Genomic DNA, 57,671 nt, shown 5'->3' with positions numbered 1-57,671 from the left:
AGTGCTCTACCCGTTCCTGGTGGGCTCCGATATCGGCTGCGGCATCGCGGTGTTTCCGATCCGGCTCAAGCGGGCCGTACCGGAACGCCTCGCCGCCCGGTTCCCCGACCTCGACCAGGCGCTCGACCCGGTACGGGATGCCGACGACCCCGCCTGGGCCGCTGTCGACGGCGACGTCCCGGCCGGTCACCTGGACGGCCTCGGAACCGTCGGCCGGGGCAACCACTTCGTGGAGCTGGCCCGCGTCGACACCATCTTCGACGTGGGTCACGCGAGCCGGCTCGGGATCGACGCGGGCGATCTCGTGCTCATCGTGCACAGCGGTTCCCGGGGTCTGGGCGAGCGGATCCTGCGGGCACACACCGAGGTCCACGGCGCCGGGGCAGCCCCCGACCCCGCCGCCTACCTCGCCATGCACGACGACGCCGTGCGCTGGGGGTCGCTCAACCGCCGGGTGCTGGCCGCTCGGGTCGCGCACGCGTTGGGGGCCGAGCCAGCCGCGCCGATCGTCGACCAGTGCCACAACCTGGTCGAGGTCCGGGACGGGGTCTACCTGCACCGCAAGGGCGCGGCACCGGGTGACGGCCGGGATGTCCTCATCGCCGGCACCCGGGGAACGGCGTCCTACCTGGTGGCCGCGCACGCCGGGCCGGACGCCAACCATTCCGTGGCGCATGGCGCTGGCCGCAAGATGTCGCGCGCCGACGCCCTGCGGCGGGGCCGGGCCAAGCACACGGTCGAGGAGTTGAGGCGTACCCCGGTGGGGTCGCTTGTGGTGTGCGGTGATCGTCAGCTGCTCTTCGAGGAGGCGCCCGGCGCGTACAAGCGCATCGAGCAGGTGATCGCCGACCTCTTCGAGCACCACCTGGCCACGCCTGTGGTCAGCACGACGCCCCTGGTCACCTACAAGACACCCGACCTCGGGTCCGCCGCACGACCGGACCGGCGGAACCAGCGCGGCAGGAGAGGCCGGTCGTGAGCGTGCTTCTGCTGCTGTCGGCCGGGCGTGGGCCGCAGGAGTGCGCCTGGGCCCTGAGTCAGCTGCTGCGCCGCCTGATCGACGAGGGCGCCCGCCGAGGTCTGACGATCGAGCAGGTTCAGTCGGTGCCCGGTGACCGCTCCGGCACCTACCGGTCGGTGCTCATCCGGATCTCTGGCGTCGACGCCGACGCGTTCGCCGCCTCGTGGACCGGGACGCTGTGCTGGCAGGCCCCCAGCCCGTACCGGCCGAGCACCGGCCGAAAGAACTGGTACGTCACCGCCCAGCCACCCCAACGCGACGCGCAGCCGACGACGTTCCGCGAGTCGGACGTCGACATCGTCGCCTGCCGCACCGGCGGTCCGGGTGGTCAGCACCGGAACAAGGCCAGCACGGCGGTACGCGCGACGCACCGCCCGTCGGGCATCGTCGTCGTGGTGGATGAGGAGCGGCAGCTCAGTCTCAACCGCGGGATCGCCCTGCGTCTGCTGCGCCAACGCGTCGAGCGCGGCGACGAGGCGGCCCAACGTGCCGTCACCACCGCCCGGTGGCGCATCCACGACGGGCTCGTTCGCGGCGATCCGGTGCGGGTGGAACGCCCAGCGCCCCGGCGGCCGGGAGGCTAGCGAGTCAGACTTCCAGCACCGCGTCCGCGAAGGCCTGCGGCGCCTCCTGCGGCAGGTTGTGCCCGACACCGCCCCCGACGGTCCGATGCTCGTACGGCCCGGCGAACTGCTTGCCGTAGACGGTGGGCTCCAGGTGCGGCGCACCGTTGGCGTCCCCCTCCAGGGAGATGCTGGGCACGGTGATCTTCGGCTTCGCGGCCAGACGCTCCTCGATCTCGGCGTACTGCGGCTCACCGTCGGCGAGGGCCAGCCGCCAGCGGTAGTTGTGGATGACGATGTCGACGTGGTCGGGGTTGTCGAACGCCGCCGCGCTGCGGTCGAACGTCGCGTCGTCGAACGTCCACTTGGGGGACGCGGTGTGCCAGATCAGCCTGGCGAAGTCGCGCCGGTTCTTGTCGTAGCCTTCCCGGCCACGCTCGGTGGCGAAGTAGTACTGGTACCACCACGCGAACTCCGCCTTCGGCGGCAACGGCACCGTGCCCGATTTCTGGCCGTCGATCAGGTAGCCGCTGACCGAGACCAACCCGCGGCAGCGCTCGGGCCACAGCGCCGCGACGACATCGGCCGTCCGCGCGCCCCAGTCGAACCCGGCGAGCTTCGCGGTGTCGATCTTCAAGGCGTCCATCAGGGCGATGAGGTCGAGCCCCATGGCCGCCGGCTCGCCGTTTCGCAAGGTGTCGTCGGAGAGGAACCGGGTCGTGCCGTAGCCCCGCAGGTACGGGACGACGACCCGGTGACCGGCGGCGGTGAGCAGCGGTACGACGTCGGCGAAGCTGTGGATGTCGTACGGCCACCCGTGCAGGAGGATCACCGCGTCCCCGGCGGGCGGCCCCGCGTCGACGTACCCGACGTTCAGCAGGCCGGCCTCGACCTGTCGCAGGTCAGTGAACCCGGCAGCGGCCCTCGCCATCGACTTCTCCCTGCGTCCGGACCCGCGCGGATGTGCTGATCACGCCTGAATCTAGCGACCTGTCAGAAGGCTGATCACCGTTCAGACAAGGACCGCTCGACGGATGCCGAACTGGGTAGGATGCCGCTCCCGCTGCTGGCGGTGGAGACCGATGGCGGTCAGGGCGGAGCCGTCGCCGGGTGGCCGTAGGGTGTTGGCATGGCTGAGCGACCTCTGACCCTGATGGCGGTGCACGCCCACCCCGACGACGAGGCGACGAGCACCGGCGGCGTCCTGGCCCGCTATGCCGCCGAGGGGGTCACGACCGTGCTGGTGACCTGCACCGACGGGCGATGTGGGGACGGCCCGGGTGGGGTCAAGCCGGGTGATGAGGGGCACGACCCGGCCGCCGTCGTGGCGATGCGCCAGGCCGAGTTGGAGGCCAGCTGCGCGACGCTGAACGTCACCCACCTGGAGACCCTCGGCTACGCCGACTCCGGGATGATGGGCTGGCCGACAAACGATCTGCCCGGCGCGTTCTGGACGACGCCGCTGGCGGAGGCGGCGGCCCGGCTCGCGGACCTGATCCGGCAGTACCAGCCGGACGTGATCGTCACGTACGACGAGAACGGTTTCTACGGCCACCCGGACCACATCCAGGCCCACCGGATCACGATGGCCGCCGTCGAGCAGACGGACGTCCCGGCGAAGGTCTACTGGACCACGGTGCCGCGTACGGCGTTCGCGGAGTTCGGCCGGATCATGAAGGAGCTCGGCGTCGAGTGGGCCGAGCCGGACGCGGCGGAGCCGCAGCTCGGCCTACCCGACGACGAGATCACCACCTGGGTCGACACCAGCAAGTACGGCGCGCAGAAGTTCGCCGCGCTGGCCACGCACGCCAGTCAGACCGAGAACATCTTCTTCCTGCAACTGGGCCAGGAGCGGTTCACCGAGCTGATGGGCATGGAGACCTTCCTCCGGGTCCGTGACCGGACCGGCGCGCCGACGCCCGAGGACGACCTCTTCGCCGGCCTGCGCTGACCGGTCCGGGCTAAGTGAATGACGAAAGCACAATGAGCAACAACGGCATGGCTCAGGCGCACGACGAGCTGCCGACCTGGGCGGGTGACTCTCATCAGAGTTTCCAAGAGTTCGCAAAGGAAACGAACGCTCCCGCTGAGGCGCTCACCGGCGACCCGATCGCGCTGGTGCCGTACCTGCGGGCATACCTGTCGGAGCTTCCGCTCAACGAGTTCACTCAGGACGACTGGGTCACCCTGCACACCGACCTCGCGTCGTTCCTCGCGGAGTTCATGATCACCAATCACGCGGCGAGTTGGGCCGTCCGGGAGGCACCAAACTCGCCCAGAGGCTTCCGTTACGTGCTCGCCGTCGACCGGCCCGTGGCCGGATCCGGCGTGGTCGACCCCTTCGAGGTCGTGGCCAGTGAACTCCGCTCGCCGCCCATCGAGGTCGCGCGCATGATCGCCACCGCGGAGTTGACCGCCGGCGTCACCCGTCGGTACGACCAGTAGCCCGACGGCTGGCGAGATTGCCGGCACCCGAAAGTTTCGATGGCAAGCCGATTGAGGCTCCGCAGGTCATACGACCAATTTCCGGAAATGTTGACGGTTGACGTCCCGACATCGACCGCCTTAACGTTTCGAGCAAGTTTCCGGTTACCGATTACCGACCCCCTGCTCCACCTGTCAGCACCGCACCCTGCGCTTCAAGATCGATAGTTGTCTATGAAAACGGAAGGGAACGCAGATGAAGCTGAGACAGTGGACGACCGTCGGCGTGGTCGCCGTCGCGACCATTGCGGCGTTGAACACGGTGCCGGCCACCGCGAGCCGGCCGTACGACCCCACGGCGCAGAGCCTCGCCACCCTCGGCCTACGCCACGGCCTGCACGTCGGCACCGCCGTGAGCATTGATGCCCTCAACGACGCCAGCGACCCGCAGTACCGCACGCTGGCGTCCTCCGAGTTTTCCTCGGTCACCGCGGAGAACGCGATGAAGTGGGAGAGCCTGGAGCCCACCCGCGGCACCTACAACTGGGCGCCGGCCGACCAGCTCGTCGACTTCGCCAAGCGCAACCGGCAGAGCGTGCGCGGCCACGTGCTGGTCTGGCACAACCAACTACCCGGCTGGCTGACCAGTGGCGTCGCCGACGGCTCCATCAGCAAGCAGGAGCTGCGCGAGCTGCTGCGCAAACACATCACCACCGTCGTCAAGCGCTACCAGGGCAAGATCTGGCAGTGGGACGTGGTCAACGAGGCGGTCAGCGACCCGTGGGACACCCCGTCGACCCTGCACTACAAGGGCTTCTGGGCGCAGAACCTCGGGCCCGGCTACATCGCCGACGCGTTCCGCTGGGCGCGGGCCGCCGACCCCAAGGCACTGCTCTTCTACAACGACTACAACATCGAGGCGTTCGGCTCCGGCAACCCGGCGGACGACAAGACCCAGTTCGTGTACGACATGACCAAGGGCCTGCGCGCCCAGGGCGTCCCGATCGACGGCGTCGGCTCCCAGGGCCACCTCGGCACCCAGTACGGCAACTTCGACACCCTCCAGGTGACCGCCGCGCTGAAGAAGTTCAGCGGGCTCGGCGTCGCGACCGCGTTCACCGAGGTCGACGTCCGCAGCCAGATGACAGCAGGCGTCCAGGCGGGCAACTCGGAGGAGATCAATCCCCGGCTCCAGGCGTCGGCCGCCAACTTCAGCGTGCTGATGAAGGCGTGCCTCGCCGTGCGGAGCTGCCTGTCGTACACGGTCTGGGGTTTCAGTGACAGGCATTCCTGGGTGCCGGGCTGGTTCGACGACCCGCCGGAGGGCCTGGCCACCATCTACGACGAGAACTACCAGCCCAAGCGCGCATACCAGGAGCTGAAGTCCGACCTGATCTTCGCAGGACCGCCGTACGTCCTGCCGCGCCTCGCGCCGAAGCCCCGCCGCTGACGCACCGGGCCGTGTGGAGTCTCGTAACGCTCCACACGGCCCGATCCGGACGCCATTGGGGTACTGGTGCCGGTTCTGCCGCTTTATTGATGGTGTTGGTGTCACTATGGCAGGCGTGGGAACTGCGAAAACTGCCATGCCTGCGATCTCGCCGCTGACCGGCGATCCCATCAAGCGGGCCGATGCCGAGCGGCTAGCGGGGGTGCTGAAGGCCTTCGCCGATCCGGCGCGACTCCGGCTGCTCAGCCTGATCCAGTCCGCGCCGGAAGGTGAGGCGTCGGTAAGTGACCTCACCTCGTCGCTCAACCTCTCCCAACCGACGGTGAGTCATCACCTTCGGATCCTCACCGAGGCCGGCCTGCTCGAACGCGACAAGCGCGGGGTCTGGGCGTACTACCGCCTGGTGCCCGCCGCGATCGCGCAGATCGCCGACCTGTTGACGCCGCCCCGGAAGCGGGCGACGAAGAAGGCCCGCTGACCGGGCGGGACACTGGCTCGTCACATCCGCTCAAGCGTTCGGATGCCGAGCAGGTGCAGCCCCTGCCGCAGGGTCCGGGCGGTCAGCTCGGCCAGCAGCAGCCGGCTCTCCCGCAGCTCGTCCGGGGCCCGCAACACCGGGCAGCGCTCGTAGAACGCGTTGAACGCGGTCGCGAGCCGGTGCAGGTAGCTGGCGAGTTGATGGAGTTCGAGACTCCGCTCCACCGCACCGACCACTGGGCCGAAGCCGAGCAGCTCGATCGTCAGTGCCCGCTCCACCGGCTGCGCGAACACGATTGGTGTGTCCGGCCGCGGTGCGGCCCCGGCCCGCCGCAGCACCGACCGAATCCGGGCGTACGCGTACTGGAGGTAAGGCGCGGTGTTGCCATCCAGCGCGAGCATCCGTTCCCAGTCCAGGACGTAGTCCTTGGTCCGGTCGACGGACAGGTCGGCGTACTTGATCGCGCCGATGCCCACCGCGCGGCCGATCTCGTCGGCGGCCTCGGCGTCCAGGTCCGGGTTTCTCCTGCGGGCCAGGTCGGTGGCGCGGGCGACCGCCTCCTCCAGGAGCCCGACCAGCTTCACCGACTCACCGGCCCGGCTGCGCAACATCCGCCCGTCGTCGCCGAGGATCGACCCGAAGCCCAGGTGCTCAGCCTGGGCCGGCGGGCTGAGCCAACCAGCCGCCTGGGCGACGGCGAACACCATCGCGAAGTGCTGCCGCTGCGGTAGGCCGACGACGTACAACAGCCGGGTCGCTCCCCACTCGCCGACGCGCTGCCGCAACGCGGCCAGGTCGGTGGCCGGGTAGCCGTACCCGCCGTCGCTCTTGCGCACGATCAGCGGCAACGGCTCGCCGTCCCGGCCGCTGAACCCGGGCGGGAAGACGCAGTCGGCACCACCGCTGGGCAGCAGCAGCCCCAACCGGCCCAGATCGTCGACGACGCCCGCGAGCAGGTCGTTGTAGGCGCTCTCGCCCCGAAAGTCGTCCCCGGACAACGTCACGTCGAGCAGGTCGTACACGGTCAGGAAGTACCGCTCGGACTGCGTCACCAGCAACCGCCACAACCGCCGGGTCCGCTCGTCGCCGCTCTGCAACGCGACCACCCGCAGCCGGGACCGTTCCCGGAACGCCTCGTCGGCGTCGAACTTCACCCGGGCCGCCCGGTAGAAGGAGTCCAGGTCTCCCATCGACAGATTCTGCGCGGCCTCGGCCTCACCGAGGTCGACCAGGTGCTCGATCAGCATGCCGAACGGTGTCCCCCAGTCACCCAGGTGGTTGACCCGCACCACCCGGTGCCCGAGCCAGTCCAGCAGCCGCACCGCCGCGTCGCCGATGACAGTGGAACGGAGATGCCCGACATGCATCTCCTTCGCCACGTTCGGCGCCGAATAGTCGACCACCACGGTCTGCGGGGTAACCGTCGACGGCACGCCGAGCCGGGCGTCGCCGGCCAGCCCGGCGACCAGGTCGGCCAGGGCCCGGTCGGCAACGGTCAGATTGATGAACCCCGGCCCGGAAACCTCCGCCGACACCCCGACGTCGTCGAGCACCGCGTGCGCCAGCACCGCGGTGGCGATGTCCCGCGGCGGGCGGCCGAGCCGCTGGGCCAGCGCCAGCGCCGCGTCGGATTGGAAGTCCGCGCGCCCAGACCGCCGCACGAGCGGGTCGACCGGGCCGCCGGCCACCGCCGCGAACGCCGGCGCCAGCCGGTCGGACAACAACTTTTCAAGATCCATGAGTACGCCGTTCTCGCTCGGACCCGCGCCGTCACGCGAGCCGTTTGCCAGGGGAGATACGGGCGGACCGAGGACGACCAGCAAACGACCGGCGGCTCGATCCGCCGGTCGCAGAAATCAGGTCAGCGCGGGCGGGCGACGGATCGCCGGCGTCGCTGTGCACCGACCGGGACGTCACACGACAGTCCGGTGCACTGAGCGATCACGCTGGTCATGCGGGGCAGCATAGCGGCCCGGCCGGTGCGACGACACGTCGATTCGCTTGCGGTGGCCCGGTCGACGTCTGCGGCGTGGTCGTTTCGGTCGACGCCGCGCAGGGAACTGCCCGAGGATAGACGAGGGGTGATGATGAGCCGATACACACCACGGCCGATGGCCCGTACGCGACGCGCACTCGCGCTGCTCGGCACCATCGCACTGGTCGCTGCCTGCACCGCTACCGAGGATCCGCCCGGCTCGGCCCCGGCGACCACCGCACCGACCACCACGTCGGTGTCAGCGCCCCCGACAGACCCACCATCGCCGAGCGCCACCGCCCAGGTGACCATCCCGACCTCAGCCTTCGTCGAGTTGCCCGCCGAGCTACGGAAGTCTCCGCGACGGACGACGCCCGTCGAGGAGGCGCTGCCGAAGCTGTGTGGCAACGAGTTCGGCACCGGCGGCCGGCAGGTCACCGCGAGCGCCGCGATGACCGTCACCTACCAGAAGGCCGGCGAGCCCTCCAGCAACGTGCCGCAGGGAATGATCCACCAGACCATCTTCACCTTCGACGGCGACGGCGCTTCGGATTACCTGGGCCGTCTCCGCACCGCAGTTCAGGCGTGCCCCTCGTACGACCAGTCCGGAAACCGCGTCACCGTCAAGAGCCAGGCCCTGCCCAGCGTCGGCGACGACACGCTGCTGCTGACCCGGACCTGGCCCGAGACAAGCCTGAACGGCGAGCGCACCGGCGGCACCGCGACCAGCCAGATCGCCGTGGCCCGCGTCGACACCGTGGTCACCGTCTTCGACGACCAGGGGTGGGAGGGCACCAGCGGCAACCCCGCCATCCTGGACCGGGTCGTGCGTGACGGCGTACGCGCCATCGACGCCTGGCGGCGCTAGCCCTCATACTTGTCGCCAAGGCGGAGCGCCATCAGCAGTAGTCAATGCGGGAGGTCCTCATGTCGGATGGTCCGGAGACGAAGGCGCCGTGGCTTCCGCCACGGTGGTTCATCCGACTGGCCTGGTCGGTGCACCGGGGCCTGTACCGAACCTCTGGCGGCCGGGTCGGGTTGTGGCGACCGCGCGAGAACCGCTGGGGCACGCTGCGGCTGACCACGATCGGGCGCCGCACCGGCCAGCAACGCGGCGTCATTCTCGCGTACTTCGAGGATGGTCCGAACCTGGTCGCCGTGGCGATGAACGGGTGGGGGGAGGGCCAGCCCGCCTGGTGGCTCAACCTCCAGGCTCGTCCCGACGCGTTCGTCGATCTGGTCGACGGGCGGCGGCAGGTCCACGGTCGTGCCGCCACCGACGACGAGCGATCGCGCCTGTGGCCACGCTGGCGCGAGGCCGACAAGAACTTCGACGCCCACGCGGCGCGACGATCGTCCGAGACCACAGTGGTGGTGCTGGAACCGGTCAACGGCTGAACGCGAGGTAGAGACCCAGGCCGAAGTTCACGACCAGGACGATCGCGCCGACGACGGCGAACCACCGCTGCCAGGTCGTCCAGCGGACCGTCCTCTGGGACTCGACGATGCCCGCCTCCTCGACCCGCACCGCCGCGATCTTCGCTCGCTCAGTGGTGTCCCGGCGGTCTGCGGCCACGTTGCTGCTGAGCAGGGTGACGTTGGCGCGTAGCTCCTCGGTGAGCGACCCGAGCGCCTGTGTCATCGAGTCGATCGAGCCATTGATCTTTCGCAGGTGCTCATCGTGCCCCAGTAGACGCTGCTCGATCCGGCCCGCGTCGACGCCACGGGCGTAGGCGGCCGCCTTCTCCCCGGTGTCTTCCGGGCTTGTCATTGTGAACCCGTTGGCCACGAGGACACGACTCCGATTCCGCACTCGGGCGGGATCACCGTGGCCGTCTGCTGGAAGGGGCGCCGCCGGGGCATGGTGCTCGTAAGACGCATCCGCCACCTCCTACTGACCCCGCACCACGCGGTCCAATGCATCAGTCGTACCACTCACAGACCCCGAACGCCACTGCTCGGATCTGACAAAACCGCAGGTCAGAGCCGTATTGACCGGCCTGCCGGCGAGACACAGGTGCCGGCGAGGGTCTTCATTGCGCGGTTGGGGCGGGCTGGTGGCCCCCCGCCAGATTCGCGTCGTAGCCGGCGGCCTGGAGCGCGAAGAGTTCGGCGTACCGGCCGCCGGTGGCGACGAGGTCGGTGTGCGTGCCGGCCTCGACGAGCCGGCCGTGGTGCAGGACGAAGATCCGGTCGGCGTGCCGGACGTTCGCGAGCCGGTGCGTGATGAGGATCGTGGTGGCTCGGCCACGCCGGTCCCGAATGGTCTGGAACAGGGCGTCCTCGGCGCGGGGGTCGAGCGCGGAGGACGGCTCGTCCATGATCAGCAGCTCGGCGTCGCGCAGGAACCCCCGGGCTGCCGTGATCCGCTGCCACTGCCCACCGGAGAGGTCCTGGCCTCGGGCGAAGGTCCGGTCGAGCAGCGTCTCGTACCCGTGCGGAAGTTCGTTGATCATGTCGTGGGCGACCGCGCGGCCGGCGGCGGCCTCGATGCGATCCTGCCGGGCCTCGCTGTCGACGTCGCCGATGGCGATGTTCGTGGCCGCGGTGAACGGCCACTTGTGGTATTCCTGCGTCACCACCGCGATCCGGGCCCGCAGCCCGTCGACGTCGCAGTCCGACAACGGTCGGCCGTTCCACTCGATGCTGCCCTCGCTCGGAGCGCGGAGGCTGGCGATCATCGCGGCCAGGGTCGTCTTGCCAGAGCCGTTCTCGCCGACGAACGCGACAGTCTGCCCGGCGGTGATCGTCAACGTGACGCCGTCGACGGCAGGGGTGTCCCGGTCGGGGTAGCGCAGACTTACCTCCCGGACGGTCAACTCCCGTAGCCGTTCCGGGCCGGCGGCGGCCACGGGTCCGGTGGTGGCCGGTAGGTAGGCGTCGGCGCGGGTCATGAAGCCGGTGTAGTCGCCGAAGTGCTGCCCCTCGGTGTAGACGTGGTCGACCTGAAAGGTGGCTATGGACAGCGACCGTTGCGCGGACTGCACCGCGATGACGCAGGTCGCCGCGGCGGCTAGCGGGATCTGCCCGTCCAGGAGCAGCAGCCCGAGTAGGGCGTAGACGGTGCCGGTGGCGAGGCCACCGATGATCGCGCCGACCGTGGTGGTCGTGGTGACGCGGCGGGCCAGGGCGAGCTGGATGTCCGTCTCCACCTGCATCACCCGGTCGTACTGGTCGAGCAGGAACCGGCGCAGCCCGTACGAGCGCAACTCCGGGGCGGAGGCTCGTTCGGCCATCAGCTTGTGCAGCAACCACAGTCGACGTCGGCGCACCGACCCGGCGGTGTACGTCTGGTACCGCAGATGCCCGGCCCGCAACGACGCCCACGCGTTGGGCACCGTGGCGACCAGCAGCGCCAGCAGCAGCAGCGGATGGATGATGACGACGGCCGCCGCCACGGCGAGCAGCCCGGCCAGACCGGCGAGCAGGTTCATCGACGCCTGCACCAGCCCGATGGTCGACTCGGTGCCGCGCGAGGCGCGTTCCATGTCATCGGCGAACGCGTCGGCGTCGAACGCCTCCAACCGGACCGCCGTCGACACCTCGAACAGGCCCCGCTCCACCTCGCGGCTGACCCGAGGCGTCAACCCGTTCTGCGCGTACCCGGTGGCGATGCCCATCCCCGCTCGGAGCGCTACCGTCGCTGCCAGCACGGCCAGCGCGGGTAGCGCCGCCCGCACCTTGTCCGCGGTCGGCCCGCCGGCGAACAGCTCCACAAGCACCCGCTGCGTGGCCAACAGGCCGAAGGCCGCCATCACCCCCGCGCCGACCGTCGCCGCACCCACCACGCCGGTACGGAGTCGGTCCGCGCGCCAACTGATACCGAGGGCGGTCCAGACGAGCCTGGGCAGCTCCGCGAACACGGCGAAGACGCCGGCCTCCGCTCGTGCCCGCACACCCGTCTCCCACCACATCTCCCGCAACTCCGGCAGCACCGACTCCGTGCGCCCAGGGCGAGGCTTGCCTGGTGCAACGCGGTGGGCCTCTGCGGTGGCGGTCTCGCTCATGGGCTATACCTCCCGGGCGGCGCAGCCGTCGCCATCCCTCGCCGGGCAGGCGGAGTGGCGGCTTTCTGGAGGATTGGACCACCCGGATGTAGCTCTCGGCAATCGTCTGGGCACTCCCCGTTATAGATGCGACATTGGCGGGGCGCCCCCGCGCTTCACTCCGCGCGCAGCGCGTCGAGGTGCGCGCTCAGTGCCGTGGCGATCTCGCCCGCCGCGACGACCTGATCCGGAGTGAGGGCGTCGACGAAGAGTTCTCGGATGGCGCGCAGGTGCGGAAAGGTGGCCCCCTTGAACGCCTCGGCTCCGGCCGCGGTGAGCAGCACCTCCGCCCCACGGGGAACTGTCGCGCACTCCTGGCGGCGAATGAGGCCGCGCCGCTCCATCCGCCCGAGGTGGTGCGAGAGCCGGCTCCGCTCCCACCCGATGTGCGACGCGAGCTCGGATGACCGCATCGCCTGCCCCTGCGCCTCGCTGAGGGCGAGGAGCACGGCGTAGTCCCCCGTCGAGAGCGAGGAGTCGCTCTGCAGGCGGGACTCGAGCCGGGAGCCGAGCGCTGCCGTGGTCTCGATGAAGTCCCGCCAGATGCGTAGCTCGTCGGCGGTCGGGAGTTGGCGCCCTCCCCGCCGATCGGGTGTGGCCTCCGTCATCTCATCCTCCCGGGAATTGACGCGTCAATCGCCAAGTTAGCATCATTGACATGTCAACTGGTAGGTCGCTTCTGCGGCCACCGGATGAGCGCACCGAGGAGGAGACGATGGCAGCTGCAGACTTCGAGCTGGGGCTCAACTCGTTCGGGGAGGTGGCCACCGACGGCGACCGGGTCCTGAGCGACGCCGAGACCGTACGACTACTGGTGGACGAGGCACGGCTCGCCGAGTCGGCCGGGATCGACGTGTTCAGCGTCGGTGAGCACTACCGCGAGGGTCACAACGACTCGGCGACGCCCGTGTTGCTGGCGGCGGCCGCGACGGCGACCGAGCGGATTCGCCTCGGCACCTCGGTCACCGTGCTCAGCACCAACGACCCGGTACGGCTCTACCACGAGTTCGCCACCCTCGACGCCGTCTCCAACGGCCGCGCGCAGATCGTCCTCGGACGCGCATCGGCGACCGAGTCGTTCCCGCTGTTCGGTTACGACCTGGCCGACTACGAGCGGTTGTTCGAGGAGAAGCTGGACCTCTTCCTGCGGCTTCAGCAGGACGAACCGGTCACCTGGTCCGGCACGGTGCGAAGCCCTCTGACCGGGCAGCGCCTGCACCCCCGGATGCAGCCCGGTGGGATCCCGACCTGGATCGGCGTCGGGGGGAGCCCGAGTTCGGTGACCCGCGCCGCCCGGCACGGACTTCCGCTCATGCTCGCGATCATCGGCGGGCGTCCCCAGCGCTTCGCCGGCCACGTCGAGCTCTACACCAAGGCGCTCGAACAGTTCGGGCATACCCCGCAGCCAATCGGGCAGCACTCTCTCGGCCTTGTCGCGGACACCGACGAGGAGGCGGTGGAGACGTGGTGGCGATACTGGCAGCCGGTCGCGGCGGCCCTTGCCGCGGAACGCGGCTTCTACAAACCGGACCGCGCGCGCTACGAGGCCGAAATCGACCACGGGGCGCTCTTCGTCGGATCACCCGAGACGGTGGCGCGCAAGATCGCCACGGTCGCTCGCGACCTGCGGCTGAGCCGCTTCGACCTGAAGTACGACATCATGCACCTGCCCCGCGAGGCTCGCGCGCGCACCATCGAACTGCTGGGCAGTGAGGTCGCGCCGCGGGTCCGGGAGCTGTTGGCGAAGGAGCCCCACCATGTCTGATCTCCTGTTCGGCCTGGACACGTTCGGCGACGTACCGGAGGACGACGCTGGCAAGCTCGTCTCCCACGCGGCGGCCATCCGGCAGGTCGTCGACGAGGCGGTGCTCGCCGACCAGCTCGGGGTCGATGTCATCGCGCTGGGCGAGCACCACCGGCCGGAGTACTCGGTCTCGACGCCGGAGACGGTGCTGGCCGGAATCGCCACCCGCACCGCACGGATCCGGTTGGCCTCCGGCGTGACCGTGCTGAGCTCGGACGACCCGGTACGGGTGTTCCAGCGCTTCGCCACCGTGGACGCGCTCTCGCACGGCCGGGCCGAGGTCATCCTCGGTCGCGGCTCGTTCACCGAGTCGTTCCCGCTCTTCGGATACGACCTGCGCGACTACGACACGCTGTTCGAGGAGAAGATCGAACTGTTCGCGCAGTTGCTGGACGAGAAGCCGGTCACCTGGAGCGGCACCCTACGTGCCCCGTTGGAAAACGCCGATGTCTTCCCGAAGACCGAGTCCGGTCACCTCTCCACCTGGGTCGGCGTGGGTGGCTCACCGCAGTCGGTCGTGCGGACCGCCAAGTACGGGCTCCCGCTCATGCTCGCCATCATTGGCGGCGCACCCGAGCGCTTCGCACCCTACATGGACCTCTATCGCCGGGCCGCCGAGCAACTCGGTACGACCGCGCACCCGGTGGGAATGCACTCTCCGGGCTTCATCGCCGACACCGACGAGGAGGCCAAGGAGGTGTACTGGCCGCACTACCGCGTCATGCGCAACCGGATCGGCGCGCTGCGGGGTTGGCCACCGATCCGCCGTCAGGAGTTCGACTCCGAGGTGGAGAACGGCTCGCTCTACATCGGCGCACCGGAGACCGTGGCCCGCCGAATGGCCCGGGCGATCCGCAGCCTCGGCGTCGGCCGGTTCGACCTCATCTACTCGGCCGGAGCGCAACCGGTGAGCGCCCGCATGCGCGCCGTGGAGCTGTACGGCTCGAAGGTGATCCCCATGGTCCGCGACCTGCTGGCCTGATCAGACCGTCAGTATCGAAAGGGACGACATGAACGTCAACGACCGCAGCCGGCCTGCGACCCTCGGTGTCCTCGGGGCCGGCAAGGTGGGCACGGTGCTCGCCCGGCTCGCCGTCGCCGCCGGCTACCGGGTGCGGGTCGCCGGCTCCGGCGACCCGGCGAAGATCGCCCTCACCGTCGAGGTCCTCGCCCCGGGGGCACAGGCCACCACCGCGGTCGACGCGGCGGCCGACGCCGACATCGTCATCCTCGCCCTACCACTGGGCAAGTACCGCAGCGTTCCCGCCGAGGCGCTGCGCGGCAAGCTGGTCGTCGACGCCATGAACTACTGGTGGGAGATCGACGGCATTCGCGCCGACCTCACCGACCCGCGTACCTCGTCGAGCGAGATCGTCCAGGCGTTCCTGTCCGGCTCGCGCGTGGTCAAGGCGTTCAACCACATGGGCTATCACGATCTGGAGGACGAGGCGCGACCGGCGGGGACGACCGACCGCAAGGCCATCGCGATCGCCGGCGACGACAGCGCCGATCTCACCGAGGTCGCGGCCCTCGTGGACGCGCTCGGCTTCGACCCGGTCGTCGCCGGGCCGCTGGCCGAGGGGGTACGCCTCGAACCGGGCAGCGAGTTGTTCGGCGCCAACGTGAGCGCCGACGAGGTGCGCGCCATGCTCGACCGCTTCGGCGAGTCGGAGCGGGGACGGATCATCACCGCCGCCCGGAGCACGACTGGCAGCTGACGGTCCTGGCCGTCTCCCCCTTTACTGGCGCCACCGGGCAGGCCCGGTCGGTCTCGCCCGCCACCTATTGTCCGACTTGCGAACCGATCAGGAATCGAGAAGCCCTTCCAGCGCCGTCCGGCCTAGCCTTTCCCCAGGTGAACGGTTGCACGCCGCACCTGGACGACGAGAGGGAGCCCGAAAATGTCCGCGAAGACCACGAACGGGTCCGATGGCTTCAGCCCGCAGGAGCGGGCCGCGATGAAGGAGCGCGCCGACGAGCTTCGCGCCGAGGGCAAGAAGGGTGCCAAGAAGGCGGATGGGCTGCAAGCGGTCCTCGACCGGATCGCGCAGATGGAGCCGGAGGACCGCGCGCTGGCCGAGCGCGTGCACGTGACGGTGACCGCCGCCGCCCCGGCTCTGACGCCGAAGACCTGGTACGGGATGCCCGCCTACGCGAACGAGGACGGCAAGATCGTCGTCTTCTTCCAGGACTCCGGCAAGTTCAACTACCGGTACTCGACCCTGGGCTTCCAGGACGCGGCCAACCTTGATGACGGGGACCTCTGGCCGGTGGCGTACGCGTTGCGGCAGTGGAGCTCAGCAGTGGAAAAGAAGATCACCGAGCTGGTGCGGGCCGCGGTCTCCTGACCCTCCCCACTGCGTCCATACCGCCACCGCAGGGATCCGGACGGGGCCTATGACGGTGTCGCATTTATCGACATGTGAGGATGTCGAGCCAGCCGGCGCAGTGGGGTCGATTCCTGTCGGAGGGGCCGGTCATCATCCCGCTCGGAGCGATGCCGTGTCGCTCCAGACAGGGGGACCATGTCGTACCGATCAGCTTCCGCACGGGTCCGCGCCGCACTACCGCGCCAGATTGCCGGGGCGACCGCCGCAGTGACCCTGGTCGCCGCCGGCGCGGTCAGCGTGGCCGGGCCGGCCACCGCCACCGAGGCCCGGCCAGCCGCTGCCGTCGGGGTGGCCGGGGCGGTCGATGACCCGACGCTGCCCACGTCGGCCATCACCCTGGCCGCACCCGCCTCCGCGACGGCCCTCGACCCGATCACCATCACCGGTCAGCTCACCCTGGAAGACGGCACCGATCCGGGGGTGCAGGAGGTGGCGGTCAACCGCGTCGTGCCGGACGAAACCTGGACCACGCTCACCACCACCACCGCGGTCGACGGCACCTTCACCCTCACCGACGTTCCTCCGCTGAGCGGCCCCCTCCGCTACGACGCCTACTGGTTTCCGACCGAGAACTACCAGGGCAGCACCGCCTCAGTGACCGTCCAGGTCGCCGGCCGCGCCGCGACGCTCACCCTCGACGGGCCGACGAACGGCAGGGACGGCAGGCAACTGTCACTCGCCGGCACGCTGGGCCTCGACGGTGAGGCCCCCGCGCAGCCCCAGACGCTGGCGGTCACCCGGACCATCTGGAACAACCGCCTCGACGGTGCCGTGCAGCAATTGTCCAACGTCACCACCGACAGCCGGGGGGCCTTCACCGTCCTCGACACGCCCACCCAGGGCGGCCGACACGTCTACACCGTCAGCTGGCACGGTGATTCGGTGTACGCGGCGTCGTCCGCCAGCCACGAGATCACCGTGTCGTCGCCGGATTCGCACATCGCGGGGCAGGTGGCGGACCCGGCGTACCTCGGGTTGGCGTTCCGGGTCACCGGTGCCGTGACCTACGACGTCGGCTCCTGCGTGGGCCCGACCGTGGTCCACCTGAGCCGGCGGATCAACGGCGGTGCCGAGCAGCAACTGCCGAGCGTCACCACCGACGCCTCCTGCGGCTTCGGCTTCGACGACACCGTGAGCAGGACCGGTCAGGTGACCTACACCGTGACGTGGGGCGGCAACTCCACCCACCGCAGAACTACCAGCACCATCACCGGCACCGTGCAGAAACAGCCGTCCGGCATCGAGGCCACGTCGCCCGACCGCACCCTCCTCAACGGCCAGCAGGCGGTCATCGAGGGCAGGGTCACCGACGGCAACGCGGAGTCGATCGGCGCGAAGCTACGGCTGACCGTGCGGCGGATCGGCCCGGACGGCTCGTCGGTCGACCTGCCGAGGGTGACCACCGCCGAGGACGGCACCTTCTCCTACCGCGACTCGCCACCGACCGTGGACGCCAGCACCTACCCGCAGTTCCAGTACGAATTCACCTGGAGTGGCAACACCACGTACCAGGCGAGCAACGGGAGCGTCTACTTCTACATCGTGCCGCCGGACTGCGACTGCTGATGTCGATCACAGACCATGCGCTGGCCGTCGAGGCGGCGCAAGCTGGAGCCGCAGTCGTCCGCTCCCGGTACGGATCAGCACTGACGCGCATCATGAAGACCGCCGGCGACTTCGCCACCGCCGCCGACGTCGAGGCCGAGCAGGCCATCCTCGACGTCCTACGCGCGGCACGTCCGGACGACGCCGTGGTGGCCGAGGAGAGCGGGCACACGGGTACGGGCGACAGCGAGCGCACGTGGCTGGTCGACCCGCTCTGCGGCACGTTGAACTTTGCCGCCCGGACCATGCTGGCCTCGGTCAACGTCGCTCTGCGCAACGGGCCGGACGTCGTCGTGGGGGCCTCGGCGGACCCGTTCGCCGACGAGGTGTTCTGGACCGACAGCATCGCCGCGTACGTCCGGCGCGCGGGGACGGACGAGCGACTCGTCCCGTCGGCCGAGTCGACGCTCGTCGACGTCAATCTCGACCCGCCATTCCCCAACAAGAACGTGTTCCTTGCCGCCCGCCTGCTCGCGGACGAGAGCTTCATCGAACAGTTCCGCCCCCGCGTGGTCTCCACCACCCTGGCCGTGGCCTGGGTCGCTGCCGGTCGCCGCGCCGCGTACGTGACGGACCGCCACCACCTGCGGCACGACGTCCACTTCGCGGCGGGAATCGCGCTCTGCCAGGCGGCCGGCTGCGTGGTCACCGGGCTCGACGGTCAGCCGCTGCACGCCGGTGGGGACGGTCTCGTCGCGGCCGCGGACGAGCGGACGCACTCTGCCCTGCTGACGCTCATCCGCCGAACCCGCAGGCGGTATTGACACGGCCGGGTCCGCCATCGATGCTCTGCTAAATCAGTTTAGCGACCGGCTCGCTCCGGCCCGTCCCACGTTCCGTCCCGGGCGGGATCGCTGGCTGAACGCACCACCGTCGAGGAAGGACTCGCATGAGACTGCGCAAAGGACTGATCCCGCTCGCTGCCACCCTCGTCCTGGCTGGCGCCTCCGGCACGGCGTACGGCAGCGCGGGCGGCAGCCCCGGCACCGCGAACGGAATCCGCAGCATCACCCCGATCACCACCGTCTACACCTACGGCCAGAAGGTCTCGGCGGTGGCGATCGAGTACGCCGCGGCGGTCAATCCCCGCACCCTCGACACCGCCACGTTCTCGGTGACCGACACCATCTACAACTTCCGCTTCAACCCCATCGAGGATCTGCCGAAGCTCGCCGACCGAACCATCACCCACACCTACACCAACGCAGTGCCAGGCACCCGATCCGACCACCGATCGGCACCGGGCAGGTACGTCATCGTCGAGCTCGACCCCGCCGACACCGGCGGCTCGACGGTCATCGTCTCCAAGTGCCCGACCTTCCTCTGCACCGTCAAGGTCAACCCCGAGCTGCCGACCCGGGTGGCGCAGCGCAAGGACGTGCACGGCCAGCCCGGCCGTGGAGCCGGCAAGGGGCCGGTGCTCGCCAAGGCCACCCCGCGCGAGTCCCGGCCGGTCACCGAGAAGCCGGTAAACCAACTCGTCGACGAGTTCAGCTACGGCTCGTTCCTCAGTGGCGGAATGGTGCTGCCCTACCACTACCACCTGCCGAAGAACTACCAGCCCGGCCGGGCGTATCCGCTCATGGTCGTCCTGCCTGGGCACGGGATGGGCTGGGACGGCGACAACCTCGGCGTCCAACTCGCCGCCGACATCCCGGCGACCGCGTGGCTCCAGCCGCAGTGGACCGGCAGCTCCGAGGACGTCATCGTCCTGGCACCCCAGCACCAGCGGGTAGGTGGCGCCGCCGAGGCGGACCTGCTGGTCAAGCTGCTCGACCAGTTCGTCAAGCAGTTCGCGGTGGACACCCGCCGGGTGTACGCGACCACCGTGTCGTACGGCTCCCAACTGCTCTGGGAGGCGTTCGCCAAGCGTCCGGACCTATTCGCCGGCGGGTTGGTGACCGGTGGTTTCCCGGTCAACGCCACCCAGGCGACCGCGATCGCCACGGCCGAGGTGCCGGTGTGGATCACGCACGGCGAGCACGACCACTTGCTCAACGTCTCGGGCGCGCGCAACTCCACGGCCGCGCTACGGCAGGCGTACGCCGCCCGGGGTAAGACGCCGGAGCAGGTCGCCGACCTCGTGCGCTACACCGAGTACGCCGACGCGGCGTTCTCGTTGCCGGACTACCACGCGGCGTTCGGTCCAACCTACGAGGACAGCACCATCCTGGGCTGGCTGCTCGACCGGGCCAAGCCCTAGGGCCGGGGCCGGGCGACGCTTCGCCACGATCCGGCAGCGCGCACTCCCGCGCCGACGGGTTACCGGTGGGCGTCGCCCGGGTCGGGCTCGGCATCGGCGGGCGCACCTCCGACGAGCACGGGCTCCTGAGCCTCCTGCCGGCCCTCCTGCCGGGCACGAGCAAGCAGCCCGGCCAGCCGGCGCCGACGGTGGCGGGCCGCCGCCCGCAGGCCCAGGAGCAGCACGGCGAGCAGACACAGCAGCGCGAGCTGAGCCCACGGTACGACCCAGGCGGTGACAGTGGCGGAGGCCGGTCGGAGGTCGGCACCGGACTGGCCCTCACCGAGCAGGGTCGGCGAGGTGCTGACGGTCGTACGGAGACGGCCCAGGGCCCAGACGCCGTCGGCCCGGGCCGCCACCTCCCGCGTGCCGCCGGGGAGCAACTCCTCAACGGCGCTGGTGGCGTCGTGGCTGGTCCGGCCGAAAAGGTCGGACATCGCCACGTGGCTCGTGCCACTGACCCAGACGTTGCCGTCGTTCTCGACGGTGTAGCGCACCCGCACCGTGCCACCGGCGAAGGGGTTCCACGACGGCGAGTACGTCGCGGTGAGGCCGCGGACGGCCAGGGCCGCTCGGGCGGCGCCGTTGACCCGCATCATGACCCGGAACCCGACCCGGCTCTCGACGTTGACCGTGCCGCCGGTACTGGTGACGGTCGCGGCGATGCCGGCCGGGTGGTCACCCGGGGTGGCGTTCCTGGGCACCGTGATCGTGAACGGCACCACCCTCGTCTCGTTGGGGCCGACGGTGACCTTCTCCTGCACGTCGATCCAGGTGCCGCCGTCGACCGAGGGCCGGTCGGACGACAGCATGTTGAAGCGACCCTTGTCGGTGAGGTAGCCGTCGGCTGCCTTCAGGGAGAAGGCGACAGCATTGCGGCTGAAGTTCCGGACCGCCAGGTGCTCGGTCACGACCTGCCCCGGGTCGAGGCTGGCATTGATCCACCGGCGTTGGTCCGGGCCACTCGCGGTGGCCGGTTGGACCGTCCAGGTCAACGCCTTCGGGTCTGGTTCCGCCGCCGCCGGGGTCGGCGCGGCCGCAACCGCGAGGAACGCGACGGCGAGGACGACGAGCGCCCGGCGCAGCGGGGTGACGGTCATGAGGCGACCCTTCGGCACGGGGCTGGGCGGGGGCCCGGTCCGGGCCCCCGCCCAGGCCACTACTCGAACAGTGAGAGCGTGAGCGTGGAGCTGTACTCGCCGGCGGCGACCTCCGCGGGGGTCCGCAGATACAGGTCGGCGTTGACCGAGTACGAGTCGCTGACGACCGCCTTGGAGTCGAAGGCCGAGACCAACAACTCCTGGTCGACGAGGCCGACATTGTTGCCCGGCTGGGTCTCCTCGTCCAGGCTGGTCACCACCTCCTCGCCCTCGGTGACCAGGCCGGTCTCCCCACCGTCGAGCAGGCGGGGCTTCCAGCCGAAGTGGTCGGCGGTGATCGGCGCCTGGCCGGCGTTGCCCGCGAAGTCGGTCGCGCTGCCGAGCACCGCCCAGCTGGCGCCGTCGGGAGCCTCGTCGGCGACGCGGGTGTCGGTGACCGTCACCGTCGGGAGCGTGCCGACGAACTGGCGAACCAGCAGGGTCGAGCCGTCCTCGGACAGCGCGACGGAATCGCCGGCGATCGACAGGGCGAGCACGCCCGGTTCCCTGATCTCGTCGATGTCGACAGTGACCCGCACGCTGGCGTCGTCACCGGGCTCGGCCAGTGCGGGCGACGGCAGCACCGCCGCACCGCTCAGCACGCCGCCGACAGCGCAGGCCGCGAGCAGCTGCCGCCGTTTGAATGAGTTCATGTGATCTCCGTTCTCCGCCATGAGGGTTATCCGCCGCAGGTGCCGGCGGGGTGTTGCACGGTGCGGACGGTCGTCACGTCCTGTCCGCCGATCGCCCCGGTCACCCGGACCGTCGCCGAACCCGCCGACACCGACACGGCACGGGTGTTGAACGACTGGTAGGCGTTCGCCCCTGGCGCGACGGCCGCGAAGGACCGCTCGCCGTACGGCGTCTGCAGGGTGACGCCTACCGGCGCGTCATGGTCGTTACGTGCCTGCACCGCCACGTACGCCTTGCCACCCACGCACCGCGTCGACGCGGTGACCGTGACGGGCAGGTCGAGGGTGGCCGCCTGGAAGGCCCAGTTGTCGATCTCGAAGAGGTCGACGCCGGCCGGGCCGGTATAGGTGAAGTAGACGTCGTGCACGCCGCTGACGCCCGTGAGTGCGGCGCTCACCTCGGCCCACTGGCCGACCGGCGTGTCGACCGCGACCGTGCCGACGACGGGACCGTTGACGTCGTCCAGCCGGACCTGGACCTGCCCGCCGGCGGCGAGCGCCCGCACCCGCGCCTTGACGCTCTGCGCGCCGCTGGCACCGAAGTTCACCGAGGACAGCGCCGTCCAGTCGCCGTTGTCGATGTCGCGGACCACCAGGTTCGGTGCCGCGCCGCCGAACTGGGCGGAGCTGCCGTCGACCTTCGTGGTCGCGACGCCCTTGCTCCAGCCGAAGGTCTCGGCCTCGAAGACGCGGTACGGGTCGAAGTCGCGAACCTGGTCCACGCCGGCGTAGGTGCCGACGACCTGCTGGATCGTGCCGTCCGGGTTGAAGGTCAACTGCTGGATGTGCGGGCTGCGGTACCCCTGGGTGGTGTTGCCGTTGATGCGCTTGTTGAGCGTCGGGGCGTGGTAGGTGAAGTAGTACTTGCCCCCGAACTCGAACACCGACTGGTGGTTGTTGCCACCGGTGCCGGCCCCGAAGAACTGCGACTGGTTCGGGAAGAGCACACCGGCGTAGGTCTCCTTCGCCCACGACATCGGGCCGTCGGAGATCATGTAGCCGATCTGGCCACCCCCCGGGTAACCGGGAAGCGGCTGCTGGCTGCCACCGAAGTCGTTCCCGCCGAAGTGCGAGGAGTACGAGAAGTAGTACTTACCCGCACGCTTGAAGACGTGACCCGCCTCGAAGGCGACCGGGGCGTCGACCACCGCGGCCGTCCCCTCGGTCGAGACCATGTCGTCGCCGAGTTCGATCGACCGGATGTTCTTCGGGTTGTTGAAGCGCTCGGCCGGCGGCATGCTCGTCGACGCGGGGCCACCACCGAAGTAGAGGTACGGCTGGCCATCGTCATCGACGAACGGGGCCGGGTCGAACTTCCACGCGACCGCCTCGGCACCGGGGGTCCGGCCATCGATAAGCGTGCTCGTGCGCTCGCTGGTCCACGGGCCGAGCGGCGACGCACCCGTGATCACGTTGCTGGAGCCACCGCCGTTGGCGTAGTAGAGGAAGAACTTCTCCACCCCGTTCACCACCTTCTTGGTGATGCCCGGAGCCCACGAGTTGGCGGTGAACGGCGCCACCCCGTTCGGGCCGGCGACCTGGATCTCCCCGTGGTCCGTCCAGTTCACGAGGTCCTCCGAGGAGATCACCGTGATCTGGTTGATGTCGCCGTAGTTGATCCCCGGCGAGACGCCCGTGGTCGGGTTCGGGGCGTACCCCTGGGTGTCGTTGGTCATGTACATGTACACCCGGCCGTCGTGCACGAAGCCGAAGCCGTCAGCGCCGAACTTGTGCCCGATCAACGGGTTGTGTTCCCCAGGCAGCTTGCCGACGACCTCGATCGTCTTCGACGCCGGCGCGGGCGGTGCCGCGCCGATCACCGACACGTCGTCGAGCTTGAAGTCCATGAGGTGCAGGGCGGGGTCCGTGGACGGCGTGCTCGTCCAGGGGGTCTCGAAGAACAGGCGTGCCGTCGACACGCTCTGCCCGGTCGGGATCGTGAACGTCCCGTTGAACTGCGCCCACTGCCCCTTCGTCGCCGTCACGCTGACGAGGTTGGTGTAGGTGCCACCGCCGTAGTGCATGGTGGCGAAGAACTGCTTCGTGGCTGGTCCGCTCTCGTTCTCGTACTTGATGCGGGCGGTCAGGGTGTATGCCTGGCCGGCCTGCACCTTGCCGCTGAGGTCCTGCATCGGTCCGGATCCGGTCGTCGTCCGGTTGGCGACGAGCGCGGCGTTCGCGCCGGAGTAGGCATCCGAGGTGGCCGACAACTGGGCCCCGTCGGAGGCGTTTCCGTTGTTGACGAACCAGTTGGCCAGGCCGTCCTCGAACCCGCCGTTGACGACGAGATTCGTGTCGGCGGCCTGGACCGGCGCCGCTGCGGCGACGAACCCCGTGGCCAGCATCAGGCCAACTGTCGCGATCGCCGCGACCCGTCCTCGGGTCGCTCGTCGCATGCGTTGTTCCACGAGACATCCTCCTTCGACTCTGACGTGCGGTCATCGGTGTACGGGGGATCGGTGGGTGCGCTTCCTTGGGTGTTCCGGACATCAGGGGTCGACTGCCGCCACCGCTCCGACCGAGGCCGGCGGCGCGGAACAGATCCCGCTGTTCCGCGCCGCACGACCGGTCGTCGGTGGGGCTGGTCGGTGAGCCGAGGGCTCGGGGTGGGGTTATCCGCCGCAGGCGCTGGCGGGGTGCTGCGCGGTGCGCACGGTGGTCACGTCCTGGCCCGCTACCGACCCGGTGACCCGGACCGTCGCCGAACCGGCCGGCACCGACGAAGCGCGGGTGTTGAACGACTGGTAGACGTTCGCCCCCGGCGCGACGCCCGCGAACGACCGGCTGCCGTACGGGGTCTGCACGGTGATCTCGACCGGCGCGTCCGAGTCGTTGCGGGCCTGCACCGCCACGTACGCCTTGCCACCGAGGCAGCGCACCTCAGCGGTGGCGGTCCCGGGCAGGGCCGCAAGCACTCCGAGCCGGGCCAACTGGTAGCTGAGTGCCCGTTCCGGTGCGTCGATCTGGTTCTGGGTGCCGAGTTGACCGGCCCGTACCGACGTCGCCGCCGCGAGCGCGGACTGCGTGGCGGCCCAGGCGTCGGCCGGGTAGTGGCGCGCGTCGAGCGTCTGCGCGTGGGCGATGGCCGCGTCCAGGGCGGTGGTGTCCAGCGGCCGGGCCTGCGCGGTCAGCACGTCGCTGAGCAGGTAGTCGTCGAAGTCGACGTGCCCGCCGGTCTCCTGGGTCGCGTAGTTGAACAGGCCCACCCGGTGACCCATGAAGTGCGCGAGGCTGCCGTCGAGCGCCTGCGGGCCGACGCGGTTGCCCAGCCGGGTCCACTGGATGCCGTCCAGGCTGTAGTAGAACGTCGTCCACAGCTGGCCGACCGGCGAGGCGAAGTCGAGGTCGGCCTTCACGTGCACCTCGGTCGCGTCGCCCAGCGACACCGTGGAGCCCGACACGAAGCTCTCCAGCGTCGACTGGTCGAGGTCGACAGCGAACGGCTGCGAGCGGTTCACGACGCCGAGCGTGTTGACGCCGCCGACGCGCTTGACCGCCGCGTACGAGAATCCGCGGTTGTAGGCCGCGAGACCCGCGACGTCACCGTTGCGCATCCCGGAGATGTCCATCCGGGTCTGCACCGACTGGCGTGGCCCGAACGTCCGCTGCGAGAGCGTGTTGCGGGCCTCCTCGAACCACGCCAGCTCGGCCCGGTTGGAGAGCTTCGTGTAGACGTACTGGCCGGTGACCACCTTGCCGGCCGTCAACCGCAGCCAGCCGTCGCGGTCGGTGAGCGACCAGTACCGGTTGTCCGGGGCGTGGTTCCACTCCCACGCCAGGTCCAGCCGGGAGCCGTTCGGGGCGATCTCCGCCGGGTCGAGCGGGGCCGGGGCCGTCCACTGCTCGTCCTGGTACGCCTTGTGCGGCGCGTCGTTGGCGAAGTCGTCCGAGGCGACGATGCTCTTCTGCCGTTCGAACAGCTCCTCGGCCGGGCTGAGCTTGATCGGCTTGTCGAACAGGCCGTTGACCGGCACGACCCCGTTGGTGCCGAAGGTCGGCCAGCCGTTCTGCCAGGTGGCGGGGATGAGCGCCGGGATCCGGCCGATCGGGAACGTGTCCCGGAAGAACATGCCGTGCCAGTCGGTCTGACCGCCCTCGCGGCTGATCGGCACCAGGCTGCCCTGGGCGAAGCCGTTGGAGTTGAGCACTCCGCGCGCCTCGTAGGTGTTGACGCCGCCGGCCGAGGTGTAGCGCCCGAGCAGGTCCTTCGACCGGAACATGACGACCTGGCGTCCCTGCCCGGACGGCCAGGTGATGATGACGGCGTAGTACCAGCCGTCGATGTAGTAGACCTGCGCACCCTCGAACAGGCCACCGATGAACGGCTGCCCGGAGTAGTTGCTCGCCGTGAAGATGTTCGGGTAGTCCTGCGCGATGGCCGTCAGGTCGGCGTTGAGGCGTACGGCGCTGGTGCCACCGGAGCCGTAGAAGATGTACGGCGTGCCGTCGACGTCGAAGAAGAGCGACGGGTCGTGCAGACCACGGCCGAGGGCGGTGCGCTGCCACGCGCCGTTCTCGATGTCGTCGGTGCGGTAGAGGTACGCCCCGCTGAGGTTGTTGGTGTTGAAGACGGCGTAGAAGGTGCCGTCGTGGTACCGCAGCGACGACGCCCACTGACCTTGGCCGTACGAGTTCTGGCCGTTGCGCAGCGAGAAGGCGTCGCCGACGCTCGCCCGGTCGAAGACGTAGTTGACGATCTCCCAGTTGACCAGGTCGTACGACTTCATGATCGGCGCACCCGGGCTCAGGTGCATCGTCGTGCTGATCATGTAGTAGATGTCGCGGCCCTCGTCGTTCTCGGCGGCCGGTACGCGCTCGACGCTGATGTCCGGCACGTCGGCGTTGAGCAGCGGCACCGAGTAGGTGCCGGCGCCGGTGTCGGTCGAGGTGTACGACGAGCGAGGTGACCACCCGTCACCGGCGTGCGCGGCAGCGGGTGTGGCAACCAGGCTCGCACCGACGAGAACGGCGGCCGATGCGAGCGCACACAGTGAACGAAGACGACGGGGACGCACCGTGGACGTCAGCCGGGTCAGCGCGGTCACGGCGTGGTGGGCGACGGCGTTCAGGCTGTTCGCAGCGAACGTGCGGGACGAGTTCAGAACACGTGAGCGGACCGACACGACCAAGGCAAGCTCCAAACGCGAGAGCGGCGTGAAGGCCATCGTGTTATCGCTAACAACGCCTGTCAAGACTATCTATGAAACGTGCCCGAACTATCCCCGTAACACCGTGCACCCTCCACAGAGGACACCCCAACCGCACCAGCCCGGCCCGGACGCCTCAGTCCGACAGGCAGGCGCGGAGGGCGGCGGTGAGCCGGTTGGCGCGCTCGTCGCCCATCCCGCGCATCTGGTTGACCACATAGCCGAAGCCCACCTGATGCTCGGCGTCGGCGAAGGCCAGGTTTCCGCCCGCGCCATCGTGGCCGAAACTGCGCTCACCCAGCAGCGGCCGGGCAGGTGGCGAGTGCAGCAGGAAGCCGGTGCCCCAGCGCTGCCCGGTGTCCGGCGGGCCATGCCGCTGCTGACCACGCGAACGAACGACCACCGCGTCGTCCACCGACACGGCCGTGAGCAGCGGTCCATCCTGGAGGTTCGACACGCAGGCGGCGTAGAGGCGGGCGAGGCCGTCCGCGGTGCTCACCGCACCCGCGCCGGGGACACCGGCGGCCCGGATGGCGCCGTCGTTGAAGCTCACCAGACCGCCGGCGTCGGCGGGAAAGGCGAAGGCACCGCCCATGGTGATGCCTCGTTCCGCGACCGGGTCCACGAACGGGTCGGCGTCCGGAGGCGGCGCCAGGCCCCAGGCGACGGTGTCGCGCTCGGCGGCGGGAAGCCCGAGCCAGGTGCGCAGGCCGAGCGGGTCCGCGACGGTGTCGGCGAAGAACGCACCGGGGAGTTGCCCGGTGACCCGGCGGATCACCTCTCCGACCAGCCACCCGTAGGTCATCGAGTGGTAGCCGTGCGCGGTGCCGGGCACCCACAGCGGTGCCTGCGCCTCGATCGCCTTGATGACCGGATCCCAGGCCAGGACCTCGTCGAGGGTCAGCGGCCGATCCACTGCGGGCAGACCGGCCTGGTGGGTGAGCAACCAGCGCACGGGAATCTGCGCCTTGCCGTGCGCGCCGAACTCCGGCCAGTAGCGCGTCACCGGGGCGTCCAGGTCGAGCCGGCCCTGTTGGACCAGCAGGTAGGCGCAGATCGCCAGGATCCCCTTGGTGCAGGAGAAGACGACGACCGGTGTGTGCGCGTCCCAGGGCCGCCCGGTGCGGGTGTCGGCCACCCCGCCGTACAGGTCGACGACCTTGCGGCCCCGCACGTAGACGGTCACCGCGGCACCGACCTCTGCCCCGGAGCTGAAGTTGTCGCGGAAGACGTCGGCGACGCGCCCGTAGCGTTCGTCGACGTCGCCGTGGATCTGCGGCTCGATGACCACTGCCTACCCCTTCACTGACCCCTGGATCAGGGCCTTGATGAACTGTCGCTGGAAGATCAGGAACACGATGAGGGTGGGGGTGAGAATCAGCAGCGAGCCGGCACACAGCAGCACCAGGTCGGTGCCCCACTGGCCCTGGAACGCGCCGAGCGCGCCGGCCATGGTGCGTTTGGTGGCGTCGTCGACGAGGACGATGGCGAGCAGGAACTGGTTCCACGTCCAGAGGAACATCAGGATCGTCAACGAGGCGATCGCCGGCCGGGCGAGTGGCACCTGGACCCGCCAGAACAACTGCCACGTGCTGCTGCCGTCCACCCGGGCCGCCTCGGACAGCTCGACCGGCACGTTGGTGAAGTGCGCCCGCATCCAGAACACCGCGAACGGCATGTACAGGCCGATCAGCGGCAGGATGATGGCCCAGCGCGTGTTGAGCAGGCCGAAGTCCTGCATCTGGTAATAGAGCGGGGTGACCACGGCCTCGAAGGGCAGGGTCAGACCGAGCAGCAGGAGGCCGAAGACCAGTCGGCCACCGGGCACCCGCAGCTGACCGAGCCCAAAGCCGGCCATGGTCGCGATGAGCACCGACACCGGCACGACGCCAGCCACGATGAGCAGGCTGGAGCGGAGCAGGGCACCCATGTTCGCGGCCGTGAAGGCGTCGGCGAAATTCCCCCACTGCGGGTCGGACGGCCACTCGAGGCCACTGGGCACGGTGCCACGCGGCTGCAACGCCGCCGAGAGCATGCTCACGAACGGCAGCAGGGTGACGACGATCAGGGCGATCAGGAAGACGCGGCCGGTCACCTGTTCGCGTCGGCTCAGGTTCACGGCTTCTCCCCTCGGGTCAGTCGCTGGATCGGCAGCACACACGCCAGCACCAGCAGCATGAGCACGACAGCGAGCGCCGAGGCGAGCCCGACCTGCCGCTGCGAGAAGGCCAGCCGGTAGATCTCCAGGCCCGGCACGGTGGTCTGGAGGCCGGGGCCGCCGCTGGTGGAGATGTAGACGATGTCGAAGCTCGCCAGCGCGGCGATGATCGTCACCGTGAGGCAGACGCCGATCTCCTGGCGCAGGCTGGGCAGGGTCACGGCGAGGAATTCGCGTACCGGCCCGGCGCCGTCGAGACGGGCGGCCTCGTACAGCGCTGGATCGATCTTGCTCATGCCGGTGACCAGCAGGATCGTGCAGAGGCCGAGCAGGACCCAGGCCCCGATCACGCCCACCGCAGGCAGTGCCGTGTCGAAGTCGCCGAGCCACGCGCGGGCGACGCCACCCAGCCCGACCGCGCGCAGCACCTGGTTGACCAGACCGTTCGACGAGAGCAACCAGCTCCACGCGATGCCCGCCGCCACCAGGGGGATGACCTGCGGCAGGAACAGGATGGTCCGGACCACGGTCCCGAACGCGCCGGTGGTGATCCGGCGGACCATGCTGGCCACCAACAGCCCGAGCGCCACGGGAATGAAGCTGAAGAAGACGATCAGGACGACCGCGTTGCCGATGATCTTCAGCAGGTCGCTGTCGGTGAAGACGGTGAGGTAGTTGTCCAGGCCCACCCAGCGGGCCACCCCGATCCCGTTCCAGTCGTAGAGCGAGTACTGCAACGTCAGGACGAGCGGGCGCAGGACGAACACCGCGTACATCACCAGGGCGGGCAGGACGTACAACCAGCCGGTCCCGGCCGCGCGGGCCCACCGAAACCGGTAGGCCCGCGTGGGGGTGGGACGGGCACGACGATCGTCACGCCCGGTTGGTGCGCTGCCGAGGGCAGACGTCATCGGGACAGTTCCTTCTGATACTCGGCCTGGACCGCCTTCACGTACCCCTCGGGCGTCTGTTGGCCGGCGATCAGCTTCTGCATCTCCGGCGTGATCGCGGCGGCGAAGATGCCGCCGGTCGCGTTCGCGGTGAAGTCCACCGCGCCGTTCTCCGCACCGAGCTGCTGCGACGCCTTCAGAGTCTCGGCCAGCACGGTGTTTTCGGCGGCGCTCGGCACCGGCAGGTCACTCGGGCCGCCGGGGCTGGAGCCGCCGACCGTCACCGAGATCTCGCGTGCCTTGGCGTTGGTGTGGACCCAGTTCAGGAAGTACGCGGCGGCGTCCGGGTTCTTGGCCTTGGCGGAGACGCCGAAGGTGTTGGGGGCGGACATCGCCACGTGCTTCGCACCGGGAGACTCGGTGGGGAAGAGGAAGAAGCCCACGTTGCCGGGCATCGCCTTGTCGAGGTTGGCCGACTCCCAGTCGCCGTTGAACATGAACAGGCCGTTGCCCTTCTGGAACTCCCCCACCATGCCCGCGTAGTCCAGGGCGTTGGCGTCCTTGGTGAAGTAGCCGGCCTGCGCCCACTTCTGGATGGTCTGGGTGGCCTTCAGGGCGGCCGGGGTGTCGAAGGTGGCCCCCGGCTTCTGGAAGATCCAGTCAGCGACCTGGGTCGGGTCGCCGAACTGGTTCTGCAGCGCCTGGTGCGGGAAGTTGATGCCCGCGGTGTTCTTGTTGAACTGCATGATCGGCTGGACCCCGCCGGTCTTCGCCTTGGCCAGCAACTCCTCGAACTCGGCGACCGTGGCCGGCGGCTGGGTCATGCCGATCTGAGTGGCCAGCTTCTTGTTGTAGAAGACGCCGGTGACGCTGTAACCGAGCCCCATCCCGTACAGCGAGCCGGTGCCCCGGGTGTTCTCGCCAACCCGCAGCTGCATGAGCTGCGAGGCGGGGAACTTGTCCCAGCCGTACGCGGTGAAGTACGGGTCGAGGTTCTTGAGCAGGTCGTCCTTGACCAGGTCGACCATGGTGGGGAGTCGGATGATGTCGGGCGAGTTGTCCGAGGCCATCACCCGCGGGGCGTTCTCCACGATCACCGTGAACTGGTCCTCGCGAATGTTGAACGTGACGTTCGAGTGCTGCTTGGAGAACTCGTCGGCCAACGCCTTGGCCAGCGGGAAGCCGGTCTCCGCGTACATCTGGAGGGTGATCGGGTCGGCCCCCAACTCCGTCTTGACGGCGGTGTCGGACGTCGGGTTCGACGACCGGTCCTCCCCCGGCGCGCTACAGGCCGTCGCGGTCATTCCGACCGCCAGCAGCGACGCGAGGAGCACCGTTCTCCGCCGCGGAAACTTTGTCAGCAATTCTGCCATTTCATGACTCCTCGACATCTCCACGCGTCGCGCGGCCCAGGGGCCGCGCGACGGCTCCACCGGGACCACCGCGACTCCGGTGGCGGCCACGACACGTACGCCGTGACCAGTCGCCCGAGCGCGGCACCCGTACCGTCAGCAAAAAGGAACCCGGCACGGCCACCGAAGGCGCCTCTGGATGCACCAGAAGTGGTCGCTAAACTGATTTAGCAGAGCATGCGCGTGGCACGGGAAGCTGTCAAGGACAACTTGGCAACGGTGCGGAAACGTCGGGGTCACACCACGCCCGACGCGACCGACGCGGGATCCCGGACGGCGACGCATCATGATGGGCAGGAGCGGCGTCAGTGGCGCCGCGCCTGATTCGGAGGACTGATGGGCCGCAACAGAGCAACACTCGCCGACGTCGCGCGCAGAGCCGGGCTGTCCAAGACGGCCGCGTCGATGGTGCTCAACGGCAGAGAGGGCACCCGACTCTCAGCCGAGGCGCACCAGCGCGTGTTCGCCGCCGCCGAGGAGCTCGGCTACCGGCCCAACCTCGCGGCGCGCAGCCTGCGTACCCGCAAGACAGCGACCATCGCGTTCGTGTCCGACATCGTGGCCACCACCCGGTTCGCCGGCGACCTCATCCGCGGCGCCCTCGACGCGGCTCGTGAACGCGACCACGTCCTGCTCATCACCGAGACGCAGGGCGACGCCACCTTCGAGCAGTACGCGATCGAGGCTGTCCTCGACCGGCAGGTCGACGGCGTGATCTACGCGGCGATGGCGACCCGCCGGTTGACGGTGCCCGCCGCGATCCTCGGCGGCCCGGTGGTGCTGCTCAACGCCACCAGCCCCGACGGCCTGCCCAGCGTGCTCCCCGACGACGAGGGGGCCGGCCGCTGCGTCGCCGCCGCCCTGCTGGAGCTTGGCCACCGCGACGCGATCGCGCTCATCGGCCGCAACCGACTCAAGGAGGACGACCCCGAGGTCTCGCTCGCCGCCCGTGCCCGCCTGCACGGCATCCGGCAGACGCTGGGCGAGGCGGACGTCAGCCTGCTGGCCGAGTGCTTCTGCGCCGAGTGGTTGCCCGAACACGGTTACGCCGCCATGCGCGCTCTGCTGAGCAAGCCGAAGCGCCCCAGCGCGATCATCTGCATGAACGACCGGCTGGCCTTCGGCGCCTACCAGGCACTCGGCGAGGCGGGGCTTACCGTCCCGGAGGACATCTCGGTCATCTCGTTCGACGACGACCCGATCGCCGCCTGGCTGCGTCCCAGCCTGGCCACCACGGCGCTGCCGCACGAGCAGATGGGACGGCGCTCGGTCGAGCTGCTTCTGGACGGCGGCGCAGCCGAGCCCTCGCTCGTGGCGATGCCCCTGCGCCGACGCCAATCCCTCGCGCCTCCGGCCGGCTGACCCCCGCCCCGCCGAACCGGCCAGTCGGGCTGGCCTCGTCCGCCGCTAAAACGGTTTAGTGCTAGGTTCCGACCATGCTTCGCCTACCCGACCACTGGGTGTGGGACAGCTGGTACGCGCGTGACGACAACGGCCTCTGGCACGTGTTCTTCCTGCGCGCGTCCCGCGCCCTGCACGATCCGCACCGCCGCCACCGCCGGGCCACGATCGGCCACGCCGTCTCGACGGACCTGCGCTCGTGGCGTCTGGTCGCCGACGCCCTGGTCCCCGCCGACACTCCCAGCTGGGACGACCTGGCGACCTGGACGGGCTGCACGGTCCGCGGGCCGGACGGACGGTGGTACCTGTTCTACACCGGGGTCGGTCGCGCCGAGGACGGGCTCGTCCAACGCATCGGACTGGCCGTCTCCGACGACCTCACCACCTGGCACCGGCACGGCACCGAGCCGATCGTCCAGGCCGACCCCACCTGGTACGAGCTGCTGGACAAGGAGCTGTGGTACGAGCAGGCGTGGCGTGATCCGTGGGTGTTCCCCGACCCGGACGGCAAGGGTTGGCACATGCTCATCACCGCCCGCGCCAACACGGGGCCGGCGAACACCCGTGGCGTCGTCGGCCATGCCACCTCCACCGACCTCGTCACCTGGACCGTCGCGCCGCCGCTGTCGACACCGGCCGGCTTCGGTCACCTTGAGGTGCCCCAGGTCGCGGTCCTCGACGGGCAGCCGCTGCTGCTCTTCTCCACCGACGCCACCGGCAGCGCGCGGCGCGACGACCACCGGATCTGGGTGGCGACCGGCGAGAGCACCCTCGGCCCGTGGGACATCGCATCCGCTCAGCCGTTCACGCACCCGCACCTGTACGCACCTCGGTTGGTCCCCGGACCCGCCGACGGCTGGTCCCTCGTCGGTTTCCTCGACCACGTCAACGGAACGTTCGTCGGGGAACTCACCGACCCCATTCCCGTGCGCTACGAAGCCTCGGCCGGGTTGGCCGTGGCCGAAGGGCCGTAACCGGACAGGTCCGGGCTGAGGCGTGTCGCCCCGGCCCGGACCTGTCGGTGCCCAGCTGCTAGGTCAGCTGCGCAGCTGCCACTGCTGGTTCGTGCCGCCGTTGCAGGCCCAGAGGATCAACTTCGTGCCGTTCGCCGTCCCGGCGGCGTTCGCGTCCAGACAGAGGCCCGACTGCACTCCGGTGATCGTGCCGTTGGCGTTGACGTTCCACTGCTGGTTGGTGCCGCCGTTGCAGTCCCAGATCACCACCGTGGTGCCGTTGGTGGTGCCCTGGCCGGAGGCGTCCAGGCACTTGGTGCCGTAGACCATCAGCTGCCGGCTGGCGGTGTGGGTCCACCGCTGGTTGGTGGCACCACTGATGCAGTCCCAGATCTGGGCCTGCGTGCCGTTGGTCGTGCTGGAGTTGCCGATCTCGGCACAGCGGCCCGACTGGACGCCCACGATCTGCACGTTCTGCGGGTTGGTGCTGCCGCCGCTCTGCACACCAGCCGCGTTGATCACCGTCTGCGCGCCCGACGGCCAATTGCCGTTGCTGACCGTGACGTTGCCGTTGACGACGTTGCCGCGGTCACCATTGGTCACGTTCGTGCTGTTGTTCGTCGACCAGTTGTTGGTGACGGTGAAGTTGCCCATGTTCTCCGCGTACCAGTAGTTGGCGGTGGCCCAGGTGCCGGTGGAGGAGAACACGTTGTTACGGGCGGTGTAGTAGCGGGAACCCTCGTCGAAGTAGAGCCCGAACCAGCCGTTGGTCCGCAGGCAGTAGTTCTGGTTGATGGTCCCGCCCGGGTTGGCCGACAGCGTGTAGATGCACCCGCCGTCGGTCATCTGCTGCATGACGTCGTGCACGTAGTTGCCGATGACCTGGTTGTTGGCCGCGGTGGTCGCCGTCGTGTAGCGCGGCTGGTAGTTGTACAGGCCCCGGTTCGCGTAGTGCTGGCTGCCGCCGGCGTCGTTGGCGCCCCAGCCGTACCCGACCGACAGACCGGTGTACGGCATGTTGTAGACCTCGTTGTACGAGACCGTCGCCGTGTTCACGTAGGTGGTCAGGATCGAGACGACGCCTCGGTACTCCAGGCCGAGATCGTGCACCCGGTTGTTGCTGATGGTGATGTTGCGGTTGACCATGCGCTGGTCGCTCGGGTGGTGGGCATCGGCGCGTACGCCGCCGACCACGATGCCACCGGCGGAGTTGCGGGCGATCTCGGAGCGGGTGACGGTGATGTTGCTGGCGGCCAGGCCGACACCGCTGGCGTGCGCGTTGGCGTCGTTACCGATGCCGATGGCCGTCTGCCCGAGGTTGACGAACTGGGAGTCGCTGAAGGTGATGGTGTTGGCGGCGGAGACCTGCACGGCGGCGGGCATCTGGTTCCAGTTCGGCCGGGTGGCCTCGAACTGGGGGCAGCCGGCCTGGCAGGAGGTCAGCGCGTCGGACGGACGGGACCACGTGCCGGTGATGTGGGCACCGGTCTGCTGGTCGGCGAAGCCGTTGCTGCTGCTGGGGCCGAGCCAGCTGGTGCCGGTGAAGGTGATGCCGCTGAACGAGATGTGGTGCGCCGGCGCGTCGAGGGTGCCGCCGACGTTGACCAGGGACTGCAACTGCGGCAGCTCGACGCTGACGGAGCTCATGTTCTGCCCGGCAAGGGGGATGTAGTTGAGCTGGCCGTTGCTCGGGTTGAGGTACCACTCCCCCGCCGAGTCCAGGAACTCGTACGCGTTGGTCAGGTAGAAGGGGCCGGCGCGGTGCGGGCTGGAGAGGGTGTCGAACCCGAAGGTGTTGTTGTTCCACGCGGGCTGCTGCATCGTCAGGAAGTTTCCGCTGATGCTCTGCACCGGCGAGTACCGGTCGGTGAACGAGCCGACGCTCTCCACCTCGACCCGGTTCTGGTTGCCCAGGTTGTTGAGGTAGTTGAGCGCGCTGTTGGTGAACCGCATGCCGCTGGTCGTGAAGGTGAAGTCGGACCGGTTCACGGCGGTCCGCGCTCGCGTGGCGACGGCTCCGTTGACGTAGAGCTGCCGGGAGTCGAGCCCGGCGCCGACGTTGGCGCGCCAGATGTTCTTTCCGGCGTCGACCTGCGACCAGCCGGTGACCGCCCGGGCCCCGGTGATGGTTGGACGGGCGCCGGCGGCCGCCCGCCAGATCACCTGATAGCCGTTGTTGCCCGAGTCGGCGGCGGTCAGTCGCATCGGCGCCGAGAGCCGGTACGCGCCATTGGCCAACTCCACGACGATGTCGCCGGACATCGTGCTGTTGATCGCCCGGACCGCGGTCTGCGCGGCGCTCAGCGCACACGGTTGGCTGGCCGAGCAACTGGTGCCGGTGCCGGTGGGTGACGCGTAGAGGGTGGTGGTGGCCGCGAGGGCCGGGGACGCCGAGGCGGTCACCGCGACCAGGGCGGTCACCGCGGACGCGGCGGCGCCAGCCAGCAGTCGGCGCAGCGGCGAGATGGACGAGGACACGGGACGGTGCTCCTGACGTGAGAACGAGGTGGGGGTGGTGGGACGGCCTCGACCAGCCCGGGGGTGGCGGGTCGTGGCGGTCATCCGAGGATCTCCCGGAGATAGCGCAGGCCATCCGTGGCGAGACGGTCCTGCGAGGGTGCCAACGGGCGCCAGATCGCCGCGGCGGTGGCGATGGTCTCGTTCTCCGCCGTGAACGACTCGATGCAGATCGCGCCCTGGTAGCCGGTGTCCCGCAGGACGGTGAAGAAGCGGGGCCAGTCGAAGTGGTCAGCGCCGGGAGCGCCCCGGTTGGTGCCGCTGACCTGGACGTGCTTGATGTGCCGGCCGGCGAGGGCGAGGGCCGCGTAGGGGTCGGCTTCCTCGATGTTCATGTGGTAGGTATCGATCATGATGCCGACGTTCGAGGGCAGACCGTCGATCAGCTCGACGGTCTGCTCCATCGTGTTGACGACGCTCGTCTCGTAGCGGTTCAGCGCCTCGACACCGATGCTCACGCCCAACTCGCCCGCCCGCTCGGCCACCGGCGCCAGGGCCCGCCGGAAGTCCGCGTAGCAGGCCGCGCGGGCCGCCGGTGACATCCGCCAGGTGCGGCCGACCGAGGCGTACACGGGACCGCCGACGCATCCAGCGCCGACGGCCGCCGCGTTCGCCACACAGCCCATGAGGTACGCCACCGTCGACTCGACCACCGCTGGCGCGGCGTCGACCAGGTCCCGCCCCGGCGGGGTGACCGCGCAGACGCCGGCGGCGACGAGGCCGTGCGCCGCCAGCAGGTCCCGGGTACGCACCGGATCCCAGTCGCCGGGCTGCTCGATCGGCAGCTCGACCGCGTCGAAGCCGAACGCGGCGATCCGCGGGATCAGCTCGGCCAGGGCCTTGTCGTCGACCGGCGAGGCCCACACCCACGGGTTGACGCCGATGGCGTACATCGGGCCCTACTTCCAGCGCTGCGGGTAACCGGGCAGGTCCGTGCAGCCGCACATCGCGTAGTGCAGCGGCGGCATGCCCGCGTCGAGGTACTGGTCCAGGTTGTCCTGGGTGACGGTCGGCTGCGGCAGCTTCCACGGGCTGGACACCTGCTGGCCGTCGAGGATCCGCAGCGCCGCGATGATCGGCGTACGCCACTGGTAGGTCGGGTACGTCGGCGCGATGGCGGTGAGCTTCTTGTCCTTCCAGATCTTCAGGAAGTCGAGCTGGTCCTCACCGTTCATCGGCGGAACCGGCTTGCCCGCGTCCTGGAACGCCTCGACCGCCGCGACGGCCACCGCGCCGGCGTCCATCCAGACACCGTCGATCGTGCCGTACCGCTGGATGTAGTCGTCGACGATCTTCTTGGTCTTGGCCGGATCGCCGTCGGTGAACTCGACACCGACGACGTCGACCTTCGCCTTGTCGAACGCCACCTTCGCCGCCGACCAGCGGGTCTCCAGCACGTCCACGCCGGGCAGGATCCGCAGGGCGAGGACCTTGCCGCCGGGCTTCATCTTCTGACTGACGAACTCGGCGCCAACGTGGCCGAACCCGTAACCGCCGATGGGGTTGATGAACGTCACCGGGCACTTCGTGTTGACGCCGCGGTCGAAGACGACGACCGGCAGCCCGGCCTGGCAGGCCGCCTCGACGGCCGGGGTGAGCGTGGCGGTGGTGTTCGGCGAGACGATGAGCGCGTCGCAGCCCTTGCCGAGCAGGTCGTTGATGTCCGCGATCTGCTTCTGGTCCTTGCCCTCGGCGTCGACGTGCACGAACTCCTTGATGCGGCTCTTCTGCGCCTCGACCTCAGCCTGCATGGTCTTGAACCCGACCTGCCGCCACGGGTTGTTCAGCGCCGCGTTGGAGAAGCAGATCTTGTGTGGGCCGCTCTTCTTGAACTTGGCGGTGTCGACCATCGTCGGGTTGAGCACCTGCTCCCACGGCTTGTCGGCCGGACCCGTCGGGGCGGCGGTGAGCAGCGCGAGCTCGGCGTCGTAGTCGGCTTGCACGAAGAACTTCGACTGCTCCCCGGTGCCCGAACCAGCAGCGGTCGCGCTCCCCGAAGGGCTCGCGCCCGGCTCATCGGTGGCACAGGCGGCGAGGGACAGCAGGGTGACGGCGGCAAGCGCCGCCATGGAACGTCGCACTATGGTTTCCCCTTTATCTCGAAGAAGAACGCGATGCCGAGACCGCCACGGCGAGCAGGATGATCGCGCCCTGGACGGTCGACCTGAGGGCGCCGGAGACGCCGTAGAAATTCATGAGAGCGAAGAGCAGTTCGAGGGTCAGCGCGCCGAGCATCGCCCCGACGACCGCGCCGCGGCCCCCGCCGAGCGCCACGCCACCGAGGACGACCGCGGTGATCGCACCGAACTCCAGGCCCGCGCCGGCCTGGAACGAGACGCCGCTGTAGCCGCCCAGCAGGATCGCCGCCACCGCCGCCGCGAGCCCGCTGAGGATGAAGGCGAAGGTCCGGGTACGCCAGACGCGTACGCCGCTCAGCTCGGCGGTGCGCGGGTTGTCGCCGACGGCGACAAGCGTCCGACCGAAGTCGGAGCGCATCAGCAGCACGGCCGCCACCGCCAGGACCACCAGGACCAGCAGCGCGTACGGCACGCGGCCCAGCACCGGCACGTCCTCGAAGGCCCGCCGACCGAACCGCCGGAACTCCTCGGAGAGCCCACCCTTCGGAGCACCGTCGGACCAGAGGTAGACCGCGCCGACGAGGATCAGGAACATGCCGAGGGTGGTGATGAACGACGGCACCCGCAGCCGGGTCGTGATCAGGCCGTTGACCAGCCCGACGAGCGCGCCGAACGCGAGCAGGAGCAGCACCACCGGCCAGGTGCGCGTCGGGTCGCCGTCGATCAGCCGGGCCGCGACGACCACCTGCGCGGTGACCAGGGACCCGACGGAGAGGTCGAACTCACCGGACACGATCACGAAGTACTGGCCGGCAGCGAGCAGGATGATCGGCGCCGAACGACCGAGGAAGGACATCAGCGACGGCGGGGCGAGGAAATCGGGCTGCCGGATGCCGACGAGCACCACCAGCACCGCGAGGATCGCGAGGATCGGCAGGACACCACCGGGGCGGACCCGAGGGAGACGAAGCGGCAGCGTACGGCGCTGAACGGTCTGCATGGCTAGGCAGCCGCCTTTCGCATGGCCCGACGGGCATAGACGGCGACCGCGGCGATGATGATCGCACCCCGGATCACCTGCTTGAAGAAGGCGTCCACCTCCAGCTGGTTGAAGATGGCGTCGATGCTGGCGAGCAGCAGCACCCCACCCACCGTGCCGATGACGCCGCCGCGCCCACCGGCGAGGGCGGTCCCGCCGATCACCACCGCGGCGATCGACTCCAGGTCGTAGAGGCCCTCGGTGCCGACGCGCGGGGCACCCGAGCCGAGCCGACTGGCGAGGTAGATGCCGGCGAGCCCGGCGCACATCGAGCACAGGACGTGGGCGGTGACGAGGACCCGGTCGTTGCGGACGCCGGAGAGCCGGGCCACCTCCGGGTCCCCACCGACGGCGACCAGATGGTGGCCGAAGCGGGTCCGCGTGAGCGCGAACCAGACCGCCGCGGTCACGGCCACCAGCAGCAGGAACGACACCGGCACCGGCCCGACGCGCTGGTAGCCGAGCGACTGCACGAGCGAGGGTGCGGTGGTGCCGGCCGGGCCGTCGTAGCCGTTGTCGAGATAGCCCTTGAGCAGCAGCCCGACGCCGAGGGTCGCGATGAACGCGTTGACCCGGAGCTTCGTGACGAGGAGCCCGTTGAACAGCCCGATGCCGGCGCTGACGGCGAGCGCCAAGCCGATCGCCGGGAGTATCGCGCCGTCGCTGCCGTTCATCGTCTCGGCCGCGACGAGAGTGCTGAGGCTGATCACGTACGCCACCGAGAGGTCGAGCGAGCCACCCAGGATGACCAGGGTCTGGCCGACAGCGACGAGCCCGAGACCGGCGGCGACGTGCAGCAGACTCACCGTCGTGGACTGGTTGAAGAGCTGACCGCCGTCGAGCAGGACGACCAACCAGCCGATCGCGAGGGCGAGGGTCAGGGCCACGAAGACACCCGGTACGGGGCGACGGGCCGGCAGCAGCGACAGGGCACTCACTGGGCCATCTCCGATCGCGACTGCGGGGCTCGCAAACCCGGCTCACTCCTCGCGCTCACTGGGCAGCCTCCCGTGCGGTCCCGACCGCCAGCGCGACGACCTCCTCCTCGGTCGCGCCGGCGGGCAGCTCGCCCGCGACGCGACCGTCGCGCATGACGACGATCCGGTCACTCATCCCCAGCAGCTCCGGCAGATCAGACGAGATCATCAGCACGGCCGCGCCTTCACGGGCGAGCCGGCGGACGAGGTCGTGGATGGCGGACTTCGCGCCCACGTCGATGCCCCGGGTCGGCTCGTCGAAGAGCAGGATCCGTGGATCGAGCGCCAGCCACCGGGCCAGCACCACCTTCTGCTGGTTACCCCCGGACAGGAAGCGGATCTCCTGGTCGTCGCCGGCGCCGCGGACCTCCACGGCGGCCAGCAGCTCGCGCACCCGGGCGGTCCGGGCCGTACGACCGGACCGGACGGCGAAGACGGCCCGGCTGGCCAGCAGCGCGTTGTCGAGCACGGACTGCCGGGCAACGATCCCCTCGCCCTTGCGGTCCTCGGTGACGTACGCGATGCCGGCCCGCATCGCGGTGCGGGGTGAGCGCAGCCGGACCGGCCGGTCGTCGAGCGTGACGTCCCCGGTCGTGAACGGGGACACCCCGAAGATCGCACGGGCCAGCGCCGAGCGCCCGGAGCCCTGCAGGCCGCCGATGCCGAGCACCTCCCCGGCGCGCAACTGGAGGTTGACGTCGCGCAGCTTCTGGTTTCCCGCGTCGCGGAGGTTGAGCCGCACCGGACCGCGGTCCTCGGGGGCGGCCCGATCCGGGTAGTAGCTGGACAGCTCCCGGCCGACCATGTGCCGCACCAACTCGTCGGCGGTGGTGTCAGTGGTGTCCACGGTGGTCACCCGGCGGCCGTCCTTGAGAACGGTGATCCGACCGGACAGGTCGAAGACCTCGGCGAGTCGGTGCGAGACGTACAGCAGCCCGATGCCCCGCTCCTGAAGTCGGCGCACCAACCCGTAGAGCAGTTCGACCTCGTGGTCGGCAAGCGCGGCGGTCGGCTCGTCCATGATGAGCAGCCGCGCGTCGAGGGCGAGCGCCTTGGCGATCTCGACGACCTGCTGCTGCGCGACGCCGAGCTGCCCCACCCGGGCGTCGGCCGGCAACGTGGTCTCACCGATCGAGGCGAGCAGTCGCGTGGTGCGGTCGAGCATCGCCCGGCGATCGACCAGCCCGCGGCGGACCGGCTCGTGCCCCAGGTAGACGTTCTCCGCGACGGTGCGCTCCGGGAGCAGGTTGAACTCCTGGTGGATGATGCCGATGCCGGCCCGCTGCGCATCGCGGGGACCACGGAACGTCCGCGAGGCGCCGGCGAACTCGACGGTGCCCCCGTCCGGGGCGTACCCGCCGGAGACGATCTTCATGAGAGTCGACTTCCCGGCGCCGTTCTCGCCGACGACGGCGTGCACCTCGCCCGGCGCGACCTCCAGGTCGACACCGTCGAGAACGCGGACCCCGAGGAACGACTTGCCGATGCCCCGAAGGGTGAGAAGTGGCGCCGGCGGTGGATCTGACATCCCGAAAGCCCTCACAGATAGTAGTCGATGACACGTTTCGACACCGTGCTCCGGCGGCTCCGAGCCGCCGTACGACGAACTTTCGTAGCTATCGACGGAGGCTTATGTTCGCGTGATGCGAACATTCCCTTGACATCGACGAAACATCACACGTATGAAGATAGATGTTTGAATGCGGGTCCGCAATCCTCGACCGGGGCTGATTGCCAGGGCCATCACCCGATCGACAGCGGCGTCGCAGCGAGGGAGTCGATCGCGACCGTCGTCACCTGGACAGGACGTCGGACGTCACTCCATTCATTGACAGCATTCTATCTCTAGCTCATCCTGACCTCGTGGATCACCGGACGAGAACCACAGCGATCATCACGCTGTGTGATGTCCTGCGGGTCTGACTGCCGTTTCGGCGAACGGCACGAGGACCGACCAGCGCACCCGTGCGCCCTCGCGCGTCCAGGCACAACCTGGCGCGCACTGGGGGCCAGTGGTCGCAACGGAGTTGCCCGCCCAACCTAGGAGACCGCATGCGTCGCAACACATTGCTCATCTCAGTGATCGCCGGCCTGTTGCTGGCGCTCGGACTCGCCCCACCCGCGTCGGCGGCCCCAGCCTTCCGCGCCCTGTTGTTCACCAAGACCGCCGGCTACCGGCACGACTCGATCCCCGCCGGGATCAGCATGTTCCAGCAACAGGCGGCAGCGAACAACTTCGAACTGGTGGCAACCGAGGACTCCAGCGTCTTCACCGCCAGTAACCTGGCGACCTTCGACGTCATCATCATGTTCCAGACCTCCGGCATGGTCTGGACCTCGGCGGCGCAGCGCCAGGCGGTGGAGGGTTACCTCGCCAGCGGCAAGGGCATCGTCGCCATCCACAACGCCACCGACATGGGCATCGAGTCCGAGTACCCGTGGTGGGACCAGACCATCAACGCCGGCGCCCACATGCCCGAGCACTCCCCCGGCGTGCTCCAGGGAACCGCCATCGTCGCCGACAAGAAGCACCCGTCGACGGCCAGCCTGCCGGACCGGTGGACCCGCAGCGAGGAGTGGTACAACTTCGACGCCAACCCGCGCGGCAAGGTGCACGTACTGGTGACCGCCGACGAGCGCACCTACAACCCGGGATCCCGGGCGATGGGCCCGGACCACCCGATCTCCTGGTGCCGCGACACCGGCGGCGGGCGGGTGTGGGCCACCGCGATGGGCCACGCGATCGCCTCCTACAGCGAGACGAACTTCCAGAACCACGTGCTCGGTGGCATCAAGTGGGCGGCCGGTAACGCCGCCGGCGACTGCGGCGGCACCGTCTGGAGCAACTTCGAGAAGCGCACCCTGGACGACAACACCGTCGACCCGATGGCGATGGCCGTGGCACCGGACGGACGCGTGTTCTACGCCCAGCGCGGCGGGCAGCTGAAGATCTTCAAGCCCTCCACCAACAGCACGGTGACCGCCGGCACGCTCAGCGTCTACACCGGCGGCGAGGACGGCCTCACCGGCATGGCGTTGGACCCCAACTTCGCCACGAACGGGTACGTGTACCTGTACCACTCGCCGGCGAGCAGCTCGACCGACGTCAACCGCGTCTCCCGCTACACCATGAGCGGTGACACGCTGAACACGTCGAGCGGTGTCACGATCATCGACATCCCCGCGTACCGGGACCGGACCTTCCCGGAGCCCGGCCACACCGGCGGTTACATCGAGTTCGGTCCGGACGGCAACCTCTACATCGGCACCGGTGACGACACGCCCCCGAACCTCGACTCGAACTGGCAGGGCTACGCCCCGCTGGACTGGCGCTCGGGCAAGTCCAACCTGGACGCCGCGCGGACCGCCGGTAACACCAACGACCTGCGCGGCAAGCTGCTGCGGATCCGCCCCGGAGCCAGCGGCAGCTACACCATCCCGACCGGCAACCTCTACCCGCAGGGCACGGCGCAGACCAAGCCGGAAATCTACGCGATGGGCTTCCGCAACCCGTTCCGCTTCTCGATCGACGCGGCCACCGGCTGGGTCTACCTGGCCGACTACGGGCCGGACCGCAACCCGCCGACCACCAACCGGGGCCCCGAGGGCTTGGTCGAGCTCAACGTGATCAAGACGCCCGGCAACTACGGCTGGCCGTTCTGCCACGGTGACAACCAGCCCTACGCGCCGTTCAACCCGGACACCGGCGTCGTCGGCTCGAAGTTCAACTGCTCGGCACCTGTCAACAACTCGCCCAACAACACCGGGCTGACCAGCCTGAAGCCGGTCGTCATGCCCAACATGTGGTACGGCTACCCCACCTCGACGACCTTCCCGGAGCTCGGCTCCGGCGGCTCCGCGCCGATGGGCGGCCCGGTCTACCGGTACGACGCGTCGAACCCGTCCGCGACCAAGTTCCCGCCCTACTACGACGGCGTGCACTTCTTCTACGAGTGGTCGCGCAGCTACGTCAAGGAGGTGCACTTCGACTCCTCCACGGCGGTGACCCGCACCAACCCGTTCCTGCCCGGTGGCGGGTTCAACAAGCCGATGGACATGGAGTTCGGCAAGGACGGCTCGCTCTACCTGCTGGAATGGGGCACCAACTTCGGTGGCGGCAACAGCGACTCCGGGCTCTACCGGATCGACTACATCCAGGGCGGCCGGTCGCCGATCGTCAAGGCCACCGGCACGCCCACGAGCGGCACCTCGCCGCTCACCGTCCAGTTCAGCAGCGCGGGCACGTCCGACCCGGACGGCAACACGCTGAGCTACCTGTGGACGTTCGGCGACGGCACCACCTCCACGGCGGCCAACCCGTCGAAGACGTACACCTCCAACGGCAACTACACGGCCCAGTTGAAGGTCACCGACAACACCGGCAAGACGGGCTTCGCCAACGTCCAGATCACCGTCGGCAACAGCGCACCGGTGGTCACCATCACCACACCGGGCAACGGAGGCATGCTGACCTTCGGTGACAAGGTGTCCTACCAGATCACCGTGACCGACCCGGACGGCGGCACGATCGACTGCTCGAAGGTCATCCTCAATCCGGCGCTGGGTCACGACGACCACGCACACGAGACCACCGAGTACCCGGGCTGCTCGGGCACCATCTCCACCGACCTGCTCGGCGGGCACCCCGATGGCGCCAACCTGTTCTACGTGCTGAACGCGCGCTACACCGACAGCGGTGGCGCGGGTGGCGCGGCGCCGCTCACCGGCACCGCACAGGCGATCCTGCAACCGAAGCACAAGCAGTCCGAGTACTTCAGCAGCCAGTCGGGGGTCCGGGTCGTCGACCAGGCCGCCGCGGAGAGCACCAAGCGCATCGGTGACATCTCCACCAACGACTGGATCGCGTTCAGCCCGATGAACCTGTCGGGCATCTCGACGGTCAGCTACCGCGTGTCGTCGCCCTCCGGTGGCGGCTCGATCGAGCTGCGCGCCGGCTCGCCGACCGGCACCCTGCTGGCCACCACCACGGTGCCCAGCACGGGCGGCTGGGACAACTACCAGTCCACGACTCCGGTGAGCGTCGCCGCGCTCAGCGGGACACAGACGCTCTACATGGTGTTCAAGAACAGCAGCAACTCGTTCGATCTGGACTCGCACACCTTCGGCGGCAACGGCGTCGGAACACCCGGCACCGGCACCGGCGGTGGCCTGGCCGGCAAGACCTACACCCTCACGGCCCAGCACAGCAACAAGCTGATGGACGTCAGCGGGGTCTCCACCGCCGACGGCGCCCAGATCACCCAGTGGGCGTCCACCGGTGGCAACAACCAGAAGTGGCAGGCCGTCGATGCCGGTAGCGGCGCGCTCTACCTGAAGGCGGTGCACAGCGGGAAGTGCGTCGAGGTGGTCGGCAGCTCGACCGCGGCGGGTGCCTTCCTCCAGCAGGCCACCTGCAACAACGGCAACCAGCAGAAGTTCACCGCCACCGCGACCGGAACCTCCGGCGTGTACACGGTGAAGAGTGTGCTGAGCGGGCTCTGCGTGGACGTCAACGGTGCCGCCACCACCGACGGCGCCCGGCTGTTGCAGTGGACCTGCCACAGCGCCACCAACCAGCAGTGGCGGTTCACCGCAGTGTGACCTCGCGGCTGCCGCACTAACAGATGACGTCCCGGTCGGGACCGGTGTCCGGAAATCGGAGCCGGTCCCGGCCGGGACGTCGTTGTCAGTTCGGTGGGATCGGAGAGCCCGGAGCGGGCGGCGCGGCGAGCAGCCCGGCCGCCGCCAGGGCGTCCCACAGCTCCTCCGGCACGGCCACCTCGGAGCGTCGCACCGCCTCGACGACCTGCGCCTCGTTACGAACGCCGACCACCGTCGACACCACAGCCGGATGACGGCGGACGAAGGCGAGTGCCGCCTGCGGCAGGGTCACCCCGTACGTCTCGCAGACCGCCGCGATCCGCCGCGCCCGGTCGATCAACTCCGCCGGAGCCTGCTGGTAGTTGTAGACGGCGTCGGCCGGCGGCCGGTCCCGCGACAGTAACCCCGAGTTGTAGACGCCCGCGATGACCACGCCCACCCCCCGGTTCTCGGCGGCCGGCAGCAGGTCGTCGGCCGCACCCTGTTCGAGCAGGGTGTACCGACCGGCGCACATCATCACGTCGACGTCGGTCTCCCGCACGAACCGCGTCAGCATCGCCGACTGGTTCATGCCTGCACCGATGGCACCCACGACGCCCTGGTCACGCAGGTCGATCAGGGCGGGTACGGCCTCGTGTGCGGCCTGCTCCCAGTGGTCGTCCGGGTCGTGCAGGTAGACGACGTCGATCCGGTCCAGCCCGGTCCGCTCCAGGCTGGCCTCGATGGAGCGCAGGACGCCGTCACGGCTGAAGTCCCACACCCGCCGGTGGGTCGCGGGAACGTCGAACCCGTCGGAGTCCCGCAGGTGCGCGTCCTGCGGCGACGGCACCAGGAGTCGCCCGACCTTCGTCGACACCACGTACTCGTCGCGGGGCCGCTGACGCAGCGCGGCGCCGAGCCGGCGCTCGGACAGCCCGAGACCGTAGTGCGGCGCGGTATCGAAGTACCGGACGCCCGCCGCCCAGGCCGCGTCGACCGCCGAGGCGAACTCGTCGTCGACCGTCGTCCGGTACAGGTTGCCGCCCTGGGCCGCGCCGAAGCCCAACTCGCTGAGGCGTACCTCCGGGCGACGCGGCAGTGCGAACGACCTCACGACGCCTCCAGCCCGTAGACACGGCGTGCCGTCTCGCCCCAGACCGACGCCTGGTCGGCCCCGTCCTGGCCCTCCAGCAGCTTCGCCAGGGTGTCGACCCACCGCTGGTACGAGCTGGCGAGCAGACAGACCGGCCAGTCCGAGCCGAACATAAGTCGACCCGGCCCGAACGCGTCGAGCGCGTCCTCGACGGCAGGGCGAAGGTCGTCCGCCGCCCAGTGCGGCAGCGGCACCTCCGTCACCAGCCCGGAGAGCTTGGCCGTGGTGTTGGGCGAGGCCGCCAACGCCCGCAGGCCCCGGCTCCACTCCGCCAGCTCGGGACTCCTCAACGCGGGCTTGCCCAGGTGGTCGAGGACGAAGCTCACCTCGGGCAGGTCGTGCGCGAGGCGGGCGGCCATGGGGAGCTGGTGCTGGCGGACCAGCAGATCGAAGACGAGACCGGCGGCGCCCACCGCCGCGATCCCCCGACGGACGTCTGGACGGTCCAGGTACGCCGGGTCGGTCTCGGACTGCACGAGGTGGCGGATGCCGACGAGACGCTCCCCACCGGGGGCGGCCCGCAGCCGTTCGAGGCGGTCCGCTACATCGGCGGCGGTCAGGTCCACCCAGCCGACGACCCCACGGACCAGGGTGTCCTCGGCCGCCACGCCCAACAGGTCGACCGTCTCAGTGTCCGAGGCGATGGACTGCACCACAACTGTCGCGGTGACTCCGGCGGCACGGGCCAGCGGCGCGAGATCGGCGGGTTCGAAGTCGGCGTCGATGGCCGCCATGGTCACCGGGTCGATCCACGGCTGTGGGTGGCGGGAACGGACCCAGAGGTGGTGGTGCGCGTCGACGATTCCGGCTCGTCCGGGCACCTGCGCGCCGGTCATCGGCCGAGCCAGCCGCCGTCGACGGGCAGCACGATCCCGTTGACGTAGTCCGACGCGGTCGACGCCAGGAACACGGTGGCACCGCCGAGATCGTCGGCTCGGCCCCACCGGCTGGCCGGGATCCGCGCGAGGATCGCCTGGTTGCGGTCGGGGTCGTCGCGCAACGCCTGGGTGTTGTCGGTGGCGATATAGCCCGGCGCGATGGCGTTGACGTTCACCCCGTGGGCCGCCCACTCATTCGCCAACGCCTTGGTGAGGCCGGCCACGCCCGACTTCGACGCGGCGTAACCGGGGACGGTGATCCCGCCCTGGAAGCTCAACAGCGACGCGGTGAAGATGATCTTCCCTCGGCCACGCTCGACCATCGTCCGGCCGATCTCCCGGCTCAGGATGAACTGGCTGCTGAGGTTCACCTCGATGACGTGGTCCCACATCTCGTCCGGGTGCTCGGCGGCCGGAGTCCGGGCGATCGTGCCGCCGTTGTTCACCAGGATGTCGATCGGCCCGAGAGCGGTGAGGTCGCGGGCCAGCTGGTGCACGGCCGCCCGGTCGCCGAGATCCGCCCGCAGCGCGGTGAACTGACGGCCGGCGGCCCGCACCCGGCGTTCGACCTCGCTGCCCTCCGATTCGAGCTGGGCCGAGACGCCCACGATGTCGGCGCCGGCCAGGGCCAGGGCCTCGGCCATGGCGAGGCCGATCCCGCGCCGAGCCCCGGTCACGACGGCGGTCTGTCCGGTCAGGTCGAACAACGCCGTCACTGGTTACCCTCCCGCACATCGAGCAGCACCTTCATGACCCCGCCACCCTCGAGTGCCGCGAACGCGGCGTTGGCCGCCACGACCGGCTCGACCCGGGAAATGAGCTGCCGTGCCGGGATCGCACCCGACGCCACCAGCCGGATCGCCTCCACCATGTCATCGCGCTGGTAGAGCCGGGCACCGAGGAGCTCCAGCTCACGCCAGAAGAACCGGTGCAGGTTGACCTCCCGGGGCTGGGGATGGATCGCCACCATCACCAGCCGGCCCCGGGTGGTGAGGACGTCGACCGCCGTGGTGACGCCGGCGGCGGAGCCGGACACCTCGAAGGCGATGTCGGCGCCCGCGCCATCGGTACGGTCGTTGACCAGCGCCACGACATCGGTCGATCGCGGGTCGACGGCCTCGATCCCGATCCCCTGCGCCACCTCGCGTCGGAACGGGTCCGGCTCGACGAGGAGCACCCGCGCGCCGCGGCCCCGCGCCACGGTGGCGATGAGGACACCGACCGGGCCACCGCCGACCACGACCACCTGGTCGTCGGCGGTCACGTTCCCCCGGCGTACGTCGTGCACCGCGACCGCGACCGGCTCGACCAGCGCCGCGTGGTCGAGCGGCAACTCCTCCGGCAGCGGCAGGACCAGCTCCACCGGCACGTTCCAGGAGGACTGCATGGCACCCGGCGAGTCGATGCCGAGGAAGTTCATCGCGTGGCAGACGTGGGAGTTGCCACGCTGGCAGGCCGCGCACCGCCCGCAGGGCCGGGTCGGCATCACGGTGACGGGCTGACCGACGTTCCAGCCGGTCACGTCCTCGCCGATGGCCGCGATCCGCCCGGACATCTCGTGCCCGATGATCGCGGCGTCACCGACCCGGGCGTCCATGTCGCCGTGGTAGATGTGCAGATCCGTGCCGCAGATCCCGGTGTACGCCACCTCGATCCGCACCTCGCCGCGACCCGGCGGCTCGGGGTCACGGTCCTCGATTCCGAGGTGTCGTGCCCCCCGGTAGACGACTGCCTTCATCGTTCCTCCGTCTCGACGGTCGGTACGTCGTTCGTGCCGACCGGGCATGGCCGTGGGTGCACCGCCATCGCGATGCACCCACGCTCTCCCTGTTCTGGTGGTCAGCTCAGTGCCGTACGGTCGGCGACACCTCGTGACGGGCGTTCAGCGGCACGACGGGCACCTGGCGGGCGGGGATCACCCCGTCGACCCCGGCCAGCAGCCGCCGTCCGGCCCGCTCCGGCCGGACGTTGGGGCTGTCGGCCGTCTGCGCCTGCGGGCGGCGGTTGGCCACCCGGATCCGCTCCTCGTCCACCCGGACCCCCAGCCCGGGTGAATCGCCGAGGATGAAGGCGCCATCCTCGACGTGCAGGTCGACCGAGACTCCGACCGGCGGGTGTAGGTCCTGCAACTCGCTGGTCAGGTGGTTCGGCACCGAGGTCGCGGCGTGCAGCAGACCGATCGGGCTGTTGCCGATCGGGCTGACCGGCAGGTCGTGGGCGTGAGCCAGGGCGGATGCCCGCAGGAAGTGGGTGACCCCCCAGACGGCAGCCATCTGGACGATGTCGACCGCGCCGGCGGCGATCAGCGGGCGGTACTGCTCGAGCCCGGTGAGGTTCTCGCCGGTGGCGACTGACGCGCACACACCTCGGCTGACCGCGGCGAGGCCCTCGGCGTCCCAGCGCCGGACCGGCTCCTCGATCCAGATGAGGTCCAGGGTGCGTTCCAGTTCGCAGACGTGCCGGACAGCCTGCTTGCGGGTCCACGCCTCGTTGACGTCGAGCATCAGACCCGGCCGCCGGCCGCGTCCGGCCTCGGTCAGAACCTCCTTGACCAGGCTGAGGCGGTGCCGGTCGCTCTCGATGTCGAGGCCACCCTTGAGCTTGGCCGCGCGCAGGCCGTGGCTCGCGTAGACCTCGTACTCCCTGACGAGTTCGTCGTCGGTGAGCCCGATGTCCAGGCCGGACGCGTACGCGGTGACCCGCCGGTCGCGTCCACCCAGCAGCCGCCACAGCGGCTCACCGGCGGCCTGCGCCTTGATATCCCAGAGTGCGGTGTCCAGAGCGCCGATCGTGCCGAACACCGGGCCGGCGTGGCCTGCCTTGAAGGTGTGCCGCAACATCCGGTCGTACAGGGTCGTCACGGCACGGGGGTCTTCGCCCTCGATTGCTGCGAAGATCCGCTCGATCTCGACGTGCGGCCCGAGGCCGACTCCCGAGATGCCCTCGTCGGTGTCGACGATGACGATCGAGACCGGGACCACCCCGTCGGAGAACACGCCGTTGGCGTCGCCGACGGGCCGCCCCCATTCCTGGACCGTGGTGAGCGTCCGATAACCCGTGATCCGCATGTCAACCCTTCGTGGAACCGGCGGCTACGCCGTCGGCAATTTGGCGCTGGAGGAACAGGTAGACCAACAGGACGGGTATCGCGGCGATCAGCACCCCCGAGGCGAAGGTGGGGATGTTGTCGGAGTACTGCCCGCGCAACGAGGTCACCCCGATCATGAGCGTCCGGTGATCGGCCGAGGGCATCATCACCAGCGCCATGAGGACGTCGTTCCAGCAGAAAAGGGCGTTGAGGATGCCTACCGACAGCAGTGCCGGCGTGCCCAGGGGCAGCATGATCCGGCGATACACGCCGTACACGGTGTTGCCGTCGATCCGCGCGGCGTCGACGATCTCCGGCGGGATGCCCTTGTAGTAGCTCGTCATGAGAAAGACGGTGAAGGGCAGAAACTGGGCCACGTAGACGAGGATCAGACCGGGGTACGTGTCGATGAGCGCGGTGTCGGCCATGATCCGGGCGAGCGGCACCATGATCACCTGGAACGGGATGAAGAGCCCCGCGAGGCAGCCCAGGAACAACGCCTTCGAGCCACGGAACCGTAGTTGGCTCAGCGCGAAGCCGGCCATCGACCCCAACAGCAGCAGCAGGAGCACCGACGTCGTCACCACGAACAGCGAGTTGACGAAGTAGCGGCCCATGCCAACGCTGTTCCACGCCGTGCTGATGTTCTCCCAACGCAGAGCGTCGGTCAGCGAGAACCGGTCGAGGATGTAGTCACGGCGCGTCTTCATCGCCACGTTGGCGGTGAACAGCAGGGGGTAGATCGTCGCCAGGGCGAGCAGCGACATGGGGATGGCGATCAGCCACCAGCCCAGGCGGAGGCGAGACATCAATCCTCCTTTCCGGATCGTTCGAGCAGCTTGATCTGCAACAGCCCCACCACGAGCATGATCATGAAGAGGATCGTCGACGCGGCCGACGCGAGAGCCGGACGGTTCATCTGGCCCTGCTGCTTCCAGATGTAGAACTCCGGCAGGTACGTCGACCCCTCCGGCCCGCCGCTGGTCATGACGTAGAGCAGCCCGAACATCGAGGTCAGCATCCCGATCATCGTGGTCACGAAGACGAACTGGATGGTGCGCGAGAGGCTCGGGACGATCACGTGCCAGACGACCTGGGGCAGCGACGCCCCGTCCACCCGGGCAGCGTCCAGCAGCGCCGCGTCCAGCGTGGCGAACCCGGCGAGAAACACCACCAGGGCCATGCCGAAGGTGGCCCAGATGTGCACGCCCACCACCATGAACATCGCGATGCCCGGGTCACCGAGCCAGTCGATCGGGTCGACACCGACCGAGGAGAGGACGGCGTTGAGGGGGCCGTCGAAGGCGAGCAGCAAGTTGAAGATCGCACCGACGATGACCGGTGAGAGCACCGCGGGAAAGAAGTAGACGCTGCGGTAGAAGCGGTGCCCGGGCACCCGCAGGTAGATGAACGTCGCGAGCAGACCGGGGATCGCCACCGCCAACGGCAGCAGCAGCACCAGCAGCCCGACGTTTCTCAGCGCGGTCTGGAACAGCGGGTCGGCGAAGAGCTCGCGATAGTTGCCGAAACCGACCGCCGTCCCGTTCTGCGCACCGTCGCCGGTGAAGGAGAAGTTGACCCCGAGGAGCAGCGGGTAGAGGCGCAGCACCACGATGATCAGGACGGCCGGAGCGACCAGGACGTAGGGGGCGTAGCGCTCGGCCCGCAGGCCGCCACGGGTGCGGCGGGGTCGTGCGCCACCCTGATGCGCGGCGGGGGTGACCGCCGCCCCGCCGGCCCGTCCGGCCGAAGCCGAACGGACCGACGGTTGCGTGTTTCCAATCGGCACGAGGTCAGCCCGCCTGGTCGGAAGCGGCCAACTGCTTCACCACCTCGTCGACGGTGATCGAACCGCTGAGCAGCTGCTGGGAGAGGCGCCCCATCAGGTCGATCGTCTTCGAGGAGAGCGCCACGTGCAGGGCGGGCTTACCGCTCTTCAGCTCGCCGACGATCGTAGCGACGGCCGGTCCGGCCTGCGACACGTCGATGGTGGTGTCGGCGGCGATCGCACCGGCATCGGCGTAGAAGGCCTTCAACGCCTCGGCCGAGCTCAGGGAGCGCACCAGCTCGGCGGCCATCTTCGGGTCCTTCGTCCACTTGGCGACCGCGTAGCCGATACCGCCGTCGTACGGCAGGCTCGGGGTGGTGCCGGCAGTGATGACCGGAGCCTTCATGACGCCGAGCTTCTCCGGGGTGAGGAACTCGTTGAAGTCCTGCCAGTGCCCCACGTCCGACATCAGACCCATGACGTGCGCGGCCTTACCGGACTGGAAGAGCGCGAAGGAGTCGTTGAACATCGCGGTCGAGTTGGCCCCGTCGCTGTTCATCTTCTTGTCGCCGGCCTCCTTCCAGAGCTGGAAGAGGCGCTTGACGTTTGCCGAGTTCCAGTCCCGCTTGCCGGCGATCCAGGCGTCGTACTCCGCGGCGGTGAGGGTGGTGGAGCCCAGGCTCGAGATCCAGAACTGGATGCCGACGCCCTCCTTGTTGCCGAGGGCGAAGCACTTGGAGCCGGCCCTGGCGATGGCGGCGCAGTCAGCGACGAACTTGTCCCAGGTGGTGGCCGGGCTCGCCGGGTCGAGGCTGGCCTTCTGGTAGATCGCCTTGTTGTAGTAGATCGGGTAGCCCTGCAGCGTCACCGGGGCGGCGTAGACCTTGCCGTCCTTGGTGAACGCGTCCCAACCGGCCAGCCGCTGCTTGTCCTCGGCCACGTAGTCGGTGATCGGCACCAGCGCGTCCACCCGGTCGCGGATCTGGCCACCACCATTGAACAGCATGACGTCCGGGCCCTTGCCGGACTGGATCGCCGCACCGAGCAGCGTGTAGTACTGGTCGAAGGGTTGCGCGACGAACTCGACCTCGACATCGGCATGCTTCTTCTTGAAGTCAGCCTTCGCCTTGTCCAGATAGGATTTGGCGAACGGCTCACCGGACTTCCAGTCCCATACCACCAGTTTGCCGTCCGAGCTGGTGGACTTACCCGAATCGCTAGCACTTCCACAGCCGGCCAAGGCCAGGCTCACAACGAGGACGGCCGACCATATTGCTCGCTGTCTCATCAGTTGTCACCTCAGAAAGTGGGGTGGCCGGCGGGCGTCCCGCGAGCCAATGTTGACCGGAAGGTAACTCGTATGACGTGTGACGTCAATACTCGCCCGTACACTGAGCCAGACGTCGTGCCACGGCGAGCCATTCGGAGGGGGACATGACGCCACCGCAGGAAACAGCCCTGAACAGTCCGGCAACCCCGGCGTGGGTGCGTCGACCGACCAACCTCGCCAGGGCGGTCACCGCCGAGTTGGTGGAGCGCATCGTTCGGGGCGTACACCCGTCCGGAACGTCCCTCCCCCCGGAGCCGGTCCTCTGCGAGACCTTCGGCGTGAGCCGGACGGTCGTCCGGGAAGCAGTGAAGATCCTCCAGGAGAAGGGGCTGGTGCAGGTCCGTCAGGGCGCCGGCACCATGGTCACGCCGCCGGCACACTGGGACATGCTCGACGAACTCGTCCTCGCGGCCACCATCGCCGTGGACGACAGCCTCGCCATACTCGATGACCTGGTCGTCACCCGGCGCGTGCTGGAGTCCGACATGGCGAACGTCGCCGCCCGCCTCGCCGACACCGAGACCCTCGATCGACTACGTGCGATGGTCGACCGGATGGACGAGCTCGTCGACGACCACGTCACCTACCACGACCACGACCGGGCCTTCCACGACACGATCATGCAGGCGTCCGGGAACCGCATCGCCCGGGGCGTCGTGCGCGCGTTGGAGAGCCAGGTCATCAACACCGCCCGCTACATGGGCCGGACCGAACGCGCGCTGTGCGTCGCGTCCAACCAGGGCCACCGGCGCATCTACGAGCGCATCGCCGCCCACGACTCCAATGGCGCAGCCGAGGCGATGTTCACCCACATCACCGAGGCATGGCTGGTGCGCCGCGGTGGCCCGGGGAGCCCGGTGCGCCTGCAGCGCTGACCGCCCGCGGTCGACGCAGCGGCGCCCACCCCCGGGCACGGGAGCGGGCGCCGCCACCTGAGGTCGACCAGACCTACGAGAACTGGGCGAAGAACCGCCAGATCTCACCCTTGGTCCAGGTCGTGATGCCGCTCTCGGCGTAGGTGCCGTCCACCGGGCCGGGCATGTGACCGTTGTCGTACGCGGCCCACTGCACTGGGTAACCAGCCCGGCAACCGGAGTAGGCGGTCGTGATGTGCGTACGACTGCCGCCGGCCGGCTCGGGCGGGTTCTGGGCGGCGCAACCGTTGTTACGGACGAACGTGTCGCGCAGCGCCCTACCCCCGGAGATGTTCAGGACGTTGTCCGAGATGCCGTGCAACCCGAAGTAAGCGATGGGCTGCGTACCGCCGCTGCACCCGCTGATCTGCCCGCCAGAGATGACCGCGACGGCCCGGAAGACGGTGGCCCGCGCACAGGCGATGGCGTAGCTCATGCCGCCACCCCAGCTGAAGCCGAGGGCGAACCGCTGTCGGGGGTTGACGCAGAGGCTGCTCTCGATCCGTCTGATCATGTCGTCCACGAAGGTGATGTCCTCACCACCGGAGTTGCCCCAGCCGTTGCCGAACCCCTGTGGCGCGACCAGGATCGCGCTGTTGTTCGACTGCTCCTGCTGCCCGTAGTAGGACCACGGGGTGCCACTGGTGCCACCGGAGGAGATCTCCTGCATGGTGCCGCCCCGCCAGTGGAAGGCAAAGATCAGCCGGTACGGGTTGCTGTTGTTGTAGTTGGCGGGCACCCGCAGGATGAAGGTCCGGCTCTTGCCGTTGCTCTGGATCGTGTGCGTGCCGCTGGCCAACGTCGGCGCCTTGCCGCACCCGCTACCACCCGAGGGCGGCGGGTTGCTGCCGCCATCGACGGGGACAAGCTGCCACTGCTGGTTGGTACCGCCCCAGTCGGCGTACTGAACGACGTTCCCGCCGTCGGCGGTGGAAGCGCCCTGCACCTCGACGGCCTTGTTGCTGTTGCGGTTGATCAGCCGGACGTAGCCACCGTCCGAGTCGGCCAGCCGGAACTGCTGGTTCGTGCCGTTGAGGTCGGCCCACTGCACGATCGCGCCGCCGTCCGCGGTGGAGAAACCGCTGACGTCGAGCACCTTGCCCGAGTGCCGCGACTTGATCCGGTAGAAGCCACCCCCGGAGTCCACGAACTGCCACTGCTGGTTGGTGCCGTTGTTGCGCGTCCACTGGCTGATCCGCGCTCCGTCGTTGGTGGCCGAGGCGTACAGGTCAAGCGCCTTGCCGCTGTTCCGGTTCACCAGGGCGTACCAGGCATTGGTGTCCACGGTCGCTGCCGCCACGGGCGTCGCGTTGACCGCGACGAGGGTGCTGGCTGCCATGACCGCGGCCGCCGCCGCGGCCAACCCTGACCGCCAGCGACGTCTCCGTGGAGAGGCGGGACGAGCCTCATCGAGGGCTTTCATGGTCCACTCCTTCGATCGAGGTCACCCACGAGCAGAACGCTCGCGCGTGCCCTGGCGTGTGTGCCGGCGTCCTGGTGGTGGCGTCAGCGGGGTGAAAATTAGCGGGTAAGACGTCATACGTCAAACGATTGGTGTCGATCTGAACAGGTGCCCGGCAGCGGCAGCACGACGGCCACGGCGGCTCGCCCCAGCTGGGGCGAGCCGCCGTCGTCACACCTCGCCAGGGCTGTTGCCGGCCGGATCCCGAGCGGTCGGCAGCTCCCTCTCCCCCCGGTCGATGGCGGCGGTGCTAGCCGATCCGGACCAGTTGCCACTGCTGGTTGTTGCCGCCCCAGTCGGCGTACTGAACGATGTTTCCACCGTCGGCGGTAGACGCGCCCTGCACCTCGACGGCCTTGTTGCTGTTGCGGTTGATCAGACGCACGTAGCCGTCGGCCGAATTCGCGAGTCGGAACTGCTGGTTCGTGCCGTTGAGGTCGGCCCACTGCACGATCGCGCCGCCGTCCGCGGTGGAGAAGCCACTGACGTCGAGCACCTTGCTGGAGTTGCGCGCCTTAAGCCGGTAGTAGCCACTACCCGAGTCGACGAACTGCCACTGCTGGTTGACGCCGTTGTTGCGCGTCCACTGGCTGATCCGCGCTCCGTCGTTGGTCGCCGAGGCGTAGACGTCCATCGCCTTGCCGCTGTTCCGGTTCAGCAACACGTACCAGGCGCTGGTGTCCACCCCGGAGCCCGGCGGGGGCGTGGTGGGCGGCGTGGAGCCGCCGTTCAGGGCGTCGAGGACGGCGGTGTACGCGGCCTTCTTGTTGCCGTTGCAGTCGAAGAGCAGGGCGTTGTCGGAGCCACGCCACGAGTCGTCCAGCTCGGTGATCTGCACATCCACACCGAGATCAGCGAACCGCTGCAGATTCGCCTGGTAGTCACCGGCCAGCGAGGTGCCCAGGTGCGACTGGAAACCCACGCAGTCGATCGGCACGCCACGGGACTTGAAGTCCCGCACCATGTTGTAGATCCCCGTCGACTTCGCGTTGATCCCATCGGTGTTGTAGTCGTTGTAACACAACTTCGCACCCGGATCCGCCGCCCGCGCCGCCCGGAACGCCGCCTCGATCCAGTCGTTGCCGGTGCGCTGCAGG

48 protein-coding genes (1 of these 48 running past the window's edge) are annotated in these 57,671 nt (G+C 69.3%); 19 read left to right on the top strand and 29 right to left on the bottom strand.

The genetic code is table 11. The annotated features are described in order from the left end of the window. Positions 1-979, top strand: the 3' portion of a protein-coding gene (locus IF46_RS0129290) for an RNA ligase RtcB family protein (RefSeq protein ID WP_030491635.1). Its footprint begins 209 nt before the window's first position; 979 of the gene's 1,188 nt are visible here — the last part of the coding sequence; its start codon lies off the left edge, out of view; the stop codon is at positions 977-979. Next, positions 976-1,605 carry a peptide chain release factor H gene (gene prfH / locus IF46_RS0129285; RefSeq protein ID WP_030491634.1) on the top strand — a complete coding sequence of 210 codons (630 nt, stop codon included), beginning with the start codon at positions 976-978 and terminating at the stop codon, positions 1,603-1,605. Before IF46_RS0129290 ends, prfH begins: the two co-directional genes overlap by 4 nt. Positions 1,606-1,609: 4 nt before the next feature. Here the strand turns inward: prfH and IF46_RS0129280 are convergent, their stop codons facing one another. Further along, complete coding sequence (locus IF46_RS0129280; protein WP_030491633.1) at positions 1,610-2,515, bottom strand: alpha/beta fold hydrolase; 906 nt, start codon at positions 2,513-2,515, stop codon at positions 1,610-1,612. A gap of 198 nt (positions 2,516-2,713) precedes the next feature. Between IF46_RS0129280 and IF46_RS0129275 the strand changes: the two genes are divergently transcribed. From IF46_RS0129275 to IF46_RS0129260, 4 genes are all read left to right on the top strand, one after another. Then, complete coding sequence (locus IF46_RS0129275) at positions 2,714-3,535, top strand: PIG-L family deacetylase (protein WP_030491632.1); 822 nt, start codon at positions 2,714-2,716, stop codon at positions 3,533-3,535. Between the two features lie 32 nt (positions 3,536-3,567). Further along, positions 3,568-4,029, top strand: coding sequence for a hypothetical protein (locus IF46_RS0129270; RefSeq protein WP_051724251.1), 462 nt, complete (start codon positions 3,568-3,570; stop codon positions 4,027-4,029). A 235-nt stretch (positions 4,030-4,264) separates the two neighbouring features. Beyond that, positions 4,265-5,458: an endo-1,4-beta-xylanase gene (locus IF46_RS0129265; protein ID WP_030491630.1), complete on the top strand. Its 1,194-nt coding sequence runs from the start codon at positions 4,265-4,267 to the stop codon at positions 5,456-5,458. A gap of 136 nt (positions 5,459-5,594) precedes the next feature. Continuing rightward, positions 5,595-5,936: an ArsR/SmtB family transcription factor gene (locus IF46_RS0129260; RefSeq protein ID WP_030491629.1), complete on the top strand. Its 342-nt coding sequence runs from the start codon at positions 5,595-5,597 to the stop codon at positions 5,934-5,936. Positions 5,937-5,956: 20 nt separating this feature from the next. Here the strand turns inward: IF46_RS0129260 and argS are convergent, their stop codons facing one another. Beyond that, on the bottom strand, positions 5,957-7,675 hold the full coding sequence (gene argS, locus IF46_RS0129255) for an arginine--tRNA ligase (protein WP_030491628.1): 1,719 nt from the start codon (positions 7,673-7,675) through the stop codon (positions 5,957-5,959). Between the two features lie 372 nt (positions 7,676-8,047). Between argS and IF46_RS0129250 the strand changes: the two genes are divergently transcribed. Further along, a complete protein-coding gene (locus IF46_RS0129250; RefSeq protein WP_051724250.1) occupies positions 8,048-8,779 on the top strand; it encodes a hypothetical protein in 732 nt (243 codons plus the stop codon). Positions 8,780-8,838: 59 nt separating this feature from the next. Further along, positions 8,839-9,309, top strand: a complete 471-nt coding sequence (locus IF46_RS0129245; protein WP_030491626.1) for a nitroreductase/quinone reductase family protein — start codon at positions 8,839-8,841, stop codon at positions 9,307-9,309. Here the strand turns inward: IF46_RS0129245 and IF46_RS0129240 are convergent. The 3 genes from IF46_RS0129240 to IF46_RS0129230 form a co-directional block, all read right to left on the bottom strand. Further along, entirely contained in the window at positions 9,299-9,682 is a 384-nt protein-coding gene (locus IF46_RS0129240) for a hypothetical protein (RefSeq protein WP_157563628.1), read from the bottom strand. The genes IF46_RS0129245 and IF46_RS0129240 overlap by 11 nt on opposite strands. Before the next feature lie 262 nt (positions 9,683-9,944). Then, positions 9,945-11,825 (bottom strand): ABC transporter ATP-binding protein, encoded by a 1,881-nt coding sequence (locus IF46_RS0129235; protein ID WP_030491624.1) that lies wholly within the window; start codon positions 11,823-11,825, stop codon positions 9,945-9,947. Positions 11,826-12,073: 248 nt separating this feature from the next. Continuing rightward, entirely contained in the window at positions 12,074-12,565 is a 492-nt protein-coding gene (locus IF46_RS0129230; protein WP_030491623.1) for a MarR family winged helix-turn-helix transcriptional regulator, read from the bottom strand. Positions 12,566-12,672: 107 nt separating this feature from the next. Between IF46_RS0129230 and IF46_RS0129225 the strand changes: the two genes are divergently transcribed. The 7 genes from IF46_RS0129225 (at position 12,673) to IF46_RS0129195 (ending at position 19,959) form a co-directional block, all read left to right on the top strand. Further along, positions 12,673-13,722 (top strand): LLM class flavin-dependent oxidoreductase, encoded by a 1,050-nt coding sequence (locus tag IF46_RS0129225; RefSeq protein ID WP_030491622.1) that lies wholly within the window; start codon positions 12,673-12,675, stop codon positions 13,720-13,722. Then, complete coding sequence (locus IF46_RS0129220) at positions 13,715-14,743, top strand: LLM class flavin-dependent oxidoreductase (RefSeq protein ID WP_030491621.1); 1,029 nt, start codon at positions 13,715-13,717, stop codon at positions 14,741-14,743. The genes IF46_RS0129225 and IF46_RS0129220 overlap by 8 nt, the downstream gene beginning before the upstream one ends. Positions 14,744-14,771: 28 nt before the next feature. After that, positions 14,772-15,479: an NADPH-dependent F420 reductase gene (locus tag IF46_RS0129215; RefSeq protein WP_030491620.1), complete on the top strand. Its 708-nt coding sequence runs from the start codon at positions 14,772-14,774 to the stop codon at positions 15,477-15,479. A gap of 183 nt (positions 15,480-15,662) precedes the next feature. Further along, positions 15,663-16,109 carry an iron chaperone gene (locus IF46_RS0129210; protein ID WP_030491619.1) on the top strand — a complete coding sequence of 149 codons (447 nt, stop codon included), beginning with the start codon at positions 15,663-15,665 and terminating at the stop codon, positions 16,107-16,109. Positions 16,110-16,286: 177 nt separating this feature from the next. Beyond that, on the top strand, positions 16,287-17,717 hold the full coding sequence (locus tag IF46_RS0129205; protein WP_157563625.1) for a hypothetical protein: 1,431 nt from the start codon (positions 16,287-16,289) through the stop codon (positions 17,715-17,717). Next, positions 17,717-18,520 carry an inositol monophosphatase family protein gene (locus IF46_RS0129200; RefSeq protein WP_030491617.1) on the top strand — a complete coding sequence of 268 codons (804 nt, stop codon included), beginning with the start codon at positions 17,717-17,719 and terminating at the stop codon, positions 18,518-18,520. The genes IF46_RS0129205 and IF46_RS0129200 overlap by 1 nt, the downstream gene beginning before the upstream one ends. Positions 18,521-18,645: 125 nt before the next feature. Then, complete coding sequence (locus tag IF46_RS0129195) at positions 18,646-19,959, top strand: hypothetical protein (protein ID WP_030491616.1); 1,314 nt, start codon at positions 18,646-18,648, stop codon at positions 19,957-19,959. 59 nt (positions 19,960-20,018) lie between these two features. Here the strand turns inward: IF46_RS0129195 and IF46_RS0129190 are convergent, their stop codons facing one another. The 8 genes from IF46_RS0129190 to IF46_RS0129155 all read right to left on the bottom strand — a co-directional run bounded on the left by IF46_RS0129190 (position 20,019) and on the right by IF46_RS0129155 (position 31,397). Continuing rightward, positions 20,019-21,098, bottom strand: coding sequence for a hypothetical protein (locus IF46_RS0129190; RefSeq protein ID WP_198041564.1), 1,080 nt, complete (start codon positions 21,096-21,098; stop codon positions 20,019-20,021). Positions 21,099-21,157: 59 nt separating this feature from the next. After that, positions 21,158-21,790, bottom strand: coding sequence for a hypothetical protein (locus tag IF46_RS0129185; RefSeq protein WP_030491614.1), 633 nt, complete (start codon positions 21,788-21,790; stop codon positions 21,158-21,160). 26 nt (positions 21,791-21,816) lie between these two features. Further along, positions 21,817-24,237: a family 43 glycosylhydrolase gene (locus tag IF46_RS0129180; RefSeq protein ID WP_030491613.1), complete on the bottom strand. Its 2,421-nt coding sequence runs from the start codon at positions 24,235-24,237 to the stop codon at positions 21,817-21,819. A 204-nt stretch (positions 24,238-24,441) separates the two neighbouring features. Next, entirely contained in the window at positions 24,442-26,994 is a 2,553-nt protein-coding gene (locus IF46_RS0129175) for a glycoside hydrolase 43 family protein (RefSeq protein ID WP_232234211.1), read from the bottom strand. A gap of 118 nt (positions 26,995-27,112) precedes the next feature. Further along, positions 27,113-28,267, bottom strand: coding sequence for a serine hydrolase domain-containing protein (locus IF46_RS0129170; protein WP_084598097.1), 1,155 nt, complete (start codon positions 28,265-28,267; stop codon positions 27,113-27,115). Between the two features lie 3 nt (positions 28,268-28,270). Continuing rightward, positions 28,271-29,095: a carbohydrate ABC transporter permease gene (locus tag IF46_RS0129165; RefSeq protein ID WP_030491610.1), complete on the bottom strand. Its 825-nt coding sequence runs from the start codon at positions 29,093-29,095 to the stop codon at positions 28,271-28,273. Continuing rightward, entirely contained in the window at positions 29,092-30,045 is a 954-nt protein-coding gene (locus IF46_RS0129160; protein ID WP_030491609.1) for a carbohydrate ABC transporter permease, read from the bottom strand. Before IF46_RS0129160 ends, IF46_RS0129165 begins: the two co-directional genes overlap by 4 nt. Beyond that, entirely contained in the window at positions 30,042-31,397 is a 1,356-nt protein-coding gene (locus IF46_RS0129155) for an ABC transporter substrate-binding protein (RefSeq protein WP_030491608.1), read from the bottom strand. The genes IF46_RS0129160 and IF46_RS0129155 overlap by 4 nt, the downstream gene beginning before the upstream one ends. 375 nt (positions 31,398-31,772) lie before the next feature. Here IF46_RS0129155 and IF46_RS0129150 point away from each other — a divergent pair, with 375 nt between their 5' ends. After that, positions 31,773-32,798 carry a LacI family DNA-binding transcriptional regulator gene (locus tag IF46_RS0129150; protein ID WP_030491607.1) on the top strand — a complete coding sequence of 342 codons (1,026 nt, stop codon included), beginning with the start codon at positions 31,773-31,775 and terminating at the stop codon, positions 32,796-32,798. 74 nt (positions 32,799-32,872) lie between these two features. Further along, positions 32,873-33,811, top strand: coding sequence for a family 43 glycosylhydrolase (locus tag IF46_RS0129145; RefSeq protein WP_036393632.1), 939 nt, complete (start codon positions 32,873-32,875; stop codon positions 33,809-33,811). A 63-nt stretch (positions 33,812-33,874) separates the two neighbouring features. Here the strand turns inward: IF46_RS0129145 and IF46_RS0129140 are convergent, their stop codons facing one another. From IF46_RS0129140 to IF46_RS0129115, 6 genes are all read right to left on the bottom strand, one after another. Next, positions 33,875-36,268, bottom strand: a complete 2,394-nt coding sequence (locus IF46_RS0129140) for a ricin-type beta-trefoil lectin domain protein (protein WP_030491605.1) — start codon at positions 36,266-36,268, stop codon at positions 33,875-33,877. An 80-nt stretch (positions 36,269-36,348) separates the two neighbouring features. Further along, on the bottom strand, positions 36,349-37,200 hold the full coding sequence (locus tag IF46_RS0129135) for a sugar phosphate isomerase/epimerase family protein (RefSeq protein WP_030491604.1): 852 nt from the start codon (positions 37,198-37,200) through the stop codon (positions 36,349-36,351). A 6-nt stretch (positions 37,201-37,206) separates the two neighbouring features. Continuing rightward, on the bottom strand, positions 37,207-38,388 hold the full coding sequence (locus IF46_RS0129130) for a substrate-binding domain-containing protein (protein WP_232234210.1): 1,182 nt from the start codon (positions 38,386-38,388) through the stop codon (positions 37,207-37,209). Between the two features lie 13 nt (positions 38,389-38,401). Beyond that, a complete protein-coding gene (locus IF46_RS0129125; RefSeq protein ID WP_030491602.1) occupies positions 38,402-39,385 on the bottom strand; it encodes an ABC transporter permease in 984 nt (327 codons plus the stop codon). A gap of 2 nt (positions 39,386-39,387) precedes the next feature. Continuing rightward, entirely contained in the window at positions 39,388-40,362 is a 975-nt protein-coding gene (locus IF46_RS0129120) for an ABC transporter permease (RefSeq protein WP_030491601.1), read from the bottom strand. Positions 40,363-40,417: 55 nt separating this feature from the next. Continuing rightward, entirely contained in the window at positions 40,418-41,929 is a 1,512-nt protein-coding gene (locus tag IF46_RS0129115) for a sugar ABC transporter ATP-binding protein (protein WP_030491600.1), read from the bottom strand. Positions 41,930-42,453: 524 nt separating this feature from the next. Here IF46_RS0129115 and IF46_RS0129110 point away from each other — a divergent pair. Next, positions 42,454-46,002 (top strand): ThuA domain-containing protein, encoded by a 3,549-nt coding sequence (locus IF46_RS0129110; RefSeq protein ID WP_030491599.1) that lies wholly within the window; start codon positions 42,454-42,456, stop codon positions 46,000-46,002. Between the two features lie 85 nt (positions 46,003-46,087). Here IF46_RS0129110 and IF46_RS0129105 read toward each other — a convergent pair whose 3' ends face one another. The 8 genes from IF46_RS0129105 to IF46_RS0129070 all read right to left on the bottom strand — a co-directional run bounded on the left by IF46_RS0129105 (position 46,088) and on the right by IF46_RS0129070 (position 54,048). Continuing rightward, positions 46,088-47,095 (bottom strand): aldo/keto reductase, encoded by a 1,008-nt coding sequence (locus IF46_RS0129105; protein WP_030491598.1) that lies wholly within the window; start codon positions 47,093-47,095, stop codon positions 46,088-46,090. Next, positions 47,092-47,970, bottom strand: a complete 879-nt coding sequence (locus IF46_RS0129100) for an amidohydrolase family protein (protein WP_030491597.1) — start codon at positions 47,968-47,970, stop codon at positions 47,092-47,094. The genes IF46_RS0129105 and IF46_RS0129100 overlap by 4 nt, the downstream gene beginning before the upstream one ends. Then, positions 47,967-48,728, bottom strand: a complete 762-nt coding sequence (locus tag IF46_RS0129095) for an SDR family NAD(P)-dependent oxidoreductase (RefSeq protein ID WP_030491596.1) — start codon at positions 48,726-48,728, stop codon at positions 47,967-47,969. Before IF46_RS0129095 ends, IF46_RS0129100 begins: the two co-directional genes overlap by 4 nt. Beyond that, positions 48,725-49,750: a (R,R)-butanediol dehydrogenase gene (locus IF46_RS0129090; protein ID WP_030491595.1), complete on the bottom strand. Its 1,026-nt coding sequence runs from the start codon at positions 49,748-49,750 to the stop codon at positions 48,725-48,727. The genes IF46_RS0129095 and IF46_RS0129090 overlap by 4 nt, the downstream gene beginning before the upstream one ends. Positions 49,751-49,856: 106 nt before the next feature. Then, positions 49,857-51,080, bottom strand: a complete 1,224-nt coding sequence (locus tag IF46_RS0129085; RefSeq protein ID WP_036393627.1) for a mandelate racemase/muconate lactonizing enzyme family protein — start codon at positions 51,078-51,080, stop codon at positions 49,857-49,859. Position 51,081: 1 nt separating this feature from the next. Beyond that, positions 51,082-51,909, bottom strand: a complete 828-nt coding sequence (locus IF46_RS0129080; RefSeq protein WP_030491593.1) for a carbohydrate ABC transporter permease — start codon at positions 51,907-51,909, stop codon at positions 51,082-51,084. Then, a complete protein-coding gene (locus tag IF46_RS0129075) occupies positions 51,909-52,889 on the bottom strand; it encodes a carbohydrate ABC transporter permease (protein ID WP_030491592.1) in 981 nt (326 codons plus the stop codon). The genes IF46_RS0129080 and IF46_RS0129075 overlap by 1 nt, the downstream gene beginning before the upstream one ends. A gap of 4 nt (positions 52,890-52,893) precedes the next feature. After that, positions 52,894-54,048 (bottom strand): ABC transporter substrate-binding protein, encoded by a 1,155-nt coding sequence (locus IF46_RS0129070; RefSeq protein ID WP_232234209.1) that lies wholly within the window; start codon positions 54,046-54,048, stop codon positions 52,894-52,896. A 254-nt stretch (positions 54,049-54,302) separates the two neighbouring features. Between IF46_RS0129070 and IF46_RS0129065 the strand changes: the two genes are divergently transcribed. After that, entirely contained in the window at positions 54,303-55,073 is a 771-nt protein-coding gene (locus IF46_RS0129065) for a FadR/GntR family transcriptional regulator (RefSeq protein WP_030491590.1), read from the top strand. 73 nt (positions 55,074-55,146) lie between these two features. Here IF46_RS0129065 and IF46_RS0129060 read toward each other — a convergent pair whose 3' ends face one another. After that, positions 55,147-56,535, bottom strand: coding sequence for an RICIN domain-containing protein (locus IF46_RS0129060; RefSeq protein WP_030491589.1), 1,389 nt, complete (start codon positions 56,533-56,535; stop codon positions 55,147-55,149). Between the two features lie 289 nt (positions 56,536-56,824). After that, the coding region (locus IF46_RS0129055) for an endo-1,4-beta-xylanase (protein ID WP_030491588.1) at positions 56,825-57,671 on the bottom strand (847 nt) is incomplete at its 5' end.

The organism is Micromonospora chokoriensis (assembly GCF_000718555.1).
GTDB lineage: Bacteria > Actinomycetota > Actinomycetes > Mycobacteriales > Micromonosporaceae > Micromonospora > Micromonospora chokoriensis_B.
This window is presented reverse-complemented; position numbering and strand designations above follow the sequence as displayed.

Coding starts and splice junctions, on each gene's coding strand:
- IF46_RS0129280 (WP_030491633.1), bottom strand. CDS start 2,515: ATGGCGAGGGCCGCTGCCGGGTTCACTGACCTGCGACAGGTCGAGGCC.
- IF46_RS0129275 (WP_030491632.1), top strand. CDS start 2,714: ATGGCTGAGCGACCTCTGACCCTGATGGCGGTGCACGCCCACCCCGAC.
- IF46_RS0129270 (WP_051724251.1), top strand. CDS start 3,568: ATGAGCAACAACGGCATGGCTCAGGCGCACGACGAGCTGCCGACCTGG.
- IF46_RS0129265 (WP_030491630.1), top strand. CDS start 4,265: ATGAAGCTGAGACAGTGGACGACCGTCGGCGTGGTCGCCGTCGCGACC.
- IF46_RS0129260 (WP_030491629.1), top strand. CDS start 5,595: ATGCCTGCGATCTCGCCGCTGACCGGCGATCCCATCAAGCGGGCCGAT.
- argS (WP_030491628.1), bottom strand. CDS start 7,675: ATGGATCTTGAAAAGTTGTTGTCCGACCGGCTGGCGCCGGCGTTCGCG.
- IF46_RS0129250 (WP_051724250.1), top strand. CDS start 8,048: ATGGCCCGTACGCGACGCGCACTCGCGCTGCTCGGCACCATCGCACTG.
- IF46_RS0129245 (WP_030491626.1), top strand. CDS start 8,839: ATGTCGGATGGTCCGGAGACGAAGGCGCCGTGGCTTCCGCCACGGTGG.
- IF46_RS0129240 (WP_157563628.1), bottom strand. CDS start 9,682: ATGACAAGCCCGGAAGACACCGGGGAGAAGGCGGCCGCCTACGCCCGT.
- IF46_RS0129235 (WP_030491624.1), bottom strand. CDS start 11,825: ATGTGGTGGGAGACGGGTGTGCGGGCACGAGCGGAGGCCGGCGTCTTC.
- IF46_RS0129230 (WP_030491623.1), bottom strand. CDS start 12,565: ATGACGGAGGCCACACCCGATCGGCGGGGAGGGCGCCAACTCCCGACC.
- IF46_RS0129225 (WP_030491622.1), top strand. CDS start 12,673: ATGGCAGCTGCAGACTTCGAGCTGGGGCTCAACTCGTTCGGGGAGGTG.
- IF46_RS0129220 (WP_030491621.1), top strand. CDS start 13,715: ATGTCTGATCTCCTGTTCGGCCTGGACACGTTCGGCGACGTACCGGAG.
- IF46_RS0129215 (WP_030491620.1), top strand. CDS start 14,772: ATGAACGTCAACGACCGCAGCCGGCCTGCGACCCTCGGTGTCCTCGGG.
- IF46_RS0129210 (WP_030491619.1), top strand. CDS start 15,663: ATGTCCGCGAAGACCACGAACGGGTCCGATGGCTTCAGCCCGCAGGAG.
- IF46_RS0129205 (WP_157563625.1), top strand. CDS start 16,287: ATGTCGTACCGATCAGCTTCCGCACGGGTCCGCGCCGCACTACCGCGC.
- IF46_RS0129200 (WP_030491617.1), top strand. CDS start 17,717: ATGTCGATCACAGACCATGCGCTGGCCGTCGAGGCGGCGCAAGCTGGA.
- IF46_RS0129195 (WP_030491616.1), top strand. CDS start 18,646: ATGAGACTGCGCAAAGGACTGATCCCGCTCGCTGCCACCCTCGTCCTG.
- IF46_RS0129190 (WP_198041564.1), bottom strand. CDS start 21,098: ATGACCGTCACCCCGCTGCGCCGGGCGCTCGTCGTCCTCGCCGTCGCG.
- IF46_RS0129185 (WP_030491614.1), bottom strand. CDS start 21,790: ATGAACTCATTCAAACGGCGGCAGCTGCTCGCGGCCTGCGCTGTCGGC.
- IF46_RS0129175 (WP_232234211.1), bottom strand. CDS start 26,994: ATGGCCTTCACGCCGCTCTCGCGTTTGGAGCTTGCCTTGGTCGTGTCG.
- IF46_RS0129160 (WP_030491609.1), bottom strand. CDS start 30,045: ATGACGTCTGCCCTCGGCAGCGCACCAACCGGGCGTGACGATCGTCGT.
- IF46_RS0129155 (WP_030491608.1), bottom strand. CDS start 31,397: ATGGCAGAATTGCTGACAAAGTTTCCGCGGCGGAGAACGGTGCTCCTC.
- IF46_RS0129150 (WP_030491607.1), top strand. CDS start 31,773: ATGGGCCGCAACAGAGCAACACTCGCCGACGTCGCGCGCAGAGCCGGG.
- IF46_RS0129145 (WP_036393632.1), top strand. CDS start 32,873: ATGCTTCGCCTACCCGACCACTGGGTGTGGGACAGCTGGTACGCGCGT.
- IF46_RS0129135 (WP_030491604.1), bottom strand. CDS start 37,200: ATGTACGCCATCGGCGTCAACCCGTGGGTGTGGGCCTCGCCGGTCGAC.
- IF46_RS0129125 (WP_030491602.1), bottom strand. CDS start 39,385: ATGCAGACCGTTCAGCGCCGTACGCTGCCGCTTCGTCTCCCTCGGGTC.
- IF46_RS0129115 (WP_030491600.1), bottom strand. CDS start 41,929: ATGTCAGATCCACCGCCGGCGCCACTTCTCACCCTTCGGGGCATCGGC.
- IF46_RS0129110 (WP_030491599.1), top strand. CDS start 42,454: ATGCGTCGCAACACATTGCTCATCTCAGTGATCGCCGGCCTGTTGCTG.
- IF46_RS0129100 (WP_030491597.1), bottom strand. CDS start 47,970: ATGACCGGCGCGCAGGTGCCCGGACGAGCCGGAATCGTCGACGCGCAC.
- IF46_RS0129090 (WP_030491595.1), bottom strand. CDS start 49,750: ATGAAGGCAGTCGTCTACCGGGGGGCACGACACCTCGGAATCGAGGAC.
- IF46_RS0129085 (WP_036393627.1), bottom strand. CDS start 51,080: ATGCGGATCACGGGTTATCGGACGCTCACCACGGTCCAGGAATGGGGG.
- IF46_RS0129080 (WP_030491593.1), bottom strand. CDS start 51,909: ATGTCTCGCCTCCGCCTGGGCTGGTGGCTGATCGCCATCCCCATGTCG.
- IF46_RS0129065 (WP_030491590.1), top strand. CDS start 54,303: ATGACGCCACCGCAGGAAACAGCCCTGAACAGTCCGGCAACCCCGGCG.
- IF46_RS0129060 (WP_030491589.1), bottom strand. CDS start 56,535: ATGAAAGCCCTCGATGAGGCTCGTCCCGCCTCTCCACGGAGACGTCGC.